This is a genomic window from Nocardia sp. NPDC019323, assembly GCF_044389845.1.
Lineage (GTDB): Bacteria > Actinomycetota > Actinomycetes > Mycobacteriales > Mycobacteriaceae > Nocardia > Nocardia implantans.
This window is the reverse complement of the sequence record NZ_JBIRYN010000005.1, coordinates 57,466-114,787: the sequence shown is the minus strand read 5'-3', so window position 1 is coordinate 114,787 and position 57,322 is coordinate 57,466. Positions and strand designations below refer to the sequence as shown.

Below are 57,322 nucleotides of genomic sequence, written 5' to 3'. Positions count from 1 at the left end.
CGGAAGGGAGTCCAGTCGGCGAGGCTGTCCTCTTTCAGATAACGCGATCCGACCACGATGTCGAAACCGTCGGAAGCGGCGCGCAACGCCGGAAGATACGACGGCGGATGTGCGAAATCGGAATCCATCGTGATGAGGTGGGCATATCCCTGCTCGTACGCCCAGCGGATACCGGCCTGGTGCGCGGAGCCGACGCCTTGGCGCCCGGCCCTGTGCAGCACATGGATGCGGGGCGAATGCTGTCGTGCCAGCTCATCGAGCAGATCTCCGGTTCCGTCCGGGGAATTGTCGTCGACGAACAGGACATCGAAATCGGAGCCCTGTTCCAGGATCTGAGCGAGCAACGGGCCCACGTTGCGACGCTCGTTGTACGTCGGAATCATTACCAGAGTTTTTTCGGAGGCCGCGCTCATGCAATCGAATTCTAATACCGGCGGCGACCGAAAGATAGGTATTGCCCGCCATTTGGTGACCCGTTAGTCTCGGGGTTGGAGGTTTGATGAGAAAGGCGCTGATAACCGGCATCACCGGCCAGGACGGGTCTTATCTGACAGAATTCCTGTTGCAGCAAGGATATGAGGTGCACGGGATTGTCAGGCGTGCGTCGAATTTCAATACCGACCGCATAGACCACCTGTATTCCGATACCCATTCCCAACGCCGGCTGTTCCTGCACTACGGGGATCTGATGGATTCCAGCAGTCTCAACCGGATCCTGGAGGACGTGCGCCCCGCGGAGATCTACAACCTGGGCGCGCAGTCGCACGTGCACATCTCGTTCCAGATCCCGGAGTTCACCGCGGAGACCAACGCCATCGGCACGCTGCGCATCCTGGACGCCATCCGCAAGACCGGCATCGCGACCCGGTTCTACCAGGCGTCGTCCTCGGAGCTCTACGGCGGCCTGCACGATGTGGCGCTCAGTGAGCGCACACCGTTCCATCCGCGCTCGCCGTATGCGGTGGCGAAGCTCTACGCGTACTGGATCACGGTGAACCACCGCGAGGCCTACGGGATGTACACCGTCAACGGCACCCTGTTCAACCACGAATCACCCAGGCGAGGGGAGGTTTTCGTCACCAGGAAGGTGACCCGCGCCGCGGTGCGCATCGCGCAGGGCAAACAGGACAAGCTGTTCATCGGCAATCTGGACGCCCGCCGCGACTGGGGATACGCCAAGGAGTACGTCGAGGCGATGTGGCTCATGCTGCAACAGCCCGAACCCGACGACTACGTGATCGCCACCGGCGAGACCCACAGCGTGCGCGAGTTGTGCGAGAAGGCCTTCTCGGCCACGGGCGTGGAGTTGGTCTGGGAAGGAAGCGGGTTGGACGAGAAGGGCATCGACCGGCGGACCTCGCGGGTCCTGGTCGAGGTCGATCCGACCTACTTCCGGCCCGCCGAGGTGCATCATCTCACCGGTGACCCGAGCAAGGCGCGCGAGAAGCTCGGGTGGCAGCCGCGCACGAGTTTCACAGAACTCGTCGAGTTGATGGTCGCCCACGATATGGAGAACGCGTGACACAAGCACTTGCGGTGCAAGGCTGCCGGGTGTGCGGGAACACCCGGCTGGAAACGGTCGTCGACCTCGGCACGATGGCGCTGACGGGAGTGTTCCCGGCCACCGACCCGACCGAGGTGCCCCGCTACCCCTTGGAGTTGGTGCGCTGCGTACCCGAAAGCAGCGAGGAGTGCGGGCTGGTGCAGTTGCGCCACACCGCGGACTTCGGCGAAATGTATTCGCCCGGCTACGGATACCGCTCCGGGCTCAACCGATCGATGATCGAGCACCTCGCCCACCGGGTGGCGAGGATCCGGCAACGGGTGGCGCTGTCGCCGGATGACGTGGTGATCGACATCGGCAGCAACGACGCGACGTTGCTGCGCGCCTATCCCGAAGGGTCGGCGACGATCGTGGGCATCGACCCGCTGGGCGAGAAGTTCCGCCGGTTCTACCCGCCGCACGTGCGGCTGGTCACCGGCTACTTCGACCCCGAACTGGCCGAAACGGTGCTCGAAGGGCGGCGAGCGAAGGTGATCACCTCGATCGCCATGTTCTACGACGTCCCACGGCCACTGGAGTTCATGCGCGCGGTGTACGACAGCCTCACCGACGACGGCATCTGGGTGCTCGAACAGAGCTATCTGCCCGCGATGCTGGCCACCACCTCCTACGACACGATCTGTCACGAGCACCTCGAGTACTACACCCTCGACCAGATCGAATGGATGGCGCGGCGGTGCGGGTTCGTGGTGCTCGAGGTGGAACGCAACGCCGTCAACGGCGGTAGCTTCGCGCTCACGCTGGGCAAGCAAGGGGCGGCCTCGCCTGCCGATGCCGCCGCCCTGGATCGGATGCGTCAGGAGGAGTCCGCACTCGGGCTGCACACCCCGCAGCCGTACGCGGATTTCGCCAAACGCGTCGATCAGCACCGCGAGCAGGTCAGGGAGTTCTTCGACCGCTCCCGCAAGGCCGGTTTGCGCACGCTCGGGTACGGGGCCTCCACCAAGGGCAACGTGGTGTTGCAGCACTGCGGGATCGGGCCGGAGGATCTGCCCTGCATCGCGGAGGTCAACGACGACAAGTTCGGCAAGTTCACCCCCGGCAGCGCGATCCCGATCGTCTCCGAGGAGCAGGCCCGCGCGCTGGCGCCCGACCAGTTCTTCGTGCTGCCCTGGCATTTCCGCACCATGATGCTGGAGCGGGAGAGCGCCTTCCGCGCGGCGGGCGGGCGGCTGGTGTTCCCGCTGCCGGAACTGGACGTGGTGTGAGATGACCGTCGTCGTCACGGGCGCGGCCGGGCAGGACGGCACGCTGCTGTCGGATCTGCTCGCCGCGCGCGGCGAGCGTGTGCTGCGCGTCGGCCGTGACGGCCCGGTCGACATCACCGACGCCGCCGCGGTCGAGGAACTCGTCGCCGCCGAACGCCCCGAGCAGGTCTACCTGCTGGCGGCGGTGCAGCACTCCTCGCAGGACGACCACGGCGACCCGCGCGAGCTGGCCCGCGCATCGCACCGGGTGAACACGCTGCCGGTGCAGCATTTCGCGGAGGCGATCGACCGCCACCGCACCGGCACCCGCCTGTTCTACGCGGCCTCGTCGCATGTCTTCGGCTCCGGCGCCGCGCTGTGCGACGAGCACAGCGGGCTGCGACCGGACTCGATCTACGCGGTCACCAAAGCGGCGGGCCTGCTGGCCTGCCGCGCCTACCGGGCTCGCGGCGTCTTCGCGGCGGCGGGAATCCTGTTCAACCACGAATCCCCGCTGCGCGCCGAGAAGTTCGTCACCCGCAAGATCGTGCGGGCGGTCGCCCGCATCCAGCGCGGTGAGACCGCCACGGTGGAGGTGGGCAGGCTGGACGCGGGCGCCGACTGGGGATACGCGCCGGACTACGTCGAGGCGATGACGCGCATCCTGGCTCTGGACGAGCCGGACGAATTCGTCATCGCCACCGGCGAACACCACACGGTCGCGCAGTTGTGCGCGGCGGCGTTCGGCATGGCCGGACTGGACTGGCAAGACCATGTCCGCGAACGGTCCTCGGTGCTCACCCGCGGCGGGCGACCGCCGAGCGGTGACGCGAGGAAGTTGCGGGAGCGGACCGGGTGGCGCCCTTCGGTGGATTTCCACGGCATGGTGCGGGCCATGCTCGTGGCCGAGGGCGTGCGCCTGGTGGAGCAATCGAAGCCGGTGCGCACCGGCGGAACGGATGGATGACGTGACCATGAACGACGAGAATGTCCTCGCCGCCCACTTGATCTCCGTCGCCGACGGCGTCCCCGAGGAGACCGCCGCCAGGATCGGCGAGATCGGCACCGAGACCGTCGCCGACGCGGTGCTGAAGGAGATCGCCTGGCGCGCGGGCTACGGTGCCAGGCCCGGACAGCCGGTGACCGCGGTGTTCGAGCTGACCCATGACGGCAAACAGCTCGACTACCGGGTCACCTTCGGCGCCGACGACCCCGTGATCGCGCCGGGCACCCTCGAGGACCCGTGGCTGGTGGTGCGCCAGGATCTGGTGGAACTGCTGCGCGCGGTCTACGGCCCGCCCGACGCCGCCCTCGGCACCCGCGCCATCACGATCAAGGACGAACCGGGGCCGGGCAGTTTCGCACCGGACGACCCGTGGCGACTGGCCCGCGACGCGGCCGCGGTGGCCGCCGACCGCATCGTCACCGCCTGCCGCCCGCACCACTACGACCTCAACGCGCTGTCGCTGCATTTCGGTTCGGACAAGTGGGGCGGGCACTGGTACACCCAGCACTACGAGCGGCACTTCGCGCCGCTGCGCGACAGCCGCGTCCGCGTCCTCGAACTGGGCATCGGCGGATACACCGCCCCGGACGTCGGCGGCGCGTCGCTGCGGATGTGGAAGCAGTACTTCCGCCGCGGGCTGGTGTTCGGGCTGGACTACTTCGACAAGTCCGGCATCGCCGAGCCGCGCCTGCAACCGTTGCGCGGCGATCAGGGCGATCCGGCGTTCCTCGACGAGCTCGGCGGCTCGCTGGGCCCGTTCGACATCATCATCGACGACGGCAGCCACATCAGCGGCGACGTGATCGCCTCGTTCCGCGCGCTGTTCGCCCACCTACGGCCCGGCGGGCTGTACGTGGTGGAGGACACCCAGACCTCCTACTGGTCGGGCTGGGGCGGAAGCAGCACAGCCACCGACGATCCGGCCACCACCATCGGCTACCTGAAAACCCTGGTGGACGCCCTGCATCACCAGGAATTCGAGAAGGATTCCGGCCGCGCGGCAGGCGATTTCGACGACTGGATCGGGGCGCTGCACTTCTACCACAACATCGTGGTGATCGAAAAACGCCGCAATGCCGAGCAATCGGCTCCATCATGGGTGCCTCGGCACACCAATCCGATGGAGTGGATGAAGCCGAAGGAGTGATCGGATGAAGTTTCTTGTCGTGCCGGTGCCCTCGTCGGGACACCTGCTGGCGATGGTGCCGTTCTGCTGGGCGCTGCGGCTGGCCGGCCACGAAGTGCTGGTCGCCTCGCGCGACGACGTGACGGCGACGGCGCTGCGCGCGGGGCTCAACGCCGTCGAGATGACCGCGCTGAACGTGCCGATGGACCAGCTGCGCACGCAGGTGAACCCGGGCATGTTCCCGCTGCCGCTGTTCGCCGACCGCGATCAGTCCAGCGGCCAGGGCCTGTGGCAGATCGCCGCGCAGAACTGGCACAACCACGCCCGCCAATATCTCGAGCCGTTCGCGCGGGTGGCGACCGACTGGGGCGCGGAAGTGATCCTCACCGATCCGCTGGCCACCATCGGCCGTGCGCTCGGCGCGGAACTGGGTCTGCCGGTGCTGGTGCACCGCTGGGGAATCGACCCCACCGGCGGCCCCTTCACCGAACGCACCGCGGCACTCGCCGACGAGGCCGGCACCCGGCTGGCCGATCCGGTCGCGGTGCTCGACATCTGCCCGCCGCGGTTGCAAGCGCCCGACGCCCCGCCCGGCACCCGGCTGGGCTACGTCCCGTTCAACGGCACCGGCATGCTGCCGCCGTGGCACCGCAACGAAGACGGCCGTAAGCGGATCGCGGTCTGCATGGGCGGCAGCACGCTCGGCCTGACCGGTCCGCGGCCGTTGGCGTCGGTGCTCACGGCGCTGGCCGCCATCGACGACGCCGAGGTCGTCGTCGCGCTGTCGGCGCACGACCGGGCCACCGTCGGCGAGCTGCCCGAGCATGTCCGGGTGGTGGAGGAGGTTCCGTTGAACCTGTTCCTGCCCGGCTGCGATCTGCTGGTGCACCACGGCGGCTCGACCACCGGGCTCACCGCGGGCTGGTTCGGGCTGCCGCAACTGGTGCTGCCGCAGATGTTCGACCAGTTCGACTACGCCAGGGGACTGGTGCGCAGCGGGGCCGGGCTGGCCGCGCAGACCCCTGCCGAGCAAGGCGACGTCGACGCGCTGACCACCTCGGTCCGCACGCTGCTGCGCGAACCGCGTTTCCGCGCCGCCGCCGAACAGATCGGCGCCGACCTGCGCGCCGCGCCCGCACCGGGCGACGTGGTGTCCCAGGTTGTTCCGCTGCTGACCGAGCACGCCGCAGCAGCGACCAGATAGACCGTCCGCGCGGCCCGAACCGGGCGACGCGGGAACCGAAAGCCGTAGGTTGCAGATGATATCCAGGACATGGACCAGGTTCCGTGGTTCGCTCGACTACTACGCCGCGATGTACGCGGTGTTCGTCGTCGGCATTCTCGTCCCCGTCGTCATGATCGCGCTCGCGCTCACCGGCCTGCCGGGTCCGGTGACCGCCGTGCTCGGCGTCGTGTGCGCGGCGGTGTTGTTCGTGCTGTTCGTGCCGAGGGTGCCCGACGAGTGGCGGGAGGTGGTGCGCGGCAAGCCGATCGTGGTGCGGGTGCTGTGGAGCCTGGTCATCGTGCTCGTGGTCGCGGTCCTGGCCCGGTTGACGCAGTTCATCCTCGACGCCGACAACGTCGACGCCTCGCTGTCGGCCGACGACGACTTCCTGGTGAAGAAAACGCACCTGTCGGGCTACATCAGCGGGGCGCTCATGGCCGAACACGACCCGGCCAGCCTCTACGACCGCCACCGCTACGAGTCGCCGCAAGCGGATTCGATCCTGCCCGCGGTGACTCCGCAGGATCGCGACGCCTACCTCTACCCGCCGCCGTTCCTGCTGCTGCCGCGTTTGCTGCTGCTGTTCAGCCATGATTTCGCCACGCTGCGCGCGTTGTACTACTCGCTGTACGTGGCGATCGTGCTGGTGGCGATGTTCGCCATCGCCCGCTGGATCGGCGGCAGGCAGGGCGGGGTGCTGGCGGCGCTGACCCCGGTGGTGTGGATCAGCCTGCCCACGCTGGCCACCTTGCAGATCGGCAACATCCACGTGCTGGTGCTGTATGTCGGTGGCGCGGGCGCCATGGTCTTGTTCCATCTTCGGCGCAACATCCTCGGCGGCGCGGCGCTGGCGTTCGCGATCATCGCCAAGGTGTCCCCGGCGATCCTGCTGGTCTATCTGCTGGTCCAGCGGCGCTGGCGGCCCGCGGTGTGGACCGCGGTGTTCGGTGGCCTGTATTCACTGGCGACGCTGGCGATCTTCGGCTGGGAGCCGTGGCGGCAGTTCCTGTCCGACGGCACCTGGCAGCGGCTGGCCAGCGGGGAGTTCCACCAGTTCGTGCTCGTCGAACGGGCCAATCAGCTGGTCAACTATTCGCCGTTCGGGCTGCCGTACAAGGCGAACATCATGGGCTGGGACATCGGCGATCCGGTCGGGCCCGCCCGCGTGATCACCAACATCTACACCCTGCTGCTGCTGATCCTGGTCGGGGTCACCGCGGTGCGTATCCACCGGCGGTTGTCCGCGGGCGCCGAAGGGCCGCGGGTGCGTGCCGAGCAGCTGGCCATCTGGCTGGCGGTGCTGACGCTGGCGTCCTTCCGCGCGCCGTTCGGGCCGTGGGTCTACATCGCCGTCGGCGCGGTGTGGATGCTGGCGGTGTACGCCGGGCTGATGCGCGGCGGCAAACGCACAGTCGCCCTGCTGACCGTGGCCTGGCTGGTCATCGCGGTTTACAACGAGAACGTCTACTTCACGCTGGTGGCGCAGACGGTCATTTATGTCGCCTGCTTCGTCGTGGCCTGGCGGGCGAGCGCGGGCACCGAGGCGGAACCGACGCCGCCGCAGGAGGACTTCCCGCAGACCGAACGGGTCGGCGCGGCATGAGCACCTATTGTGTGATCGGCGCGGGCGCGGCCGGTCTGGCGACCGCGCGGGAGTTCGCGGCGCACGGTATCGATTTCGAGGTGCTCGAAGCGGCCGACGGTATCGGCGGGATCTGGGATGCCCGCCGCCCGGACTCACCGGTCAGCCGCAACACCCACGTGATCGCTTCCAAAGGGGTGCAGGCGTTTTCGGGTTTCCCGATGCCCGAGGACTACCCCGACTATCCCGGCCACGAGCTCGTGCTGCGATATTTGCATTCCTACGCCGACGCCTTCGACCTGTGGCCGCGCATCCGGTTGAACACCGCCGTGCAGCGCGTCGACCCCCGCGATGACGGCTGGTCGGTGACGCTGGCCGACGGGTCGCAGCGACGCTACGCGGGGGTCGTCATCGCCACCGGCCACGACCGCACCCCCCGCCGCATCGATATCCCCGGCTCGGGCACGGTGCCCGTGCTGCATTCGAGCGAGTACCGCGACCCACAGCAGGTGCTCGGCAAGCGGGTGCTGGTGATCGGGGCCGGGCAGTCGGCGGCCGACATCCTGTCCGATTGCGCGGTCAACGCCGCGCTGACCCTGCACAGCAGCAGGCGCGGGTTCTATTGCATGCCCAAATACATGCTGGGCCGCCCGACCGACAGCATGTTGCAGGGCCGGATGTGGCGGCCGCTGCGCAAGCGCGCCTTCGAGCGGTTGTTCTCGTATCTGCGTGGCCGCTCCCGCTCGTTCGGGCTGCCGGTGCCGGATTTCACCGAGGGCATCGTCATCCCGATGCTCGGTGATCAGCTGCACCACTACTACACCCACGGCGACATCACGCCCAAGCCGGACGTCAGCTCGATCGACGACGACCGGGTGACCTTCGCCGACGGCACCGAGGAGAAGGTCGACCTGGTGGTGCTGGCCACCGGGTTCGTGCCGAACTACCCCGTCGTCGACCGATCTCTTCTGAACTGGTCGGAAGGGCATCTGCGACCGGGCTTGTATCTCAACATCTTTCCGCCGCACACCCGCGCTCTGTTCGTGGTCGGGATGGTGCGGCCGATCGGCTCGCACTGGGACGTCTACGAGAAGCAGGCCGAGCTGATCGCCGAATACCTGCGCGCCAAGGCGGCCGATCCTCGGCGGGTGGAGCGTTTCGAGCGCGCCACCCAGGGCCGCCAGCCCGACCTGTACGCCGGGCTGCGGCTCTACCACGCCGACCAGTACCCGCTGGTCGTGGAGAAGCAGGACTACGTGAACCAGCTGCGCAAGCACGCCAAGCTGTTGAAGTGAAAGGTCGGACCATGAAAGCACCCGGGCCCGGTCTGGTGGAAACCGGACGCATGCTGCCGAAACTGGCGAAGAACCCGCTGACGACGGTGGGCGCGCTGCTGGAGGGCTACGGCGACGTCGTGCGGGTCAAGGCGGGCCCGATGCTGGTCTACCTCGTCGCGGATCCGGCGATGACCGAGTACGTGCTCAAGGACAACTACACCAACTATCGCAAGAGCCCGATCTACGACGAGTTCAGCATCCTGCTCGGCGACGGCCAGCTGACAACCAACAACCTGGAGTACTGGCGTAAACAGCGCAAACTCATCTCCCCGGCGTTCTCCCACTCGCACGTCAAGGGTTTCGCCGACGACATCACCGACAGCGCGGCCGCGATGCTCGACCAATGGGACAGCGCGGCCGGGCAGTTCCGCGACATCTACGACGACTACGTGAAACTGCTGCTCGCGGTGACCGGCCGCATCCTGTTCAGCATCGACCTGTCCACCGACACCTCCCAGGTGACCGACGCGATGCGCGCGGCGTTCGCGCTCATCATGAAGCGGGTGAACGCGCCGGTGAAGCTGCCGCAGTCGTTCCCGACGCCGGAGGCCCGCCGGGTCGCGCGCAAGGTCGGCGAGCTCGACGACGTGGTGCGCCATCTCATCGACGAACGCCGCCGCGGCGGCGACACCAGCGACGTGCTCACCGCGCTGGTGCGCGCCCGCGACGAGGGCGGGCAGGGCATGCGGGAGGAGGACCTGCTCAACGAGATCAAGACGCTGCTGGTGGCCGGGCACGAGTCCCCGGCCAACGCCCTGTCGTGGGCGTGCTACCTGCTGGCCACCCATCCCGAGATCCAAGAGCGACTGGCCGAGGAGGTGCGCGCCGTCATCGGCGACCGCACGCCCAGCTTCGCCGACCTGGGACAGCTCGGCTACTGCCGCATGGTGATCGAGGAGACGATGCGGCTGTATCCGCCCGCCTGGATCGTCGAACGCACGCCGATCGCCGATGACGAGATCGGCGGCTACCACGTGCCCGCCGGCGCGCGGGTCACGTTGTGCATGTACTACATTCACCGCGACAAGCGGCTGTGGGAGGACCCGGAGCAGTTCCGTCCGGAGCGTTTCGCCGACGCCGCGGTGGCCGAACGGCACAAGTTCGCGTTCTTCCCGTTCTCCGGCGGCCCGCGCATCTGCCTGGGCAAGGACATGTCGATGACGGAGATGGTGCTGATCCTGGCCATGACGGTGCAGCGTTTCCGCCTCGAGCTCGACGACACCCATCCGGTGGTGCCGCTGGCGTCGGTGAACCTGCGCCCGGAGTTCGGCATCCGCATCCGCCCGGTCCGCCGCGTCACCGAACCCGTGACGACCTGACGGTGCCGCTGGACGGGGTTCCCGCGCTTGTCCCGCAGCTACCGATCCTCGAAGGAGGTCGGCGCCAGCCGGGGAGGGAAGCCGCAGCGCTCACAGCGCGCGACGGTCGGCGGCGGACAGGATGTCCTCGATGAGGTCAGCGGCGCGCGGCGTGCCGCCCTCGGCGCGGACCGCGGCCTGCAACTGCTTGGATCGGCCGATCCGTTCGGGATCCGTGACCAGGTCGTTCAGCGCCGCGCGGAGGGTATCGGCGGTGGCGTCGGCGGTGTCGACGCGGCGGGCGACGCCGAGTTCCACGAGCCGGTCGGCGTTCATGAACTGCTCGGCACCCTGCGGCACGGCGATCATGGGGACGCCGGCGTGCAGCCCTTCGCCGCAGCCGCCCATACCGGCATGGGTGACGAAGGCGTCGGCCTGTTCCAGGATCGCCCGCTGCGGGACCCAGGAGTGCACCTCGACGTTGGGCGGAATGGCGCCGAGTTCCTCAGGGTCGGTGTACTTGCCGATCTGGAGTACGACATGCCAGCCGGGCAGGTCCCCGAAGGCGGCGATGCACTGGCGGTACAACGCCGGCCGGCGTGTGTACGCCGAACCGAGCGAGATCAGCAGCACATGGTCCGCGGCCGCCGGACGGGTCCAGCCGCCGGTGTCGGCTCGGCTGTCGAAGCAGGGGCCGACGAAGGTCACCGTGCCGGTGTCGACTCGATCGGCGTGCGGCTGCATCGCGCGCGGGATGAGGGCGAGGGCGCGGGCGGGCAGGCCGGAGAACGTGTCCACGTCCGTGGTGGCCGCCCCGCAGTCGGCGAGCCACCGCGCGAACCTGTCCCGGTATGTGTCGGCGCCCGGCAGCTTCCACAGATGCGCCGCGACTTGCTCCTGGTAGCCGTCCCAGCCGACGAACGTCGGGGACAGCTGCACGAGGGGACGGCCCTGCGCTTCAGCGAGGGCGCGCGCGGCGTAGGCGCCGATGTCGTAGAGGTACAGGTCGGCCGGATCGTCGTCGTAGACGGCGCGCAGTTGCGGCAGCGCCTGGACGGCGTCGTCGAGGAAGAGGGCCGCCGCCGCGATGGGATCGGTGGGCCAGTCGTTGTCCGCGACGGGCAGCGTGCAGGTGCAGGCGACCAGTTCCGCGCCGGTGGACTCGATCCGGTCGGCCACGAACGGGTCGTTGGCGTAGGTGACCCGGTGCCCGCGCGCGACCAGCTCGCGGATGAGCGGGAGGCTGGGCAGGACATGGCTGACGATGGGGATGCCGACCATCGCGATATGGGCGCGGCGAGGGGACATGGGTGACACTCGTTTCTGGCGGGACGGGTGCGGGCTCGTTGTCAGGGCCGGTCGATCTCAGCGGCGGCGGCCTCCATGTCGGCGACGGTTCCCGACATGATCGTCCGTATGTGCTTGGTGATGTGCTGCACAGGCCAGTCCCACCACGCCACGGCGACGAGCCGGGCGATGTCCGCGGCGTCGTAGCGGGTGCGGATGAGCCGGGCGGGGTTGCCCGCGACGATGCCGTAGTCGGGGACGTCGCCGGTGACCACGGCGCCGGCGGCGACGATCGCGCCGTGCCCGATGCGCACACCGGGCATGACCGTGACGCCGTGGCCGAACCACACGTCGTTGCCGACGACCGTGTCCCCCCGGCCGGGCAGGTCGGTGATCAGATCGAAGTGCTCTGCCCAGGAGCCACCCATGGTGGGGAACGGAAAGGTGGAAGGGCCGTCCATGCGGTGGTTGGCGCCGTTCATGATGAACCGGGTGCCCGTCCCCAGCGCGCAGTATCTGCCGATGACGAGCCGCTCGGGACCGTAGTGGTACAGGACGTTGCGCGTCTCGAACGCGGTCGGGTCGTCGGGATCATCGTAGTAGGAGAAGTCGCCGACCTCGATCAGCGGCGACTTCACCAACGGCCGGAGCAGGACCACGCGCGGGTGCTCGGGCATCGGGTGCAGCACGGTGGGGTCGGCGGGAACGGGCGGCATCGCGAAGGCGGTTCCTCTCCACTGGATCCTAGAGCGACATCTGTCGCATTAAGATGCTGGCACAGCCATGCCGCCTTGATCAACCGGATACTGATTGCCGATGACAGACTCATGGGACACGACGACCGACCGCCGTCCGGGCGGTCGCACCGCCCGCGTCCGCGCCCAGGTTCTCGATGCGGTGCGCGCCGAACTCGCCGAAGGCGGTCACGAACGACTCACGATGGAGGGTGTCGCGACGCGGGCCGGAGTGCACCGCGCCACGGTCTACCGGCGTTGGCGCGATGTCGGCGGACTGCTCGTGGACGTCATCGACGCCGCCGGCGAAATCGACTGGCAGCCGCCGGACACCGGCTCGCTGCGTGGCGATCTGACGGCCCTCAACCAGGAGATCCTGGATTCCCTCGTCGTACAGCCGTCGCTGGCCCTCGCCTTGATGGCCGCCTCGTTCCATTCCGAACAGGCCGCGCGGGCCCAGACGCGGTTGTGGACCGACCGGTACGCCCAGTGCGAGATCCTCGTCGAGCGCGCCATCGAGCGCGGTGAACTCCCCGCACAGCACACGGACGCGCGGAGCCTGCTGATCGCCGCCACGGCGCCGCTGTACCACGAGATCGTGCTTCTGCGTACCGATCCGGACCCGCAACTCCCGGAACGGGCCGCGCAGGCGGCGGTCCTGGCGGCTGCCGCAGGTGCCTTCTGCGTCCGCCGGGAAGGGAGTGTGTGACGGCGCGCCATGTTCGTTCGCCGTCGCTCTACGAGAACAGGGCCCAGATGCGCCGGCCGCTCACGGGGCGGCGCGGCGGTGACCGGTGCGGTAGCGGCCCGGGGTGGTGCCGATGAGCTGGGTGAACGCTGCGATGAAGCTGCTGGGGTTGGCCCAGCCGCAGGCGTGCGCGACATGGGTCGTGTCGTGGCCGTCGGCGAACAATACCAGTGCGTGGTAGATGCGTAGCTGGGTGCGCCACTCGTAGAAGGTCATGCCGAGCTCGTGGTGGAACAGGCGGCTGAGGGTGCGGGCGCTGGCTCCGATCGCGCGCCCGATGTCGGCCAGCGGCGTGTTGTCGGCGGGGTTGTCGTAGAGCATCCGCGCGACGGCTCGCAGTCGGTCGTCGCGGGGTTGCGGCAGCACGAGTGGCGGCGAGCGTGCACACGGTCTGGCCCGAGGGGCCGGACTACGTGCTGGATCTCCTCGGAGCTCGCACGGCGACGGACTCGTTGCGCCTGGTCCGCCGCGGCGGGACGGTGTGCGTGGCCGGTTCGCTGAGTGGGTGGCTGATCTCGGACTTCGAACCGATAGCGATGATCCCGTCCGGGACGAAGCTGACGGCCTTCCACAGCGACACCATCAAGGGCAGCGCGGGCGCCACCGTGCTGCAGCGGGTGATCCACGCGGTCGAGGCCGGTGTCTATCGACCCAACCTCGACCGCGTTTTCGCTTTGGACGACATCGTCGCCGCCCACCGGTACATGGAAGACAACCGAGCCACCGGAAAGGTCGTCGTGGCGCCCTGAGCACTCGCCGGGCTCATGGCCGGTTTCCGGCAGGTCTGTCGGCGAGCCAGCGCCTGGTCGCGGGGGACATGGTGCACAGCAACCCCGTGCAGGAGAACAGCAGGACTGTGCCGACGAAGATCAAGTCGCTGGCGCGGTTGTCACCGGTCAGGCTCGCGCCCAAGCCGACAAGGCAGACGAGCGTGATGATCCCGGTGCCGAGCGCCACGGCGACGCGGCCCGCTCGCCTACGCCGGAACAGTCCGATCGAGCCGCCCATCAGCAACAGCGCCATCGTGGTGGCGAGGGCGATGGGGGGCAGAAGTTCGAGCGCGGTCTCCCGTAGCGTCTGGCGGTGACCGTATTCGATGCGCGGGGTCATCAGCTCATGCACTCCGTTGGCGAGGATCAGGCAGAAGACCAACCCGAACGCGAACGCGATGACGGCGCCGATCCGGGGCACCACGCCGGAGGGCCGGACGGGCTCTCGGATGGGCGTGAGCGGTTGCAGCGGCGGGAGCTGCTCGGCGCGCCACCGGGGCTCCGAAGGCTGGTTCAGCACGGTCGGGGCCGAACGCGGCCACGGGTCGATCGCCGTGGCCGGGTGGGCCGAGCGCTGGTTGACGAAAGTCGGCGCGGGTGCCGGGGCGGCAACCTCACCGCGCAGGGCCGCCGCCGCGGCCGCCGCGAAATCGCCGCAGCCGGCGAAGCGTTCGTCGCGGTGTTTGGCCATCGAGCGGGCGATCACCTCGTCGAGCCGTCGTGGCAGCTCCGGCCGGATGTCGCTGAGTCGCGGCACCGGCTTGGCGATGTGTCCGGCGACGATTTGACCGGGATTGGTCGAGGGGAACGGCGGTTGCCCCGCCAGCATCGTGTAGAGGGTGCAGCCGAGGGAGTATTGATCGGCGCGGTGATCGACCGGCTCACCGGACAGTTGCTCCGGTGAGGCGTAGGCGAGGGTGGCGGTGAACGTTCCGGTGGCCGTCAGTTTGGTGTCGGCGTCCAGCAGTCGCGCGATACCGAAATCGGTGAGTACAGCGCGTGTTTCGCGACCGGCTTCCGGCTCGGCGATCAGGATGTTGGCCGGTTTGATGTCGCGGTGCAGCACGCCTCGGCTGTGGGCGTAGTCCAGCGCCTTCGCCGTGTCGGCGACGATCTGCACGACCTGTTCCGGGCGGGTGGCGCGGGGATCCAGGCGGGCGGCGTCGGTGCCGCGGACGTACTGCATGGAGATCCACAGGTGCCCGTCCTGGGTGCCGCGATCATAGACACCGACGATGCCCGGATGCTCCAGTCGGGCAACGACATTGGCTTCCTGCTCGAATCGTCTGCGCAGCTCCTCGTCCTCGGACACCTCGCGGTTGAGCAGTTTGAGCGCTACCAGCCGCGGCAGACGCGGGTGCCGGGCCAGATAGACGGTGCCCATGCCGCCCTGCCCGAGCACGCCTTCGATCACGTAGCCGGCGAACGACTCGTGCTGCCTCAACACCTCTGGCCCCCTTCTGAACCCGGCCACCCGGACCGCAGGCAGCATAACCCCCGTTCCCGGCCCGAAGAACCACGGCGCTGACCCTGTCTCTCGTGCGACCGGTTCGTCCTGCGTCGAACTTCTCGGCACGCCGACCCGGTCGGCGTTCCTGGCGCGACGAGCCTGGACGACAGAGCCGATCAACCGCTTCCAGCGCCCGCGCGGTTGCGGCTCAGCCGAGCAATTCCCGGCTCAACGCCAGCAATTCAGCGGTCGACAGAACTTCCTCCTCCGCCGGCGGTCGCGGGGCCTCCACCGGCGCCGGGGACTCCGTCGCCGGGCTCGCGGGAGTGAGGCGGACGTCGAGTTCGGCCGCCAGCAGCTCGACGGTGGGGCAGCCCCAGATGATGGCGGCCGGGACGTCGATGCCGAGCCGTGCGCCGAGGCGGGCCGACAGTTCCACGGCGTGCACCGAGCCGATCCCGAGCTGTTCGAAGTTCTGCCGCACGGCCACCCGATCCGGCGCGATGCCGACGACTTCGGCGAGTTCGGCGGTGACCAGCGCGGCGAGCTCGGCGACACCGGGCGCAGAGCTGCTTCGGTGCTCACCGGACCCGGAAGGCGACGCGACCACTGCCGGCCGCTGTCGCGAGGCCGCGACCGTCGCGCCGTGGTCGCCGTCTTCCGCCACGGTCACCGACGCCGCAACCGGCTCCGCCCGGGACCCTGGACCCGATACGTCCTGCGAAACGATCTCGACGAGCGAGGTATCCCATGCGAGCGTCGCGGGTCGGTCGACGCCGATACCGTCCCGGGGCTGCGCGTCCGCCCAGTGCCGTTCGCGTTGGAACGGGTAGGTGGGTAGGGAGATCGGGCGGGCGGGCGGGTTCAGCGCCGCCCAGTCGGGTTCGACGCCGCGCTCGAACAGCGCTCCCGCCGCGCGCAGTAGGTCGCGCTTGGCCACGGCGCCCGGACGCAGCGCCGCGGACAGCACCGCACCCAATACCTCGTTCTCGTCAGCGCCGGTGTCCTTCGCAGTCCCCTCGAGATAGGTGTCGAGGAATTCCACGACTTGGTTCACGTCGTCGGCGACGATCGAAATCCTCTGCTGGAAAACCGTCCTCATGGCGAGGGTGTGCGCGAGGTCGGCCAGGCGAATATGCGGATCGCGTACGAGACGCGCGCGCAGCCGACGCGCGTGTCCCCGCAGCGCGGCCTCGGTTCGGGCCGACAGCACCACCAGTCGCGCCGAGTCGTCGCTGTCGCCGACCGGATCGGACTCGGGTGTCGCTTCGGCGATGACGTGGGCGTTGGACCCACCGAAACCGAACGCGCTCACCGCGGCGCGCGCGGGGCCGTCGTGTCGCGGCCACGCCATATCCGTGTCGGCCACCCGCACACCCGTCGCGGCGGGATCGAATTCCGGGGGCGCATGATCGAAGTGGAGGCTGCGCGGGATGCGGCGCTGCGACAGAGCGAGCGCGACTTTCACCAATCCGGCCATGCCCGCGGCCGCTTCGGTGTGCCCGATGTTGGTCTTGACCGAGCCGACGATCAGCGGTGCGCCGGGAGCTCTTCCGGCGCCGTAAACGTCGGCCAGGGCGGACAATTCGGCGCGGTCGCCGACGGCGGTGCCGGTACCGTGCGCCTCGACATAGTCGATCGTCGACGGATCCACCCCCGCTCGCGCGCAAGCCCTCCGCAGCAGCTGCCGCTGACCGTCGGCGCTGCTGGCGGGCATGGAGCGGTGCCTGCCGTTGTTGTTGGTGGCGCTGCCCAGCAGGGTGCAGTAGACGCGGTCGCCGTCGCGCAGCGCTTGCCGCAGCGGCTTGAGCACCACGACCGCCCCGCCTTCGCCGCGCACGTAGCCGTCGGCGGAAGCGTCGAAGGTGTGCGAGCGGCCGCGGGCGGACAGCACACCCAGCGCGGACAATCCGATCGTGGTCTCCGGGATCAGGTTCAGTTGCACGCCACCGGCGACGGCCAGTGCGGCGTCACCGGTGCGCAGCGCCTGACAGGCCAGGTGCACCGCGACCAGCGATCCGGCGCAGGAGGCGTTGACGGTCATACTGGGCCCGTCGAAACCCAGGAAGTACGACACCCGGTTGGCGATCACACCCTCGACGTCCCCGGTGCTGGTGAACGGTGTGATGGCGGCGGCGCCCCTGGCGAGTTTGACGGCCCGGTAGTCGTTGAATTTGTTGGCGAAATACACGCCGGTGTGCGGAACCCGCTCGGGCCGGATCGCCGCGTCTTCGAATGCCTCCCAGGCCAATTCCAGCGCCAGGCGTTGCTGCGGATCCATGTCGGCGGCCTCACGCGGCGTGATCCCGAAGAATTCGGCGTCGAAACCGGCGACGTCGGCCACATACCCGCCCGCGACCGAAACCGTCTTGCCCGCCGCGGAGCGATCGCGGGCGCGGTGGTCGCCGGACCAGCGGCCGGGCGGCGGCTCGTCGGCGACGGCGTCGATCTCCTCGATCAGCAACCGCCACAACGCGTCCGGGGAATCGGCACCGCCGGCGAAACGACAGCTCATGCCGATCACGGCGATCGGTTCCGCGCCGTCGCGGTCCGGCTGAGCGCGGGCGTGCCGCTTGGTCTTCTTCACGCTACTCACCTGCCCGCGATCCACCGACCGTGCACTCGCGCAACAGGCGGTGCGGTGAATCTGCCGATCTTGTTGTGGGGTCGGGACATGTGCCGGAGACTTTACCTGTGCTGTTTTCCGAACGCCCCGTTTTCGCTCGGGTGACGTCCGCGCTGGGGGGCGAGGCACGGCGTCGAGAACTCTTCCGTTTCGCTTCTGTCGGTATCGCGGCGTTCACGCTGGACACCGCCATATTCCTGACCTTGAAAAGCACGGTGCTCGAGCCGCACCCGGTCACCGCGAAAGTGGTCGCGGTGCTGGCGGCGATCACGCTGTCGTATGTGCTCAACAAGCAGTGGTCCTTCGACGGGCGCGGCGGTCGGCGCGGCCATCACGAGGCCGCGCTGTTCTACCTGGTCAGTTTCCTGGCCGTCGCGATCAACACCGCGCCGCTGTGGGTGTCGCGGTATGTGCTGCATCTCGAGGTGCCCGAGGTCTCCCGCTTCACCCAGAACGTGGCCGACTTCGTGGCCGCCCAGCTGATCGGCACCGCGCTGGGCATGGTGTTCCGGTTCTGGGCCTTCGTGCGGGTGGTGTTCCCCGACCAGGTCCGGCCGCCCGGCCCGGCGTGAGAGTTCCGCTCACCTTGATGACAACCCTGTCGCGGGTGATCGCGCACCGTGCGGGCCGCATCGCCTCGCCGCGGCACCCTGTCGGGACGTTTGCCTCGCCGCGCGGGTGGTAGGAAAGGGAGCGTGTCCGCAACAGGCGAAGGATTCGACCCGAACAGAAACTCCCGCGCGGTGTCGGAAGTGGTGGAGCTGGTCAGCACGCTGATCCGCTTCGACACCTCCAACACCGGCGACCTGGCCACCACCAAAGGCGAGCGCGAGTGTGCGCAGTGGGTGGCCGACCAACTGCATCAAGCGGGATATGTCACCGAGTACGTCGAGTCCGGCGCGGACGGGCGCGGCAACGTCTTCGCGCGGCTGGAGGGCGCCGACCCCAGCCGCGGCGCGCTGATGATCCACGGCCATCTGGACGTGGTGCCCGCCGAGGCCGCCGACTGGAGCGTGCACCCGTTCTCCGGCGCAGTGCGCGACGGCTACGTGTGGGGTCGCGGCGCGATCGACATGAAGGACATGGTCGGGATGACGCTGGCGGTGGCCCGCCAGTTCAAGCTCGAGGGCACGGTGCCGCCGCGCGACCTGGTGTTCGCCTTCCTCGCCGACGAGGAGAACGGCGGCAAGTGGGGCTCGCAGTGGCTGGTGGACAACCGCCCCGACCTGTTCGACGGCGTCACCGAGGCGGTGGGGGAGGTCGGCGGGTTCTCGCTGACCGTGCCGCGGCCCGACGGCACCGAACGCAGGCTGTATCTGGTGGAGACCGCCGAGAAGGGCCTGGGATGGATGCGTCTGCGCGCCAAGGCGCGCGCGGGCCACGGCTCGTTCCTGCACGAGGACAACGCGGTCACCATCCTCGCCGACGCGGTGGCCCGTCTGGGCAAACACACCTTCCCGCTGGTGCTGTCGGATTCGGTGGCGGCGTTCCTCGCCGCCGTCGCCGAGGAGACGGGTCTGCAGTTCGATCCGGCCGGCCCCGACATCGAGGGCCAGCTGGCGAAGCTGGGCACCATCTCCCGCATCATCGGGGCCACCCTGCGCGACACCGCCAATCCCACCATGCTGCAGGCCGGTTACAAGGCCAACGTGATCCCGCAGACCGCCGAAGCGGTGGTGGACTGCCGTGTGGTGCCCGGACGGCAGGCAGCCTTCGAGCGGGAGGTGGACGAGCTGATCGGCCCCGAGGTCGAACGCGAGTGGATCACCAAGCTCGACTCCTACGAGACGACCTTCGACGGCGATCTGGTCGAGGCGATGAACAACGCCGTGCTGGCCCATGATCCGCGCGGCCGTACCGTGCCCTACATGCTCTCCGGTGGCACCGACGCGAAAGCGTTCGCCCGCTTGGGTATCCGCTGCTTCGGTTTCGCGCCGTTGCAGTTGCCGCCGGAGCTGGACTTCACCGCCCTGTTCCACGGCGTCGACGAGCGGGTTCCGGTGGAGGCCCTCGAATTCGGCACCCGCGTGCTGGAACACTTCCTGTTGCACAGCTGATCCGATCCGGAAGAGAGGTTTCATGACCTACAACCCCTACGACGCGCTTCCGCAGGTGCCGTCGTTCACACTCACCTCCGATGACGTCACCGACGGGCAGCCGTTCAAGAACGAGCAGGTCAGCGGCATTTTCGGGGCGGGAGGCCAGGACATCTCCCCGCAGCTGTCGTGGTCGGGTTTCCCTGCGGAGACCAAGAGCTTCGCGGTGACGGTGTACGACCCCGACGCGCCCACCGCCTCCGGCTTCTGGCACTGGGTCGTCGCCGACATCCCCGTCAGCGCGACCTCCCTGCCCGCGGGCGCGGGAAGCGGCGAAGAGGGCGGCGCGATGCCGACCGGTTCGATCACCCTGCGCAACGACGGCGGCTTCCACGGCTTCGTCGGCGCCGCCCCGCCGCCCGGTCACGGCCCGCACCGCTACTTCATCGTGGTGCACGCCGTCGACGTCGAAAGCCTGGGCATCGACGAGAACGCCAGCCCCGCCTACCTGGGCTTCAACCTGTTCTCCCACACGCTGGCTCGCGCGACCCTGGTCGCCACCTACGAACAGAAGTAGGAATCGCCGCACATCGTGGCCCCGGGCGAAATGCTCGGGGCCACGGTGCTTTCCGCGCAACGCCGCACCTTCGTGGGGCGAGAATTAACAGGCGCTGATCGCCGCGCGGCGTCCACAATCACCTCATGGATTTCTCCGAAGCGGTGCGAGGCGCGCGTCTGCTCGCCGCCGACATAGAAAGGTCCCTCGGCTTCCCGGCGGATGTCGGCACCGAATACCCCGAAGGGTGGCGCCGCTTCCACGAGCTGTCCGGGCGTCCGGCCCCGAAGGCGTGGGTGAGCATTTCGGTGCCGGAGGTCGGCACGACCATCGCCCTCGATCCGAGTGAGCCGGGCAGCGAGACCGCGGAAGGGTTCGCGATGGAGCTGGTGCAGGTCTTGCAGGACGACATCCAGATTCACCTGCGCGAGCCGTGGCCGAAGGATCCCGCCGCGCGCGGCCGCGCCCTGGCGGCGACCGAGCGGGGCTGGCAGAGCACGGTTGATCGCGCCCGTCTGGTTCCGTACGGCGAACTCGGACCCGCGACTTGATCCGACCAGTCGGTATTCCCAGCGCTGACTTGTTCTCGGCGCGCCCCGGCCGGTCACGGGCGCTACGCTCGCGCTGAACAACCGCCCAAGTAGGGCGCGCGACCGATGAGGGTAAGAACGTGATCATTCGCACGGAAACGGCCTGGGTACTGTTCTTCGCCGGGCTCATCTTCCTGTGGGCGCTGGTGCTCGGCGTATGGAAGTGGCAGGCGATGACCACCTCCCCGAACGGTCTGGCCCACCCCTATGTCGACATCGCCCACCGAGCCGCACTGCTGTATTCCTTCGCGACCGGGTTGATCGCCTGGTTCGTCGAACTGTCCGGCTGGCCGACCGCGGTCGACGCCATCGCGGCGGGGGCGATCATCCTGCTGTTCGTGGTGACGATCGCCAACTACATCCGGCTCGGACTGCAACGCGAGACCGACAACCAGATGCGCAACCCGCCGCCGTCGATGCGTTTCGTCCTCGCGGCTTTGATCATCGGCGAGATCGGCGGATTCGCCGTGCTGTTGGCCGGATTCGCCGTCGAGCAGCTGGGGTAGGCGGTCCCACCACGCGTTCCGGTGGCGCTGGGCGATCGTTCGCAGCACCTGGGACCAGCGGTGCGGTCATGCCGCGAGCAACGTCCGGGTCCGTTCACCGAAGTCCGCGACCAGAGGATGCGGGCCGAAGGCGACCATCCGCCGGTGTACGTCGCGCACGGCCTCCACGGAACGGGACGACTTGACCTTGCGAGCGAGCTCGAGCGTCCGTACGCCCGCGGCGTGGGCGGCTTCGAGGTCGCGTTGTTGTTGCCGTCGCTCGGTGGATTCCTGCCGTCGGCGGGGGCGCGCGTCGACAGGCTCGGCCGTCCTACCGATCCGGGGCACATCCGCAAGGCCCCCCACGCGCGCCCCGCGACAGGCGCGGACACCCGGCGCAGTGGCTAGGGATCAGCGGATGCGCTGGGGTGCGGTGAACGCGGCGACCAGGCTCTCGGCCGTGCCGTCGTACCGGTCGCCGAACAACTCGGCGGTCTCGGTGGCTACCTTGGTGCTGCGGGCGAACATGTCCTGCTCGTATTCGCTGAGGGCGGTTTCGATATCGCCGGGGTGCGCGGCGAGGGCGTTGCCGAGTTCGGCGCCGTCGAGCAGGGCGAGGTTGGCGCCTTCGCCGTTCGTGGGCATGAGGTGGGCGGCGTCGCCGAGCAGGGTCACCCCCGGTACCCGATCCCACCGGTGCCCGACCGGCAGGGTGTAATGCGGGCGCCAGACCGGCGGGGTGTCGGTCTCGGTGATCAGCGCGGTGAGTTCCGGTGCCCAGCCGCGGAATTCTTGCGCGACCCGTGCGGTGGCCGCGGCGGCGTCGGTGAAGTCGATGGCGGCGAACCAGTCGTGTGGCCTGGCGAGCACGACGTAGGCGTGCAGGGTGTCGCCCTTTTCGCGGTGTGCGTGGATCTCGCGGCCCGGCGAGGGCGCCGACATCGACCCGCCGCCGACCGCTGCCGCGGCGGCGGGGTGGTGGGTGTCGGCGTCGTAGAGGTAGGTCTCGACGAACGACTCGCCGGTGTAGTCGGGTGTCGCGGTGGACAGCAGCGGCCGGACCCGCGACCACGCTCCGTCTGCCCCGACCAGCAGGCTCGTGACGACCGTGCCGCCATCGGCGAAGGTCAGCTCGTGGCGGCCGGAACCGAGTGCGCGAACCGAATCGAGCTTGCGGCCCCACTGGACGGTGCCGGCCGGGAGCGAGTCGAGCAGCAGTTGTCGCAGCTCGCCGCGCTGCACCTCGGGGCGTCCACCGGTGCCGTCGTCGGGTTCGTCGAGCAGAACGGTTCCGTTCGGGTCGAGGATCCGCATCGCCTGGCGGCCTTCCAGGACGAGGCCGCGGAATTCCTCCATCAGTCCGGCCGCCGCGAGGGCGAGTTGGCCGTTGTAGTCGTGGATGTCGAGCATGCCGCCCTGCGAGCGCGCCGTCGGGGTCGGTTCGGCCTCGTACACCGTGGCCGGGATGCCGTGGACGTGCAGGACGCGGGCCAGAGCGAGTCCGCCGAGTCCGGCGCCGATGATCGTTACTGGAGTCATGGTGACGAGGGTGCCGGGCAGGGGTTGCACCGCCCTTGCGCCCGGCTTGCGCCCCTCTTGTGATTGCGGCGAGGCGCCAGGCCTGCATGCCGCCGCCCACGGCGGAGTCGAGCAGTCGACGGAACCGGGCCGGTCGACCTGCCCTCTCGCCACGACCCGGCCACCCTGGCCGCACTCGTGCACACGATCTCCGACGGCATCGCCGTCCAGGCCGCGGCCGGGCGCAGCCGCGAGGAGCTTCGGCGGATCGGCGCCTCGGCGCTGCGCACCCTCATGGACGAAGACCCGTAGACCACGCCGTGCGAGCGCAAAAGCGCCGTGAACCCAGGCCGATCACCTGGGCCACAGCGCTTTTCGCGAGGGCTTACTTGACGCTGATCACCCGGTCGGAAGGTTCCTTGGCATACAGCGCCTCGATCTCGGCCTGGTACTTGGCCGCGATGGGGGCGCGTTTGAGCGACATCTTCGGAGTCAGTTCGTCGCCGCCGGGCTCCCAGACCGCGCCGAGGATGGTGAAGCGTTTGATCTGCTCCACGCGGGAGAGTTTGGCGTTGCCCGCCTGGACCGCGGCGAGTACCTCCTCCACGATCTGCGCGCGGGTGGCCAGGGTGGCGATGTCCTCGCCGGTGGCGTCGAGTTCCTTGGCGCGCAGCGCCGCGACGTCGGGGTCGAGCACGATCAGGGCGGCGATGTAGGGCTTGGCGTCACCGAGGGCGACGACTTGGCCGATCAGCGAGGAAGCCGCCTTCACCGAGTTCTCGATGTTGCTGGGGGCGATGTTCTTGCCCGCTTCGTTGATGATCAGTTCCTTCTTGCGGTCCACGATCCGCAGGTAGCCGTCGGCGTCGAGGGTGCCGATGTCACCGGTGTGCAGCCAGCCGTCGGAGTCGATGGCCTCGGCGGTCTTGTCGGGCATGTTGCGGTAGCCGCGGGTGACGATCGCGCCGCGGATCAGCACCTCGCCGTCGGCGTCCAGTCGCAGCTCGACCCCGTCGACCGGACGCCCGACCGAACCGGGCCGCGGCTTGTCCAGTTCGGTGTAGGTGCCCACGCCGGTGGTCTCCGACATGCCCCACACCTCGCTGACGGTGAAGCCGAGGCCGAGGAAGTATTCCAGGGTCTCCGGCGGGATGGGGGCGGCGCCGGAGGAGGCGACTTTCAGTTGATCCAGGCCCAAAGCGTGGCGCAACTTCGACAGCACCAGCGTCTCGGCGATCTTGTGCTGCGCGCCGAGCAGGGGGCCGCGGCCTTTGCCGGACAGATCGGCGCGCGCGGCGGCGATCCCGGTGCTGATGGCCCAGTTGGCCAGCGCCTTCTTCACCGGGCTCGGTTCTTCGGCGAGTTTGCCCTCGACACCGGCCTTGATCTTCTGCCACACGCGCGGGACGCCGAAGAAGATGGTCGGGCGCGCGTCGGGCAGGGCGGCGGCGACTTCGCGCGGGTCGGGGACGGTGGTGATCTGGATGCCGGTGAGCAGGTTGATCGCGTGCCCGGAGATACGGTCGGCGACGTGCGCGGCGGGCAGGTAGGACACCGCGCGGTCGTCCAGCCCGACCCGCAGCGGGCCGTTGACCAGGGCGATGATCTGGGCGAGCACGTTGCGGTGGGTGATCTCCACGCCCTTGGACGGCCCGGTGGTGCCGGAGGTGTAGATCAGGGTGGCCAGGTCGTCGGGGCCGACGGCCTGCCAGGCGGCGTCGAAATCGAAATCGGCGGCGGGCGCGGCCTCGACCTGTTCGACGGTGACGGTGCCCTCGGCGGGGCCGTCGACCAGGATGATGTGCTCGACCGGCACCCCGGCCGAGGTGATCCGGTCGAGGAAGACCTGCTCGGTGACGACGACTTTGTTGCCCGCGTTGGTGAACAGATGGGCGATCTGCTCGGGGGAGCTGGTGTTGTAGATGGAGAACGGGGTGGCGCCCAGGTGCAGGGCGGCGGTGTCGACGAGATTGAACTCGGGACGGTTGGTCAGCATGATGCCGACGGTGTCGCCGTGGCCGACGCCGAGCCCGGCCAGGCCCGCGGCGATCGAGCGCACCCGTTCGGCGTACTCGCGCCAGGTGTACTGCTGGGTGCCGCCCACCTTGCGCAAGGCGATCTGGTCGGGGCGCAGCCGCGCGGTCTCCTGGAATGCGGCGGGAACGGTGTACACCGTTTTGCCCGACTGATGCGCGTATCCGATTTCTGTTGTCGTCATATCCCTGTTCCCGATAGCGCTGGCGTGAACCGGGCGCGACCTGCGCCGACGCCCGATCCGGGACTCGCATCCCCTGACATGACGCGACGAGCGCGCTGTCAGTCTCTCACGAGCCGGCGCGCCACATGTGGCGCGGCTCACTCATGGTAGCCACATGTGGGAAGCCGGGTGGGGCAAACTTCAACAATCCTTCAGGCACCGATCAGATCCGGCGCGGGGCCGGGACGGGGACGGACGTTGTCACCGGGGGCGAGCCCGACCGCGTCCACCGCGTACGGCCGGCCCCCGTGATCTTCGTTGTGCTCGTCGGACGCCCACGGTGGGGAGTCGGTCGGGATCCAGTGCTTGCGCCGGGTGCGCTTGGCCTCGAGGTAGTCGCGGGCGCGTTCGCTCAGCGCCCGCGTGCGCAACGGCACGGGGGTGACCAGCAGACCTGCCTGCCGCAGGGCCTCGACCTTGGCGGGATTGTTGGTCAACAGCTGCACCGAACGCAGTCCGAGGCCGGCCAGCGCACGGGCGGTGGCCACGTAGGTGCGTCCGTCGGCGGGATAGCCGAGGGCTTCGTAGCTGGTGAAGGTGTCCGCGCCGGAGCGCTCGCTTTCCCGGTAGCCCAGCGCTTTGGCGATCAGGCCCGCGCCGCGGCCCTCCTGTTCCAGATAGACCAGCACCCCGGAACCGGCGGCCTGGATCAGATCCAGCGCCTTGTCCAGTTCCGGTCCGCAGTCGCAGTCCTGCGACCGCAGCGCCTCCCCGTACAGGCAGCGCGAGTGCACCCGCACCAGGCAGCCGTCGGCCACCGCACCGAACAGCAGCAGATGGCCCCGCTCGCCGTCGGCGTCCAACTCCGCTACCCGAACTCGCAGATCTTGCCCGTTGCGACGGAACCGATGCTCGGTGTCGGCAGGATCCACAACGTTGGTCAATGCTCCTCCGTAGCGAGTTTGTAGATTCGCTCGACCTCACTCACCAGTGGCATCGCCGCGGGGACATCCCCGATCGATTGCGTCGCCACCATCGCGGCGGTCGCCCAGACGTAGTCGGTGCGTTCGGCGGGGCGGCGCGTCGAAACGAGACGATATACCAGGGCGGCGGAGAAGGCAGCGTGAGCGCCCACCGAGTCCTGCAACGCCGTCGGGAACGGCTGGAATCTCGCGCTGACCTGGTCGGACCACACTTCGCACCGGAAATCCTGGATCGCGCACACCGCCCCCGCCCCCAGGGCGCGCAGCCGCGTCGCGGTCTGGTGCCCATCCGCGCCCTCGCCCGCCATCGCCAGCGCTCGCAGGTCGCTGTCGCCGCCGACGAGGTAGTCCACCGCCCCCAGATGCTGATACAGGTACTGCGGACGGTCCAGCCGCGGCGCGGGATGCAGCACCACCAGCGGTCGCCGCGGCAGCGCGCGCAACTGTCCCATGATCTGCTCGATGACGCCGGTGGGTTGCTCGAAGGTCAGCAGCACCGCATCCGAGGCCGCGATCGCCGCACGGATGGCCTCGCTGCGCAATTCCTGCGCGCTCAGCCGGATTCGCTCGTCCTTGCAGCCGATCGTGGCGGCCGCGCCGGTGCGGGCCACGATCACCGCGGTCACCGGCGTCGGGGCGTAGGGCACCACTTTGACCAGTTCGGTGTCGACGCGTTCGCTGCGCAGGTAGTCCAGGATGTGATCGCCCGCGTCGTCGTCGCCGACCGCCGAAATCAGCCGCGCCCGCAGCCCCAGCCTGGCCGCCGCGACGGCGCGGGTGAGGCCCTTGCCGCCGGGATGCTCCCGATAGCTGCCGCGCGCGGTGGCCCCGGAGCCGGGGATGCCGTCGACCACATACATGTGGTCGACGACCGCGTCTCCGATCACCGTGACCACACCGCGGTCGTCCACCGGAACCGGTTCCGCCGCAGCATGTTCGGAGGTGTTGCCGAAGTCGACGACATGCGCGCCGTCGAACACCGACGCCGTGGTCAGCTGCGCGGCCAGCTCGGTGAACGCCCGCCGCTCGGGAGCCCCGCGCAGCGAGCGCACCGTCAGCGCGCCGGGAACCGGTTGCGCGCCAAGGGCTTCGTGCAGCCGCGCCCACCGCTCGGCGAGGTATTCGCGCCGCTCACCCAGATCCTGGGCGTAGAGCCGAGCGGGATCCACTCCGGCGGGCGGGTTTTCGCGCAGCAGCCCCAACGAAAGTTCCGCGTCGACGACCAGCCGGTGGGTGGGCTCCAAGCGCAGCGCCAGATCGCGCACCAGCGGCAGCACCGCCTCCTCCTGGTCGATGCCCGCTCGCCGCGCGTACTGACGCACCGCCAGCAGATCCAACAGCGGCAGTACGTCGATTTCGGTGCTGCGCAAGCGATCCGGGCTCAGGCCGGAACGTTTGCACAAGCGGGTGAGGATATTGCGAACGGCAACCATTCCCGAATCCTGCGGGACCATGGCGATGCCACCCTCCTCTATCGGCGCGACACCGGTGGTCGTGCGCATGTTGGCCACGCGAATCGGGTTTAGCCAGCGGGCGAATTGTCAATTACCAAATTACAACGGCAATTGCGCGGGGGGAACGGCAAATGCCACACTGGATGTGGCGATCCCCATCGCACCACCAGGCACATCGGGAGGGCTGGTGATGAAAGTGATTCTGCAGATACGGCAGCCGCGACGGCGGCGGCGACACCGCCCCGCCGGATCCGACACCGACATGGTGCCCGAGCCGGTGAGGGACTGAACGAGCCGCCGAACACTTCCCGCGGCACCACACCGGCCGGCATCCGCCTCGCGGCGGCACACCGGTAGACCCACCACAGGCCGTAGCGGACCCGGCCTCTCGGCGCCCCGGCCGCTACCGACTCCGTCGCCCGGACCCCACAGCCGTGGCACCCACCACCGCGCCGATGCCCCGCACGCCGCGATCGGCGCGCGACGCCGACCGGCTCGCCCGAAGCCGCGGTCACCCCGGCCGTACACCAGCGAGCCGCCCCCTGGACCACCCGGCCCGGCAGCGGACGCCTCCGGCCCAGGGCACCCACCACGCCCGCCGCAGCGGCGGATCACCCACCATGCGGCGCGGCCACCGCGGCGCACCAGCGGATGCACGACAGGAGGCATTCGTGCTCATCGACCTCAGCACCCTGGAGCCGGCCTCACTCCACCCGTCGCACCGGAGACCGCGATGACCATCCACACCACCGAATGGACGATGACCAGTGACATAACCCCCGAATCGGCCTACCGCGACACCGACGCGACCGACAGCTGGCGGCTGAGCTGGCTACCGGACCGGCGGCTGACCCGCGGCCAGGCCATGGCCGGGATGTCCCTGGACGAACTGCTCAGCGACCCACACGCCGTGCACGACCGCGCGACCCAAGCCCGGGCCGAGGCCTACGCCGACGAACTGGGCATCTTGCGCGACCACGCGGTGATCCTGCTCGCCAAGCGCATGGCCGCCCGCCTCGAGCAGGAACTGCGGCCGAAAGGAGATCCGGCGCCGCCGGGGCACACTCCACGGCCCCGGCGCCCCCGCATCCCTGAACCGCCGTTCGTGCACGGCTGACCCGTCTGCTTCAGGCGTGCGCTTTGTGCTCGGCCCCGACGGCCTCACCGAGACTGCGGTAGCCCCCGGCGCGCAACCGCTGCGCCAACCCGCGATGGATTCTGCGCATCCAGAACGGGCCGCCGTAGATGAAACCGGTGTAGCCCTGCAACAGCGTCGCCCCCGCCAGGACACGTTCCCACGCCTGGTCGACGGTTTCGATGCCACCGACCGAGATCAGCACCAGCCGATCACCCACCCGCCGGTACAGCCGCCGCAACACCTCGAGCGAACGGTCGGCGACCGGCGGACCGGACAACCCACCCGCCCCCATGGCCTCCACCTGTGCGGCATCGGTGCGCAGACCGTCACGGCGGATGGTGGTGTTGGTGGCCACGATGCCGGCCAAGCCGAGCTCCACGGCCAGATCGGCGACCGCGTCGATGTCCTCGTCGGACAGATCCGGCGCGATCTTCACCAGCACCGGCACCCGCACACTGTCCAGCACCGCCCGCAGCAGCGGCCGCAGCGACTCCACCGCCTGCAGATCCCGCAGCCCCGGGGTGTTGGGGGAGCTGACGTTGACCACGACGAAATCGGCCAGCGGCCCCAGCAGCGCGGCGCTGGCGGCGTAGTCCGCCGCCGCGGCCTCGGGCGCCACGATCTTGGTCTTGCCGATGTTCGCCCCGATCGGCACCCCGCCGCGGCGCGCCCGCAGCCGTTCGGCGGCCGCGGCGGCGCCGTGGTTGTTGAAACCCATCCGGTTGATCAGAGCGCGGTCGGCGGGCAACCGGAACAGCCGCGGCGCGGGATTGCCCGGCTGCGGCTGCGCGGTCACGGTGCCGATCTCGGCGAAACCGAACCCCAGCGGCGCCCAGGCATCGACACCGTCGGCGTTCTTGTCGAAACCGGCGGCCAGCCCCAGCGGCGCGGTGAACTCGACCCCGAACGCCTCGGTGCGCAGGATCGGGTCGCGGGTGACGAGGATCTTGCCCATCGCCCAGCGCAGCGGCGCGCACCAGGCCGCGAACCGCATCGCGGCGAAGACGAGGTGATGGATGCGTTCCGGCGCGACCAGGAACATCAGTCGGAGTAGCAGGGCGTACATCGGCTCACATTCCGGGTTCGGGCTGGGGTAGTAGTGCGGATTTTCGCCGCCGCAGCAGCACCCGCCTGCTGCCGTCGGTGTAGGCGCGCACCCGCGACAGCTCCCAGCCGCCGAACTCCGCCTGGATCGCCAGCCGCATGGACGCGGTCACCCGCGTCACATCCGGCGGCAGCCGCAACGGCACGTACTCGTAGTCGTCGCTGGTGGTCTCCCAGCCCGCGGGCAGCGCGCGCCCGCGCCCGCGATGTACTGCCGGTTCGGTAGCTGCCGCGGAATCCTCGTCCGCGCGTGGTGTCCGAGCCATCAGTGCCCTCTCTTCCGATCGTCCGCACCGATCCGTTGCAGACCGTCGCCGGTCGCGGACCCCACGAACAGATCACCGGTGCGTTGCTCGACAGCCACCGAGTTCGGTTGCCGGACGGTGGCGTAGCGGCCCACTTCCTTCGGTATACCAGTCGACAGGTCGAATCCGACGACCTCGTTGCGCTGCGTGCACGTCACCCACACGGTGTCCGACCGCTGGTCGTAGGCAAGTGCGTAAGGCGAAGATCCTACCGGGAAACGCTGCCGCAGCACGAGCGGTCCCGCGGTGTAGACCAGCAGTTCACCGCCCGCGGTGTCGGTCACCACGAACCGGCCGCGGGTGTCACCGATCAGCTGCGTGGCCCCGTCCCCGGCGCGCAACGCCAATCCCGGCCGCTGCCTGCCCGCCTCCAGCTCGAAGATCGCCGTCTGCCGCCGGTCCAGGACGGTCAGCTTCCCGTCGGCTTCGGCCAGCACGTCGGCCGACACCAGGCCGGACACCGTGCCGGTCACCGCACCGTCGCCCGCCAGCTCCAGCACCCTGCCGTCGGCGGTACCGACCAGCAACCCGCCGTCGGAGCGTGCGCGCACCGCCCGCACGTCACCGTCCACGGCCACCACGGCCACCGCCCCGGAGGCGAGGTCCACCCGCAGCACCCGGCCCGGCGCGGCCGCCAGCATCTCACCCGGCCTGCCCGGCGCCAGACCGCCGGCACGCTGCGGCAACGTCACGGTGCGCACCACCGGCTCGGCGGCGTCCGGATCGAACACCGTCAGCACCGAACCGTCCAGACCGGCCAGCAACCTGCCGCCGGCATCGGCTTGCAGCTCCGCCAGCGGACCGGCCGCCAGCACCCGCCCCGCCGGCGGCACCGCAGGCGCGGGCGCGACCGCGGGGGTGGCAGGCTCCCTGGTGGGCAGCTCGGAACCGCCGGAGCCGGAGGAGCATCCGGCCAGCAGCACCAGCACCGCCACACCCGCGAACACCGAGACGAGCGAGCCGCGAGGGCGCATCCACCGAACTCCTTACTACCGACGAATCTTCCGCAACCTCACCATCTGACCATGATGCGACACCCGGCCGGCCGACCGGGGTGGCGGCTCGAGCAGAATGTCGGCGGCGGGCGCTACGGTGGAGACCACACAGTCCGATACAGGGAGATCCGGGTTGAAAGCCGACCATACGTCGGGATTCGTCATCGATGACCTCACCGTCGGCCCGTACGCGCACGGCTTCGGGACCACCGCCGACGGCCACCCCTTCGCGTTCCGCACCGTCCGCGCCACCCTGACACTCGAGATCTACCGCCGCGATCTCGGCGACGCCGTCCCCGGCCCGGAGGACGTGCTCGCCAGCGCCCAAGCCACGGTCACCGACATCGACCTCGACGACGAACGCAGTGTCGCCGCCTTCGTGCGGGATATGATCCCCGACACCGCGACGATCGAGGCCGCCGCGGAACGGGACGTCACGACCGTGCGTGCCCTGCTGGGACGGATCAGCTCCGTCATCGAAGGTATGTAGGAAGTGATGACCCACACACGATTCACCCGCGCCGCGCTCACCGCGGCCGGCCTGCTGCTGGCCGCGGCCGCCGCCGCGTGCGACACCGCGACCGACGAGGCCGCCGTCGACGCCGCCCGCTCCTCGGCGAACGCCTCGCTGTCGTCCTCGATCGCCGCGTCCTCCAGCGCCGCCCACCCGCCGCTGCCCACAGCCGCCGACCTCGACGCCCAGATCAAGCGGGCCCTCGACCCAGCGCTGCCCGACAGCGAACGCACCGCCCTCATCGAGGACGGAGACTCCTTCCGCCAGGCCATCCCCGACATGTACAAGGCGCTGCAGGACAACCCGCGCGCCGTCTACGGCGTCACCGACCCGGTGTTCGACAACCACGACGGCACCCTCACCGCCACCATGCGGCTGGACAAGGACGGCACCGGCGCCGCGGTCCGCACCACCGTCGTGCACTTCGTGCTCATCGACGGCAAGTGGAAGATCTCGCGCACCGACCTGTGCGGCATCCTGCGCTCGGCCGACTACCGCACCCCGGCCTGCGGCTGACCCGCGACGCGATGCGCAGTTGCGGATCACTGCGGTGGGGGCGGTGGGTGCACCGCAACCGCTACCTCGTCCTCGCCTTCTTCGTGCTGTTCGTGCTGCTGTCCGGCTGGTACGGCCGCGACCTGGCCGGGCGGCTGACCCAGGAAGGCTGGTTCGACGAGAGCAGCGAATCGGTCGCCGCCGCCGAACTGGCCGACCGCACCTTCGGCCGCGACACCGACAGCGATCTGATCCTGCTCTACACCGCACCCGAGGGCGCCACCGTCGACGACCCGGCCGTCCGCGGCCCGGTCACCCAGCAGCTGGCCGGACTGCTGGCCGCCTACCCCGACCGCATCCAGAAGATCGACAGCTACTGGGACAGCCCGTTCTCCGCCCAGGCCACCGACGCCACCCACACCCACGCCTTCGCCAGCGTCGGCCTGCGCGGTTCGGGCACCGCGACGGTCGAGAACTACGCCGCGATCAAAGACCATCTCGGCGCCGGACGCCCAGGCGGCGGCCCCGGCGGCACCACCGTGCAGCTGGCCGGGTTGCAGCCGATCGTCGAAGGCATCAACACCGGCATGCAACGCGACATCAGGCGCGCGGAGATGATCGCCCTGCCGCTGGTGGCGATCCTGCTGTATTTCGTGTTCGGCGGCGTGATCGGCGCGCTGCTGCCGGTGCTCATCGGCGGCATGACCATCCTCGGCACCCAGGGCGCGCTGCGGGCGCTGACCGACCACCTCGACGTCAACGTCTTCGCCAGCGCCGTGATGACCCTGGTCAGCCTCGGCTTGGCGATCGACTACGGCCTGTTCACCGTCACCCGCTTCCGCGAAGAACTCGCCGCGAGCCACACCGTCGAAGAAGCCACCGCCCGCACCGTCGCCACCGCCGGGCGCACCGTGCTGTTCTCCGCGGCGATCATCGCCCTCAGCCTCGGCGCACTGTTCATCTTCCCCAACGGGGTGCTGCGCTCGGTGCCGCTGGGCGGCATCAGCTCGGTGCTGCTGGCGGCGCTGCTGTCGGTGACCGCCCTGCCCGCGGCGTTGAGCATCGCCGGACGCCGCATCGACTTCCTGGGATGGAAACGCTTCTCCCGCAGCAAAACCGAAGCCCAGATCGACGCGGGTTTCTTTTCGCGGCTGGCGCTGTGGGCGATGCGCCGCCCCGTTGCGGTGGCCGTGCCGATCGTGCTGGCCCTGCTCGCGTTGAGCATCCCCATGCGCCATATCGAATTCGGCGGCCTGAGCGAACGCTATCTGTCCGACGACAACCCGGCCCGGGTCGCGCAGGAACGTTTCGACGCCCTGTTTCCCAGCTTCCGCACCGAACCGCTGAAACTGGTGGTGGTCGGCGCCGACCCGAGGCAACTGAGCGACATCCGCTACGCCGCGAATCAGATCCCCGGCCTCACCGGCCGCTTCGAACCCGCCGCACCCACCAAGGACGGCGTCAACGTGCTCGCGGCCGGGCTGACCGACAAACGCGACGCCGACGCGGTGATCGCCGCGCTGCGCGCCATCCCAGAACCACCCGGCGTTCGGGTGATGGTCGCCGGCGTGCCCGCCCTGGAGCGCGACAGCATCAACGGCCTGCTCGACGGCCTGCCGATGCTGCTGGCCATCCTGGTCGCCGCCGCGCTGGCGCTGATGTACGCGGCGTTCCGCTCGGTGGTGCTCGCGCTGAAAGCCGTGGTGATGAGCGCACTGAGCCTCGTATCCACCCTGGGCATGCTGACCTGGATGTTCGTCGAGGGGCACGGCGCGGGAGTCTTCCACTTCACACCGGGACCGCTGATGTTCGCGGTGCTGGCGCTGATCGTGACGGTGGTGTTCGGACTGTCCACCGACTACGAGGTGTTCCTGCTGTCGCGGGTCTCCGAAGCGCGCGCCGCGGGCGCGGACGCGCCCGAGGCCATCCGCTACGGCATCGCCCACACCGGCGGGGTGATCACCTCCGCCGCCGCGATCCTCATCGTGGTCACCGGCGCGTTCGGCTTCTCGGATCTGGTGCTGATGAAATACATCGCCTACGGCATGATCGCGGCCTTGATCCTGGACGCGACGGTCATCCGCATGCTGCTGACACCCGCGGTGCTCAAACTCATCTGGCGGTGAGCCGGTCCGGCGCGCCGCAACAACAACGGACGCCCCGACGCCTCGGTTGCGGCGGGGCCGGGGCACCGGGCCGCAGGCCACCACCTCGCCATGAGTGTTCCAGCAGGTACGGGCGGGACTCGCCCTGAAGCGTCCGCGGATGTGACACCGGATCCTCCACCGCCGGATAATGGGGTTTGCCGACCAGAACTGAACCGGTGAACGGGCCGACAGATTGTCAGTGCCTTACCACGACGAGCCAGTGTGCGGCGGCTCGACAGGTGCGGATATGAGCGACAGCTCCGACTTCGGGAACGGATTCCGGCGACCGACAGGAACCGCCCCCAACGCCGTGGCCGCTTTCGCCGCGGCGTGGGAAGCCGACGCTCAACCACCTGCCATTGCCGATTACCTGCCCGCCGCACAGCTGGGCGCGCTGCTGGAACTGATCCGGATCGATCTGCGGCACCGGTGGCTACGCCGACCGGCCGGTACCGGCGAACCCACCATCGCGCCCCGCCCCAAGCGACTGCGCGAATACTTCGTCGAGTTCCCCGAACTCACACCGGAGAAGATTCCCGCCGCTCTGGTGTACGAGGAGTTCCTGATCCGCCGCCACAGCGGCGAACCGGTCGATCCGCGCGCATGCCTGCGGGAATATCCCGAACAGGCGGCACAACTGCGCGTGCTGCTCGCCGCGGACGACAACGGTGACCACACCACAGGACCCGGTCCGGAACCTAAGGTCACGCCCTCCTCGATGACCTCCTCGTGGACTACGACCCGACCTGCCACCGGCCTGCTGACATCGCCGGGCACCCCCACCACGGGGGCCACCGGTCTGGACCGCATCGCGGTCGGCGATCGAATCAACGATTTCGACTTGCTCACCGAGCTGGGCAGCGGAGCGTTCGCGCGGGTGTTCCTGGCCCGGCAACGATCGCTGCAACGGCTGGTGGCGGTGAAGATCTCCGCCGACCGCGGCGACGAACCGCAGACACTGGCCCAGCTCGACCACGACTACATCGTGCGCATCTTCGATCAGTGCGTGCTGGACGGGCCGGGTCCCGGCAGCGAGCCGGGCGAACACCGGCTACGGCTGCTGTACATGCAGTTCCTGCCTGGCGGCACCCTGATGAACGTGTTGCGCTGGGTGCGGGCCACCCCACCGGGGCAGCGCGGCGGAGCTCTGCTGCTGGAGGCGGTCGACACCGCGATGGCGGATAAGGGTGAGATCCGGCCGACCGATTCCAGCGTGCGCGCGCAGATCGCGGCACTGTCGTGGCCGGAGACCGTCGCGTGGCTCGGGCGCAGGCTCGCCGAGGCGCTGGCCTACGCGGACGCGCACGGCGTGCTGCACCGCGACGTCAAACCGGCCAATGTGCTGCTCACCGCCGAGGCCGTGCCGAAGCTCGCCGATTTCAACATCAGTTTCAACCGTGATCTCGCCGACGCCGACCCGCTCGCCTATTTCGGCGGTTCGCTGTCGTACATGTCGCCCGAACAGCTCGAGGCCTGCCTGCCTCGCGGTGAGGGCCGCGCCGAGGAGCTCGACACCCGCGCAGACATCTATTCGCTCGGCGTTCTGCTGTGGGAGCTGCTCACCGGCGCCAAGCCCTTCGACGACACCGCCGCGGACGAATCTCTCGCTGGCACGCTCACGGCGATGGTGCGGCGCCGCCGCGCCGGGGTGGACCCGCGCGCGCTCGAGCGGATTCCCGCCGACTGCCCGGCCGCACTGCGCCGGGTCTTGCTGACCTGTCTGCGAGCAGAGCGCGAGCAGCGGTGGGCCGGTGGCGCGGAACTGGCCCAGCAGCTGGAGGTGTGCCTGGACGAGCGGGCCCGCGACCTGGTCGATCCGCCGCCGTCCAGTTGGCGGCTGCGGCTGCGGCCGTGGCTGGTGCCGCTGTTGGCCTTGGCCGTGGTCATCCCGAACGCGGTCGCATCGGCGTACAACATCCAGCACGGGCGAACCCTGATCATCGAACGTCTGAGCGTGTCCTCGCAGCACGTGTGGTGGATCGCCGTAACCGTGGTGAACGGAGTGTCCTTCCCGCTGGGGCTCGGATTGGTGTTGTATCTGTCGCGGTGTGTGCTCATCGTCTCGCGCGGCCTGCGCCGGGGCCGGATCTACGACCCACGGATGCTGGCGCTGGCTCGATCGGATGCTCTTCGGTTCGGTGAACGTACTGTGCTGGTGGCGTTTTCGCTCTGGAGCCTGGCGGCGATCACCTTTCCGATCGCGATCCACTTCACCACCGCGGAATTCACCGGGGAGTTGTTCCTGCATTTCCTGGGCGGAGTGCTGGTCTTCGGCGCGATGGCGGTGGCCTACCCGTTCTTCTTGGTGACGTTCTACCTGGTGCGCTGCATCTATCCGATGTTCCTGCGCCACGGCGACATCGGCTCGGACGAAGCGCTGCGCCTGCGCGGCCTGGCTCGCCGATGCACCGTGTACCTCACGGTGGCAGCGTCGGTACCCCTACTGGCGATCGTCGGGGTGACGTTGCTGCCGCCAGCCGACATTCCGTTGCTGCTCGCGGCCATGCGTGTGTTGTGCGTGGGCGCGATCATCGCCTTCATCGTCGTCTATGTGCTCTTCCGGGCGCTCGAGGCCGATCTACGGGCGCTGGAACGTGTGGTGGCCCCTGTGGGCAGACCGGGACAGCCGAATGCCGCCGGTCGGTCGGGGTGGCTCGGGCTCAGCGGCGCACCGGCAGGACCAGCTGGGCGCCGGTGACCGGGTGGTCGAGCACTTCGACCGGGTGCTGGTAGACACGCGTGAGCAGTTCGGTGGTGAGCACCTCGCGGGGTGGGCCGTCCGCGGCGATGCGACCGGCGTCCAGTACCGCGACGCGGTCGGCGTAGGCGGCCGCGACACCGAGGTCGTGCAGCACGACGACCACCGCCGCGCCGTCGGCGGCACGCTCGGCGGCCAGGCGCAGCACCGCCTCCTGGTGGCCGAGGTCCAAGGCGGCGGTCGGCTCGTCCAGCAGCAGGGTGGCGGTGTCCTGTGCCAGCACCCGCGCCAACGCGACGCGGGCGCGTTCACCGCCGGACAGGGTCGGGAACGAGCGGGTGGCCAGATGCGCGACGTCGGTGGCGGCCATCGCGGCGGCGATCTGTTCCTCGTCGTGTTCGCGGCGTTCGGTGCGCACCCACGGCGCGCGGCCCATCGCCACCACCTCCCGCGCGGTGAACGGGAAGCCGACGGTGTGGGTCTGCGGCAGCACGGCCCGCCGCCGGGCCATGTCCAACGTCGTCCACTGCGCCAACGGTCGCCCGTCCAGTTCCACCGTCCCCGCGCTCGGCGCCAACTCCCCGGCCAGTGCCGCCAGCAGCGTCGACTTACCGGCCCCGTTGGGCCCGACCAGAGCGACGACCTGCCCGGCCACCGCCTGGAAATCCACCTCGTCGAGCACAAGCCGCGCCTGCCCACCCCCGCGCCGCGCCACACTCAACCCCGACGCGCGCACCGTCACATCCCCCTGCCGCGGCCACCCCGGCACCTCGTGCGCCATCCGCACCTTCACCTCACACCTCGCGTCGAGTGGCACACCATCGAGAACTGTTCTCGGCGTTTCCCGCAGCCATGCACCACTGGTGCACACCCGCTCATGCCCAGCCTCCGGCGCGGGCGCGGGTGCGGCGCAGCAGGTAGAAGAAGACGGGCCCGCCGAGCAAAGAGGTGAGCATGCCGAGGGGCAGGTCGGCGTTGTCGACCAGGGAGCGGGCGGTGACGTCGGCGGCCAGCAGCACCACCGCACCGACGACGGCGCTGAGCGGGATCAGGATCCGGTGGGCGGGGCCGACCAGCATCCGCACCAGATGCGGGACGATCAGCCCGACGAACAGGATGATGCCGGTGAAAGCGACACCGGCGGTGGCCAGGATCGCCACCACGACGATCACGTTGCGCCGCAGCCGCTCCACGTCGACGCCCAGATGACGGGCCGCCGACTCCCCGAGCGCCAGCAGATCCAGCCGCGGCGCCAGCAGCACCGCCGCCGCGACACCCACCGCGGTCAGCGGCGCCACCACCCCCACCGACTCCCAGGTGGCGCCGTTGAGCGACCCCAACTGCCAGAACACGATCTGATCCCGCGCCGCGGGGGAGGCCACGAACAGCAGCAGCGCGATCAACCCGCCCGCGAACGCGTTGATCGCGACACCGGTCAGCACCAGCGTGACGACCTCCGTGCGGCCACCCGAGCGCGCCAGCAGATACACCAGCAACGTCGTCGCCAATCCCGCCACGAACGCCGCCGCGGCCACCGACCACGCCGCCACGAACGCCCCACCCACCACGATCACCGTGCCCGCACCGACCGCCGCGCCCGCCGACACCCCGATCACGCCGGGCTCGGCCAGCGGGTTGGCGAACACACCCTGCAACAACGCACCCGCTGTCGCCAGCGCCGCACCGACCAGCATCGCCAGCACCACCCGAGGGAACCGCACCTGCCACAGCGTCACCTCACCGGAGGGATGCGCCGGCATCGGCCCGACCGTCAGCCCGATGCGGTGCAGCACACTGCCGGCGACCTCGGCGGCCGTCGTGGGCACCTGACCGATCGCCGCCGACGCCACCGCCAGCGCCACCAGCCCCGCCACCGCGACCACGAACACCACCAGCACCCGCGACCGTGCGCGCGACTTCGGCAACGGCGGCACCGCCGTTTCCGTCTCCGAAACGCTCATGCGTGCCCGGCGCCGTACACCGCCGCGCTCAACGCCGCGATCACCCGCCCGGTGTTGGGCCCGAAACTCAACAGCACCGCATCCGACATGTCCACCACCCGCCGGTCACGCCCCGCGGGGGTCTGCGCGATCCCCGGCACCTTCTGCAGCCCCTCCACACCGCCGACGGACTTCAACCCGTCCGACATCACCAGCAGCACATCCGGCGCCGCACCGATCATGGCCTCACTGGTGATCGCGGTGAACGGCTCCTTCACCCCGGCCACCGCGCCCGCGTCGCGCGCGTGCAGCGCCGCGATCAACGCGTCCGCACCCGACCCGGGCCCGGCGAGCATCGTGATCGCGGTGGAACGCAGATACAGGAACGCGATGGTCAGCGGCGGATCGGCGGCGGGCACCGCGGCGCTCGCGGCGGCGATCTCGTCGCGGGTGCGCTGCGCCAGCGCCTGCCCCTGCTGCGGCACACCCAGCGCGGCCGCGACCGCCTCGATCTGCGGCACCACCCCGTCCATCGTGCGTTCCGGATCGAAGTAGACGACCGTGACCCCGCCCGCGCGCAACTGCTCACGCACCGCGGGCGCGGCGCTGGTGGTGTCGGTCAGGAACACCGACGGCCGCATCGCCAGCACCGACTCCACGTTCAGCGACCCGTTGCCTCCCGCCACGTTCGGCACGTCCCGCACCGCCGGAAACGACGCCGAGGTGCTGCGGCCCACCAGCTTGGGCCCCAGCCCCAGCGCGTACACGATCTGGGCGAGGGTCCCGTAGCGGTCGACGGCGATGATGCGGGAAGCGTCGGTGACGGTGACCTGCGCGCCGTCGAACGACCGCACCGTCACCGGCAGCGCGGGCGCCGGCTCCGGCCCGATGGGCACCGGATCCAGATCGCTCAGCGTCGCCGTCGCGGGCCCGTGCCCGCCGTGTGAGGACCCGGCATCGCCACCACATCCGGCGACCCCCGCCAGCAAGCTCACCGCGAACAACACCGGCAGGACACGCCGCCATCGGGCTCGGACTCGGTTCCCACGCCCACCCCCGGTCGCTGCAGTGCTCATGCGGGCAAGGCTAATCTGTGTCACTCCGCGCGTGCACTGACGTCGTCCAGGGCCGCGGCGATCGCCCGCGGCAACTCCAGGGTCTCGGCGGCCAGCACGCCGGTGAGCTGCCCGATGTCGCGGGCGCCGACGATCATGCTCGCCACGCCGGGCCGGTCCCGGATCCAGGCCAGCGCCACCGCCAGCGGCGAGGTGCCCAGCCCGTCCGCCGCGGTCACCAGCGCATCCACCACCCGCGTCGCGCGGTCGTCGAGACCATTGCGGATCTCCGCCGCGGTCGCCTCGTCGGCGCCGCGCGAATCGGCCGGAACGCCGTCGCGATACTTGCCGGTCAGGATGCCGCCGGCCAACGGCGCCGAGGCGATCACCCCGACCCCGTGGAACCGCGCCGCGGGCACGACATCGCTCTCCGCACCCCGCGCCAGCAGCGAATACGGTGTCTGCGCCGCGGTCACCGGCGCCACCGCGGCCAAGCTGGCCAGCTGCCAGGCTCCGAACCCGCGCACCCCCGCGTACCGGACCCGCCCCGACCGCACCACCTGCTCCACCGTCGAGGCCACCTCCTCCAGCGGCGTCCGCGGATCCCACACCGCGACATTCCAGATGTCGAGATGATCGGTGCCCAACTCCAGCAGCGTGCGATCCAGCTGCCGCAGCAGCGCCCGCCGCGAGGTGTCCACCGTGACCTGCGCCGCCTCCGGCACACCCGCCGCGGCGAACCCCCACGGCGCGACCCCCGCGCACCCACTGAGCACCAGTTCGTCGCGGGAGACCAGATCACCGAGCAACTCGGCCAGGATCCGCTGCGCCGCCCCGCCCGCGTAGGCGGGGGAGGTGTCCACCAGCGTGCCGCCCGCCTCGACGAACGCCACCAGCTGCCCCGCCGCGTCCTCGGCGTCGGTGTGCGCACCCCAGGTATGGGTCGCCAGGCCCATCCGCGACACCCGCAGGCCGCTGCGGCCCACCGTCCGCTGTTCCATCACCGTGTCCGCGCATTCGTCACGGCGCCAAGCCTAGAGTGTGGATACGCGACTGGGCGGCCACCAGCGCAGTGGGTCGCGCTCGGGTGCGCGGGCAGACCCGCGACCCGCGCGGCGGCAGCGGCCCGGCAGCCGGGCACGCCGCCGCGGCCTCGACACTGTACTGTCGCTGCGTAATTGGGGCCGGTTTCGGGCCGGATGCCACCGGCCACCGCGCCAATGCCCAGGTGAGGACGCGTATTTCACGCGGAAGTGGAGGATGGTTCGTGGTAGGCGAGTCGATGACCTGGGTGCAGGCCTTGGTGCTGGGACTGGTGCAGGGACTGACGGAATTCCTGCCGATCTCATCCTCGGCGCACCTGCGCATCGTGTCGTCGGTCTTCTTCGGCGACGACGCGGGCGCCTCGTTCACCGCCGTCACCCAGCTGGGCACCGAGGCCGCGGTACTGGTGTACTTCGCCAAGGACATCTGGCGCATCGTGCTGGCCTGGTTCGCCGGGCTGCGCGAGCAGATCGGCGCGCGCGGTCGCCAGCAGCTGCCGCTGCACGATCAGCCCACCACCAGACTCCCGGTCCTCACCGCCGACCACACCCGCGTTTTCGACCAGCAGGCCCAGCGCGAACTCGACTACCGCATCGGCTGGTATGTGATCATCGCCACCATCCCGATCGGCGTGCTGGGGTTCGTGTTCAAAGACGAGATCCGCACCGGCGCGCGCAACCTGTGGCTGGTGTCGTTCATGCTGATCTTCTTCGCCCTGGTCATCGCCGCCGGTGAGCACTTCGGCCGCAAGGAACGCCCGATCGAGCAACTGACCACCCGCGACGGTCTGGCGATGGGTTTCGCACAGTGCCTGGCGCTGATCCCCGGCGTCTCCCGCTCCGGAGCCACCTCCACCGCGGGCCTGTTCCTGGGCTTGGAGCGCGAAGCGGCCGTGCGGTTTTCGTTCCTGCTGGCCATCCCCGCCGTGACCGCATCGGGCCTGTTCAGCCTGCCGGACGCGTTCGAACCCGCCGGTGAGGGCCTCAACGCCAGTGGGCCGCAACTGCTGGTGGCCACCGTGCTGGCGTTCGCGGTCGGCTACGCGTCGGTGGCGTGGCTGCTGCGTTTCGTGGCACGGCATTCGCTGTACTGGTTCGTCGGCTACCGCATCGCGCTCGGGGTGATCCTGCTGGGTCTGCTGGCGGGCGGGGTGATCTCGGCGACATGATCGCTAGGCTGACCGCATGACGGTGATCCTGTTGCGGCACGGTGTGTCGACGTCGAACACCGCCCGCACTCTGGCCGGTCGCAGCACCGGCGTCGAGCTCACCGAGCGCGGCGAGGAGCAGGCGAGGGCCGTGGCCGAACGACTGGCCGGGCTGCCGATCGAACGCATCGTGCACTCCCCGCTGCTGCGCTGTCAGCGCACGGTCGCGCCGCTGGCGGAAAAGTTCGGGCTGGAACCGGTATTCGACGACCGGCTGCTCGAGGTCGACTACGGCGAGTGGACCGGCCGCCCCATCGCCGAACTGCTGGAGGAACCGCTGTGGAAGGTCGTGCAGCGGCACGCCTCCGGCGCGGTGTTCCCCGGCGGGGAAGGGCTGGCGCAGGTGCAGGCGCGCGCGGTCGCCGCCATCCGCGAACACGACCGCGCCCTGGCCGAGCACCACGGCCGCGACGCGCTATGGGTGGCGTGCACCCACGGTGACGTGATCAAGTCCGTGCTCGCCGACGCCCTCGGTATCCACCTCGACGGCTTCCAGCGCATCGTCGTCGAACCGGCCTCGCTCAGCGTCGTGCGCTACACCGCGACCGCCCCCTACGTGTGGCGGCTCAACGACACCGGCGCCGACCTGTCGGCCCTCGCGGGCGCCGGTGGGCAACGGCAGGCAGCGGCCGGGCCCACGCCGGGAGGCGAGGTCTCCGGACCAGTCCCCGGTGGCGAACTCGGCAACAACGCGAGTGCGGATAATGGGAATGCGGAGCGTCGAGATTCCTTGTAGACAACCCAGCGGTCGTCGTATGGATCCCCGCGCCGCGGGTAGTCGATCAGGGTCATATCAGGAGGTGCATGTGTCACGCGCAATCCATGTATTCCGCACCCCCGATCGTTTCGTCGCCGGGACCGTCGGTGAGCCGGGCGATCGCGCGTTCTACCTGCAGGCCGTGCAGGAACCCCGCGTGGTCAGCGTGCTGCTGGAAAAGCAGCAGGTCAAAGTACTCGCCGACCGGATGGGTCTGCTGCTGGACGAGGTCGCGCGCCGCTTCGGCGCCGAAGTGCCCCCGCAGGCCGAGGACGTCAGCGACAACGCGCCGCTGGTCACCCCGATCGACGCCGAATTCCGGGTCGGCACCATGGGCCTGGGCTGGGACGCCGACGCGGGCGCGGTCGTGGTCGAGCTGCTGGCGATCACCGAGACCGAGGTCGACGAATCGGTGGTGCTCGACGACACCGAGGAGGGCCCCGACGCGGTGCGGGTGTTCCTCACCCCGATCCAGGCCCGCGAATTCGCGCTGCGCTCCACCCGGGTGATCGCCGCGGGCCGCCCGCCGTGCCCGCTGTGCGGTGAGCCGCTGTCGGCGCGCGGGCACATGTGCGTGCGCACCAACGGCTACAAACGCGGTGACATCTTCGGCGCGGCCGAACTAGAGGAGTGATTCGGTGGCCGAGGCCGGGGACGGATTCCACAGCGGCGAACTGACCGTGATCGGGCGGGTGAACACCGCCAGCAACGTCACCCTGGTCTGCGAGGTGAACGACACCGCCACCGGCGCCACACCGTTGCGGGTGGTCTACAAACCCATCCGCGGCGAACGACCGCTGTGGGACTTCCCCGACGGCACCCTCGCCGGACGCGAGGTGGCCTCCTACCTGATCTCCGAGGCGATCGGCTGGGGCGTGATCCCCGAAACCATTCTGCGCGACGGCCCTTTCGGCCCCGGCATGGTGCAGCGCTGGGTGGAAGGCGCCGACAACCACACCGACCGCGGCGACCGCCTCGACCTGATCGATCTGTGCCCGGCCGGCGCGGTGCCCGACGGCTTCCGCGAGGTGCTGCGCGCGCAGGACGACCTGGGCAACGAAGTGTCGCTGATCCACGCCGACGACCCACGGCTGCACCGGGTGGCGGTGCTGGACGTCCTGCTCAACAACGCCGACCGCAAAGGCGGGCACGCGCTGGAAGGGGTGGACGGGCAGGTCTACGGCGTCGATCACGGCATCTGCCTGCACACCGACCACAAACTGCGCACCGTGCTGTGGGGCTGGGCCGGGCAGCCCATCGACGACGGGTTGGTCGCCGACATCACCGCGTTCGCCAAGCAACTGCCGGGCGCGTTCGCCGACACCATCGGCGAGCACATCACCGACGCCGAGATCGACGCGTTGATCGAACGCACCCACCGGCTGCTCGACGACCCGGTGATGCCGCTGCCGCGCACCTCCCGCCCCATTCCGTGGCCCGCCTTCTGACCGTGCGCGACACCGTCCCGGCCCCGCCCGCGGCTGATTCAGCGAAACCGAAATTATTGACATCCGACGATTCGCTGAAAGACGCAGGTCGCGGCGGGCGAGCGCGGCGGGCGGGCGGCATGGGCCACCGGCCCGGGGAACGATGAGCTCCACCACACCTTTACCCTCGTAAGCATGCAGTCCTGGTCCGATACCGCCCTCCCCACCGTCCCCGGAGCAGGACCGCCGTTGCGGTTGTACGACACCGCCGACCGTCTGGTGCGCCCGGTCGCGGCCGGCCCCACCGCCACCATGTACGTCTGCGGCATCACCCCCTACGACGCCACCCACCTCGGGCACGCCGCGACCTACCTGACCTTCGACCTGGTCAACCGGCTGTGGCGCGACGCAGGCCACGACGTGCACTACGTGCAGAACGTCACCGACGTCGACGACCCGCTGTTCGAACGCGCCGCCCGCGACGGCGTGGACTGGCGCGACCTCGGCGCCGCGGAGACCGACCTGTTCCGCGAGGACATGGCCGCGCTGCGGATCGTGCCGCCCCGCGACTACATCGGCGCCGTCGAATCCGTCGACGAGGTCGTCGAATTCGTGCAGAAACTGCTGGCCTCCGGCGCCGCCTACATCGTCGACGACGCCGAATTTCCCGACATCTACTTCCGCGCCGACGCCACCGAGCAGTTCGGCTACGAATCCGGCTACGACCGCGCCACCATGGAGCGGCTGTTCGCCGAACGCGGCGGCGACCCCGGCCGTCCCGGCAAACGCGACACCATCGACGCTCTGCTGTGGCGCTCGGCGCGTCCGGGCGAGCCGTCCTGGCCCGCCCCGTTCGGCCCTGGACGGCCCGGCTGGCACATCGAGTGTTCGGCGATCGCGTTGAACCGCATCGGCCCGGAATTCGACATCCAGGGCGGCGGCAGTGACCTGATCTACCCCCATCACGAGTACTCCGCCGCGCACGCCGAGTCGCTCATCGCCGGGCGCCGCTTCGCCCGCCACTACGTGCACGCCGGCCTGATCGGGCTGGACGGGGAGAAGATGTCGAAGTCGCGCGGCAACCTCGTGCTGGTGTCCACGCTGCGCCGCGGCGGCGTCGATCCGGCCGCCATCCGTCTCGGCCTGCTGGCCGGCCACTACCGCCAGGACCGGATGTGGACCGACGCGCTGCTCGAGCAGGCGCAGCGGCGCCTGCGACTGTGGCGCGAGGCCGCGGCGTTGCCCGCGGGCCCCGCGGCCACCGATACCGTCGCCCGGCTGCGCCAGCATCTGGCCGACGACCTGGACACCCCCAAGGCACTCGACGCGATCGACAACTGGGCACGTCAGGCGTTGGACTACGGCGGCAAGGACGCCGAAGCGCCCGCGCTGATCGCCACCGCCGTCGACGCACTGCTCGGCATCCGCCTCTAGCCGATCCCTTGCCCGCATTCCCCGCCCGTGATGGGGTACGGGGGTGTGCAACCTTCCCGGCCTCGGCCTGCTGACCTCCCTGCGCGCCGGCCGGTTGCGGCCGGCGACCGGACCCGCCGATCCGCGGACGATCGCCGCGCGCGCCCGCTTCTTCGGCGCCGACACCGTCGACCCGCGCACGGGCGCCTTGCGCACGGACCGGGTGGTGCTGTCCTGGGTCGGCTGCAGCACCTACGCCCTGGCCATGGGCGGTTCGGTGTTGCTGCTCGACGCGTGGGTGCCGCGGCTGACCAGCACCGGCTACGTTCCGGCCACTCCGCAGGATCTGGTGGACCTGGCCCCGGCGGCGATCTTCATCGGCCACGGTCACTTCGACCACGCCGCCGACGCGGGCCGCATCGCCCGAGCCGGCGGCGCGGTCGTGCACGGCACCGCCGAGCACTGCGCGACCGTCGCCGCACAAGTCGGCGACCCGGCATTTCCCACCGCCACGCACGGTGACGCGGACACCGCGATCGGCACCCGCGAGGACTGCACCGTGGGCACGGTGCAGGTGAGCGTGGTGCGCCACCTGCACTCCGCACGCACCCCGCCCGACCCCGTCGAGGGATCACCCCGATTCTTTCCCCGCCCCGAACCGGGCATCGTGCTCAGCCACCCGCCGACACCCCGCGGCCTGCTGGACGGCCTGCCGCGGCTGCGCGACCCCGAAGGCGGGGTGCTGCTGTACCAGTTCCGGGTGCCCGGCTTCTCCCTGGTGTGGCACGACTCGTCCGGACCGCTCACCGAACGCGCCCCGCAGGTGTTCGACACCCTCGCCGCGCTACCGGCCACCGATGTGCAGATCGGCGCGGTGCAGGGCTACAACCAGATCAGCAACGGCCTGCGCGATCCGCGCACCTACATCCAGGCTCTGCGCCCCGGGCTGTTCGTGCCGAGCCATCACGACAACTGGCTGCCCGGCCTCACCGCCAGCGCGGCGACCTACGACGCACCGCTGCGCGCGGAACTCGAACGCATCCCCGCGCCACGGCGACCGCAACTGCGTGTCATGCACGACCCGGCCGACTACGTGCACCCGCAGCGGCTCACCTTCCGGTTGTGAGACAGCGTCTGTCGGGCGCTGGGTTCGTGCACGCTCGCGGCGCAGCACGTGATCTACTCGGCCGCGAGCGGATCATCGTCCGCCAGTGCCCCGGAAGCCCGGCAGCGCGGTGAACAGCTCGACAGCAACCCGCACGATTGCCGGCGACCCGTCCGGGCCGAGCCTCCGCGTCCGCGTCGGGGTCGGGGTCGATACTTCCGCGCTCACCCTGCCTCGTCTCGCCGGTCGACCGTATCGTGCAGTCGCGACGAGGTCCGCCACCGCAAGCCTCCCCGGATTCCGTCACGACCGGTCGCGGAAACCCTTGCGATACCGCAATTTCCGAGCATCCACCGGACGTGACGATGCCGATCACCCGGCGGTCAGTGCCGCGACGGCGGTGGCGTACATCGTGTTCTTGATGGCGCCGAGGGTGGCGGGGTCCTTGCCGGCGAGCGGGGTCAGCAGCGCCACGGCGGAGTCGGTGACGGCGCCTTCGGCGGCGGTGGCGTCGACGATGTCGTAGGCCTCGGCGTCCGGACCGCCGAAGCGGCGGCCGGTGGTCATCGAGGCGACGGCGCTTTTCGGCGTGAGCTTGGCCTGGATCAACGCGGCCATGCCGGGGGTGAAGGGGATGCGGATGTCGACTTCGGGGAAGCAGAAGTAGCCGCGGTCGGCGCGCATCACCCGGTAGTCGTGCGCGATGGCCAGCATCGCGCCCGCGCCGAAGGCGTGGCCGGGCAGCGCGGCGGCGGTGGGCACGGGAAAGGTGAGCATCCGCGCCAGCAGCGCCTGCACCCGCGCGACATACCACTCGGCGCGATCGGCGTTGGCGGCCAGCCAGTCCAGGTCGAGTCCGTTGGAGTAGAACTTGCCGCCGGCGATGGTGACCAGGCCCTGGGCGCCGTCGGCGAGAGCGGTGTCGAGGTGGGCGCCGATCCGGTCGAGAAAGTCGGGGGAGAAACGATTCTCACCGTCACCGAGATCCAGGACGGCGATCTTGTCGTGGTAGTCGAGGGTGGGCATGGCGGGTCCTTCCGGTAGGGGAGCAGTGCACGGATCAGCGCGGTGGCGGGCCGACGGCCAGCACGGCGCGCACGGCGCTGCGCAGGTAGTCGCGCGCACGGGGGTCGGCCAGCCGGTCGCGGCGCAGCAGCACGGCGGTGGGCAGATCGACCAGGCACAGCGTCATGACGTCGACGGCGTGGCGGTCGCCGCGTCGCCACAGCTGCCGCGACAGCCGCACCAGCAACTCGACCAGCACCGCGTCGGTGGCCGCCAGTTCGGCGGCGAGGGCTTCGGGCATCTCGCCCAGCAGTTCCTCGCGCCGCACGGCCAGCAGCAGCCGTGAGGAGTCGGGATGGCGCTCGGCGAAGATCGCGGGCGCCTCCGCGGCCGCGACCACCGCCTCGACCGCGCTGCGGCCGTCGAGCGCCGTCTCGACCAGCGCGGTCTGCAGGTCCAGGAACCGGCGCGCGGCGCGCAACCAGGTGCGGCCCAGCAGCTCCGCGCGCGATCCGAAGGTGTGGTAGATCGCGCCGTTGGACACGCCGGTGGCGGCGGCGACCGCGCGCGTCGTGACCGCGGCGGGGCCGTGGCGAACGGCCAGCGATTCCGCGGCGTCGAGCACGGTGCCGGGGTCGTGCGTGCGGGGGCGTGGCATGCCGCCACTATAACAGAGCAGTTGCTCTGTTACGTCGCCCCGGCCGGGGCTAGGTATTTCCGCAGGTAACAGGTACCGGAGCGTCTTCTCGGCGTACGCAGCGGTACTTCCCGTGCTCCCTCCAGGCGACCCTACGATGGGGTACTGTTCGGTCCCTCCCCCTGACCGAACGAACAGAACGGCGCCCGCATGTCACGAGTGGTCACCAAGGAGCAGTACTTCGACACCGGCCTGGAAGTGCTCGCCGAACTCGGCTTCAAAGGCCTCAACATCGGCGTCCTGTGCCGCCGCCTCGGCGTCACCAGCGGCTCGTTCTACCACCACTTCGGCAGCTGGCAAGGATTCGTCGACGCCCTGCTCGAGCACTGGGAGAACCGCCAGGTGCGCATCCTGGGCACCATGCCGTTCAACCAGGGCAACCCCGACGACGACATCCGCGCGATGTCCGACCTCGCCGCCGGACTGCACCACGCCGCCGAAGCCGCCATCCGCGCCTGGGCGGCCAACGACGAATCGGTCAACCTCGCACTCAAGCGCGTCGACGAATCCCGCAGGCGCACCGTGCACAAAGCGGTCAAAGGAGTCGTCGGCGACGACGCCACCGCCGCCGTGGTCACCTCACTGGGCATGGCGATGCTCGTCGGCTACCAGCAGATCGCCGCGGGCGGGGAAAACCTCTCCCTGGACCAGCTGCTGGCCGAATACGCGCGCCTGATCTACTCCCACGCCCAACGCTGAGCTACCCCAGCAGCTCGTCCACATAGCACCAGCGCCACGCCTCACCCGGCTCCACACTGCGCATCACCGGATGCCCGCTGCCGGCGTAGTGCTTGCTCGCGTGATTGCCCGGAGAAGAATCGCAGCAGGCCACGTGCCCACAGGCCAGACACATCCGCAGATGCACCCACGCCAGCCCCTCGGCGAGGCATTCGGCGCATTCGTCCGGCCCGCCGTGCGCGCGCACCAGCGGCGCGTCGCGCAGATGCGCGCACGCGTCGTCGGTTCCCGCCGCGGCCAGCGGCTCGACCCGCTCCTCCTCGGTCTCGTCGAAGCGATCGATGATCGACTCCTCCAGATCCAACTGCGCCAGCACATGCTGCAGGATCTCGTAGTCGACCGTGCCGGAATCCCGCACCTCCAACACGGTCGCGCGTTCGGCCTGCAGCATCGCCAACCGCAGCCGCCGGTACTCCGCGGTGGGAGTCACCAACTCCGACTCCGCCCGCCCCAACCGCTCCCAAGCGGCGTTGCTCTTCCACAGCACCCGATCACGCAACGTCTGCACCACTCCCTGCGGCGTGTCCGGCGTGACCTCCCGATCCAGCGCGGCCAGACCGGCCGCGGTGGCCTGCTGCAACACATTGGCCTTCTGCAACGCGTCCTCCGCGCGGCTGGGCGCACGCAACCGCAGCCACCGCACCAGCCACGGTAACGACGTGCCCTGCACCAGCAACGTCCCCGCCACCACCACCAGCGCCAGCAGGCGCAGCACCGCGAGCAACGGCGTGTCCTGCGGCAGCAGCAACACCGCCGCCAACGTCACCACCCCGCGCATCCCCGCCCACGACACCACCACCAGATGACGCACCGGCACCGCCTCGCCGCCACCGAGACTGCGCGACAGCAACGCCGACCCGAACACCCACACCGGACGCGCCAGCATCGTCGCCGCCAGTACCGCCACCGCCGACCACAGCAGCGTCGCGTGGTCGAGCTCGCTGTGCCAGGCACCTTCCACGATGCCGCGCACCTGCAGCCCGATCAGCACGAACACCGCGCTCTCCAGAATGAACTGGATCGTGCGCCAATTGATGCGCTCGGCGATCCGCGACGCGGCGCTCTGCCACACCGGCGCGTTGTGCCCGAGGATCATCCCGCACACGACCACCGCGATCACCCCCGAGGCATGAATGCTCTCGGCGGGCAGATACGCCGCGAACGGCGCCAGGAACGACAACGTCGTATCCATCACCGGATCGGTGATCCGCCGCCGCAGCATCGCCAGCAGATACGCCACCACCACCCCGACCGCGGCGCCGCCACCGGCCGCCAACGCGAAATCGGCCCCGGCCGCCCACACCGACACCGTGCCCGCCATCGCCGCCAGCGCCGTGCGCAACGCCACCAGCGCGGTCGCGTCGTTGAACAGCGACTCGTCCTCCAGGATCGTCACGATCCGCCGCGGCATCCCGATCCGCCGCGCCACCGCCGTCGCGGCCACCGCATCCGGCGGAGCCACCACCGCGCCCAACGCCACCGCGACCGCGAACGGCACCGGCAGCAGCCACCACACCACCACCGCCACGGCGAACGTCGTGAACAACACCAACCCCACCGACAGCAACCCGATCGTGCGCACATCGGCCCGGAAATCCACCAACGACGTGCGGATCGCGGCGGTATACAGCAAAGGAGGCAGAAAACCGAGCAGAATGATCTCCGGCTCCAAATGGATCTCCGGCAGGAACGGCAGATACGACGCCGCCACCCCGCCCACCGTCAGTACCAGCGGTTCGGAGATCCCGAACCGACGCGCCAGCGCCGCCAACGCGGCCGCCGACGCGACGAGAACAACCAGGCCGATCGCGACATGCACGGTGGAATTCTTCCAGAGCGCACGATCGGCTAACGGCCCGCACAGTAGATGACACGTGCACGGCCGACCGAACTACTGTGCCCGGCGCGCACACGCGCCATGCTTGTCGACGACAAGGAGGTAGACATGGAGGAGTTCGCGTCCTGGCGGGCGAACGGACGACGCCACACACATCGCGGCCACCAGATCTTCTGGCGCGACGCAGGCGCAGGCCCCGACGGGACGCTGGTGTGCATCCACGGATTCCCCACCGCGTCCTGGGACTGGCACCGCATCTGGCCCGGCCTGTGCGAACGCTTCGCCCGCGTCATCGCTCCCGACATGATCGGTTTCGGCTGGTCGGCCAAACCCCGCCACTACGACTACCGCATCACCGACCAAGCCGACATCCACGAAAACCTGCTGCGCGAACAAGGCATCAGCCGATTCCACATCCTCGCCCACGACTACGGCGACAGCGTCGCCCAGGAACTGCTGGCCCGTGACGTCGAACGCCGCGCCGCCGGCGACGAATCCCTCACGATCGAATCGGTGTTCCTGCTCAACGGCGGCCTGTTCCCCGAAGCCCACCGCCCCCGCCCGGTGCAGCGGCTGCTGGCCGGTCCGCTCGGCCCGCTCGTGGGCGTGCTCGGCAGCGAACGCACCTTCCACCGCAGCCTGGCCGCGGTGTTCGGACCCGACACCAAACCCACCGACGTCGAACTGCACCAGTTCTGGCTGCTGTGGTGCAGCAAACACGGAAAACGCAACGGCCGCAAGCTGATCCGCTACATGGCCGAACGACGCAGGCAACGGCAGCGCTGGGTGGGCGCGCTGCGGCAGGCCCGCGTCCCGATCCGGCTGCTCGACGGCCTCACCGACCCGGTCTCCGGCGGCCACATGGTGCGCCGCTACCGCGAACTGATCACCGACCCCGACGTCGTCGAACTGCCGCGCATCGGCCACTACCCGCAACTGGAAGCACCCGAGCAGACCCTCGCGGCACTGCTGGAATTCCACGACACCCGCGTCCACAAGCCCACCGCCTGACCCGCGTTCCGGACCGGCGGGGCAGCCGGTCCGGAACATCGGGACGCTCCCGCGGCACTAGGGTGGAGACCACGCCACGCCAGCGGGCCGCACCGCCGAAACACCGTCGCGCGGAGCCACTCTCACAGCCCGACAACGCGCACCCCAGGAGCCGCCGATGCCCGCCGCAGACCTCTCCCTCGAGACCATCGACCTGAACCAGACCGGGCGCGTACTCACCGCGCGGGTCGTCGCACCCCCGTGGAACTTCGTCACCACCGCGGTCGTCCGCGACCTCGACACCCTCACCGCCGCGGCCGACGCCGACGACAGCGTCGGCGCGGTCGTGCTCACCGGGGGACTACCCGGCCGCTTCCTCACCCACGCCGACCCCGCCGCCCTCGGCGGCATGATCGACAAACCGCGCCCCTTCGTCCCCGCCCGCGCCGCGGCACCCTTCCTGCGCGCCGCCGCGGCCGCCCTGCACGTGCCCGGCGCGACCGACCTGGTCGAACGCCACGGCGGAGGACTCGGCGCTGGCCTGGTCTGGGGCTACCGCTGGAAACGCACCACTCTGCGGATGAACCGCTCCGGCGTCGCCTACCTCGCCGCCATCAACGGACCCGCACTCGGCGGCGGCCACGAAATCGCCCTCGCCTGCGACCTGCGCTACGCCGCCGACGCCGAGCACGTGCGCCTGGGCCAGATCGAGACACTGGCCAACCTCATCCCCGGCGGCGGCGCCACCCAACGCCTCACCCGCCTGCTCGGCGCCGCCAAAGCGATCGAGATCACCCTCGAAGGCACACCCTTCACCGCCCAGGAAGCCCTGCGCCTGGGCTTGCTGCACCGGGTGATCCCCACCCAAGACCTGCTCGCCGAAACCCAGGCCACCGCCGCACGACTGGCCGCACGCAACCCGCTCGTCGTCGCCGAACTCAAACGCGCCGTCTACTTCGGCTCCGACAAATCCCTCTCCCGAGCCCTGGACGCCGAACAGGCCGCATTCGTCTCCGTCGGCACCACGGCCGCCGCCGCACGCACCACGAAAGCGTTCTTCGAAGACCTCGCCCGTCTCGACGACACCCCGTTCCTCGCCGATCCCCAGCCCTGGCTCGACGGCACCCGCGTCGACCAAGTCAGCGGATAGCACGGCCCGAGCCCGCAGCACAGCGTTCAGAAGTCAGCCGCTGGCGACCTCCTCCGAACCGGGTTGGAAGAACGCCAAAATCCTGCGGCTGGCGTCCGGCGCCATCAGCATCTCCTGGATGGACGCGCACTCCCGGGCGACAGCGCTGGTGCGTTCGAACATCTCCCGCTCGTATTCCGCGACGGCAGAAGGGAAGTCCTCCGGGCGCGCGGCCAGCGCCAGGCCGAGCAGCGCGCCGTCCAGCAGCGCCATGTTGGCGCCCTCGCCCACCGGCGGCATCAGGTGCGCGGCATCGCCGAGCAGCGTGACCCCCGGCGTCGACGGCCAGGTCAGCCCGACCGGCAAAGTGGTGATCGACCGCGGCACGACCGCGTCGTCGCAGGCCGCGATCAGCGCGAGGAAACGTTCGTCCCAACCGGAGAGCAGATCCATCAGCCGCGCCCGCGCGGCGGCGGGGTCGTCGAACGGGATCCCGCTGGTGGACCACCAGTCCTCGCCGGTGTTGTAGAAACTGAGGCCGATGCGGACGCGGCCGTCACCGTTGCGCTGCGCCGCCAGCGACAGTCCGTCGCCCAGCACCCAGTAGTTGCCGCGCCCGACCATCGCCGCGAGATCGGGGTGGCTGCGGTCGATGTCGGGAATGCCGAGTTCGACGACGTTCTGGCCGATATGCGCCGGGCGGGCGTCGGTGAGCAGCGCGCGAACCCGCGACTGCGCGCCGTCCGCGCCGACCAGCAGCTCACAGGTCGCAGTGCTGCCATCGGCGAAGCGCAGCACACCGTTGTCGGCGGATTCGAACGCCCGCCCCCAGCGCACCGCGCCCTCGGGAAGGGAATCCAGCAGCAGGCCGCGCAGATCGGCGCGATCGACCTCGGGTCGCTCGAGCGGGGCGTCGTCGGGGGTGTCCTCCTGCAGCAGCAAGGTGCCGTCCGGCTCCAGAAGGCGCATGTCCTGACCTTCGCCGCGGGCGATCGCGTGGAACCGCTCGATCAGGCCCGCCTCGCGCAGCGCTCGCTGCCCGGTCCCGGAATGGATGTCGAGCATGCCGCCCTGGCCGCGGGCCTCGCGCGAGGGCTCGCGTTCGTACACCACGGCGTCGATGCCGTTGACGTGCAGCACGCGGGCCAGCGCCAGGCCGCCGAGGCCGGCTCCGATGATGGCGATGGACATGATTGCCTCTCTGATACACCGTACTGTTCCGATACAGTGTATCGGGACGGGCGTTGTATTGTCAGCGCATGTTGGTGTGGGAAAGACCCGAACCACCGAATCGACCCGTACCGGCTCCCCTGAGCCGGGAACGGATCGTGCGAGCGGCGATCCGGCTGGCCGACGCCGACGGCCTGGAAGCAGTGTCGCTGCGCAAGGTCGCCGCCGCCCTGGATGTCGGGCCGATGCGCCTCTACGGCTACATCGCCACCAAAGACGAGCTGCTCGACCTGATGGTCGACGCCGTCTACGCCGAGATCCGCCCCACCGGAAACAGTCGCCGCGAGGTGCTGCGCTCCGTCGCCGAAACCACCCGGCACGCCGTCCACCAGCACGAATGGCTCGCCGACCTGCTCGGTGGACGGCCCCAGCTAGGACCGCACGCGCTCGCCAGGGGAGAAGCGGTCATCGCCGCACTCGACGGCGTCGACGTGGACCTCGTCATGCCGGTGGTCACCGCGGTGGACGCCTACGTCATCGGCGCGGTGCGCCGCGAGATCGCCGAACGACGCGCCGAGCGGGCCACCGGAATGGACGAAAAGCAGTGGCAAGCCGCCTACGGACCCTATCTGCAGCGCGCCTTCGCCACCGGCCGATACCCCGCCTTGGCCACGGTCATCCGCGACGCCGCCCACCTCGACGCCGACCAAACCTTCCACACCGGCCTCGAGTTCCTCCTCGACGGCATCGAAGCCCGCATCCCGAGCTGACGCACCACCGACACCGGCCGCCCGCGGCCCGGTCGACACGATCCGGCCCCGCAGCCCGATGACATCCGCACCGACGCGCACTACCTCAGCGCCCGTGCGGTCACTCGGCAACACTGCGGCACCCGGACCGCCTTCGCCTCGCGACAGGACTGTTCGCCCTCGTCAAGCCGTCGGCGCGGGCTCACGCTCGCCGGCACCGGCACGTTCCCCGGCCTCGACCGACGCCCGCGTCACCGTCACCCAGGTGTTGTTCACCGCCGCCGTCCCCGAGAACGTGTCCGTCAACGCCGGATCGTGCAGCAGATTCACGTTCGCGCCCGGCAGCGACGCCGCCACCGTCCACCCCACACCCGGCTCCTGATGCCCCCACCCGTGCGGAATCGCCACCGTCCCGGCCCGGATGTCATCGCTCACCTCCAACGGCACCACGATCGACCCGACCCGCGAACGCACCGTCACCGGCTCACCGTCACACAACCCCCGCGCGGCCGCATCCTCCGGATGCATCAACGCGGTGCAACGATCCCGCCCCTTCACCATCGACGGCACATTGTGCAACCACGAGTTGTTGCTGCGCAGATGACGACGACCGATCAACTTCAAGTCGTAGCCGTCCGACGGCGCGGTCACCGCCCTACCCGCTCGCGCGTCCGCCAGCACCTGCCGCGCAGCCGCCACGAAATCCTCCGGCGCCAAATGCACCTTCCGATCCTTCGTCCCCAGCAACGACCGCAACCGCGGCCGCAACGGCCCCAGATCGACACCACCCGCAGCCGCACGCACCTTACCCACCGTCAAACCCTTACGGCCACGCCGCAACACCCCGTACGGACCAGCCGCCACACCCAGCGACGCGATCCGCAGCGGGCTCACCCGATCGAACAACGCGTTCAACGCCCGCGCGGTGAACCGGCGCGCGGGCAACGGCAGCACCTCGGTCACCAACCGCGCCATGATCTGCCAATCCTCCAACCCATCGGCGGGCGGCTCGAACACCCGCGCGTCGAAACGCAGATTGTTGCGCACACTGAACACCGGGAACAGGATGTTGACATCCTCCCGCTCCAACGGCGAAATCGGCGGCAAGATGATGTCGGCATGCCGCGTGGTCTCCGTGACGTACATGTCCACCGCCACATAGAAATCCAGCGAATCCAGCGCCGCCCCCAACCGGCCCCGCTGCGGCGTCGACAACACCGGATTGCCCGCATACGTGATCATCGCGCGAATCCGGCCCGGCCCCTCGGTCAGCATCTCCTCCGCCAGCGCCGCCACCGGCAACTCCGAACGGAACGACTTGTAGGTCCCGGAGCTGTCGGTCCACGCCCCGTACCCCACCGGCAGATACTTCCCGTACCGCACCGCATCGATCGGCGGCGTCGCGAACATCTGACCGCCCGCCCGATCCACATTGCCGGTCACCGCGTTGATCGTGTTCACCAGCCAATGCGTCAACGTGCCCGTCACCTGCTGACACACCCCGATCCGCGCGTACAGCACCGCAGAGGACGCCGCCGCGTGCTCGCGAGCCAGCCCGCGAATCGTCTCCGCGTCCACACCCGCGTACTGCGCCATCGCCTCCGGAGACGCCTCGGCCACCAGCGACCGCAACAGCTCCCAGCCCGTGCTGGACGCCCGAATCGCCTTCTCGTCACACAAATCCTCGGCCACCAGCACGTGCAGCATCGCCAGCAGCAGATACACATCCCCACCCGGAGCCACCGCCACATGCTGATCGGCCAGCCGCGCCGTCTCCGTCCGCCGCGGGTCGATCACCACGACCTTCCCCCCGCGCCGCCGCACGTCCCGGATCCGCTGCTTCGCATTCGGCATGGTCGTCACCGACCCGTTCGACACCGCCGGATTCGCCCCCAGGATCACCA

The 57,322-nt window shown here is 69.8% G+C and carries 52 protein-coding genes (2 of these 52 running past the window's edge); 30 read left to right on the top strand and 22 right to left on the bottom strand.

Annotation, left to right across the window (positions count from 1 at the left end; translation table 11 throughout):
* Positions 1-383 carry the 5' portion of a polyprenol monophosphomannose synthase gene (locus ACH49X_RS19915; RefSeq protein ID WP_195082944.1) on the bottom strand. The gene continues 346 nt to the left of window position 1, outside the view, so 383 of the gene's 729 nt are visible here — the first part of the coding sequence; the start codon lies at positions 381-383; its stop codon lies beyond the left edge, outside the window.
* Between the two features lie 116 nt (positions 384-499).
* Between ACH49X_RS19915 and gmd the strand changes: the two genes are divergently transcribed.
* From gmd to ACH49X_RS19875, 8 genes are read left to right on the top strand one after another with little or no spacing between them, the layout of a single operon-like run.
* The gene (gene gmd, locus ACH49X_RS19910; protein ID WP_195082943.1) at positions 500-1,522 is read left to right on the top strand and encodes a GDP-mannose 4,6-dehydratase; all 1,023 of its coding nucleotides are present in this window, start codon (positions 500-502) and stop codon (positions 1,520-1,522) included.
* Positions 1,519-2,772 (top strand): class I SAM-dependent methyltransferase, encoded by a 1,254-nt coding sequence (locus tag ACH49X_RS19905; protein ID WP_357207908.1) that lies wholly within the window; start codon positions 1,519-1,521, stop codon positions 2,770-2,772. The genes gmd and ACH49X_RS19905 overlap by 4 nt, the downstream gene beginning before the upstream one ends.
* A gap of 1 nt (position 2,773) precedes the next feature.
* A complete protein-coding gene (locus ACH49X_RS19900) occupies positions 2,774-3,718 on the top strand; it encodes a GDP-mannose 4,6-dehydratase (protein WP_357207911.1) in 945 nt (314 codons plus the stop codon).
* A gap of 7 nt (positions 3,719-3,725) precedes the next feature.
* On the top strand, positions 3,726-4,904 hold the full coding sequence (locus ACH49X_RS19895) for a class I SAM-dependent methyltransferase (protein WP_357208003.1): 1,179 nt from the start codon (positions 3,726-3,728) through the stop codon (positions 4,902-4,904).
* Positions 4,905-4,908: 4 nt separating this feature from the next.
* On the top strand, positions 4,909-6,087 hold the full coding sequence (locus ACH49X_RS19890; protein WP_357207914.1) for a nucleotide disphospho-sugar-binding domain-containing protein: 1,179 nt from the start codon (positions 4,909-4,911) through the stop codon (positions 6,085-6,087).
* 55 nt (positions 6,088-6,142) lie between these two features.
* Entirely contained in the window at positions 6,143-7,711 is a 1,569-nt protein-coding gene (locus tag ACH49X_RS19885) for a glycosyltransferase family 87 protein (RefSeq protein ID WP_357207918.1), read from the top strand.
* Positions 7,708-8,985, top strand: coding sequence for an NAD(P)-binding domain-containing protein (locus tag ACH49X_RS19880; RefSeq protein ID WP_357107351.1), 1,278 nt, complete (start codon positions 7,708-7,710; stop codon positions 8,983-8,985). Before ACH49X_RS19885 ends, ACH49X_RS19880 begins: the two co-directional genes overlap by 4 nt.
* A gap of 11 nt (positions 8,986-8,996) precedes the next feature.
* The gene (locus ACH49X_RS19875; protein WP_195082937.1) at positions 8,997-10,346 is read left to right on the top strand and encodes a cytochrome P450; all 1,350 of its coding nucleotides are present in this window, start codon (positions 8,997-8,999) and stop codon (positions 10,344-10,346) included.
* A gap of 90 nt (positions 10,347-10,436) precedes the next feature.
* On the opposite strand, the gene ACH49X_RS19870 is transcribed toward ACH49X_RS19875, so the two are convergent.
* Together ACH49X_RS19870 and ACH49X_RS19865 are read right to left on the bottom strand one after the other, a co-directional pair.
* Positions 10,437-11,633 (bottom strand): macrolide family glycosyltransferase, encoded by a 1,197-nt coding sequence (locus ACH49X_RS19870; RefSeq protein WP_357207920.1) that lies wholly within the window; start codon positions 11,631-11,633, stop codon positions 10,437-10,439.
* Positions 11,634-11,674: 41 nt separating this feature from the next.
* Positions 11,675-12,328 carry a CatB-related O-acetyltransferase gene (locus tag ACH49X_RS19865; protein WP_195082936.1) on the bottom strand — a complete coding sequence of 218 codons (654 nt, stop codon included), beginning with the start codon at positions 12,326-12,328 and terminating at the stop codon, positions 11,675-11,677.
* A gap of 100 nt (positions 12,329-12,428) precedes the next feature.
* On the opposite strand from ACH49X_RS19865, the gene ACH49X_RS19860 reads away from it, so the two are divergent.
* A complete protein-coding gene (locus ACH49X_RS19860; protein WP_195082935.1) occupies positions 12,429-13,055 on the top strand; it encodes a TetR/AcrR family transcriptional regulator in 627 nt (208 codons plus the stop codon).
* A 60-nt stretch (positions 13,056-13,115) separates the two neighbouring features.
* Here ACH49X_RS19860 and ACH49X_RS19855 read toward each other — a convergent pair whose 3' ends face one another.
* Positions 13,116-13,460, bottom strand: coding sequence for a helix-turn-helix transcriptional regulator (locus tag ACH49X_RS19855; protein ID WP_397070462.1), 345 nt, complete (start codon positions 13,458-13,460; stop codon positions 13,116-13,118).
* A 14-nt stretch (positions 13,461-13,474) separates the two neighbouring features.
* Here ACH49X_RS19855 and ACH49X_RS19850 point away from each other — a divergent pair, with 14 nt between their 5' ends.
* Positions 13,475-13,843, top strand: a complete 369-nt coding sequence (locus ACH49X_RS19850) for a zinc-binding dehydrogenase (RefSeq protein WP_357207923.1) — start codon at positions 13,475-13,477, stop codon at positions 13,841-13,843.
* A 13-nt stretch (positions 13,844-13,856) separates the two neighbouring features.
* Here ACH49X_RS19850 and ACH49X_RS19845 read toward each other — a convergent pair whose 3' ends face one another.
* The gene (locus tag ACH49X_RS19845) at positions 13,857-15,311 is read right to left on the bottom strand and encodes a serine/threonine-protein kinase (protein ID WP_357107364.1); all 1,455 of its coding nucleotides are present in this window, start codon (positions 15,309-15,311) and stop codon (positions 13,857-13,859) included.
* Positions 15,312-15,522: 211 nt separating this feature from the next.
* Positions 15,523-17,901 carry a beta-ketoacyl synthase N-terminal-like domain-containing protein gene (locus ACH49X_RS19840; protein WP_357207926.1) on the bottom strand — a complete coding sequence of 793 codons (2,379 nt, stop codon included), beginning with the start codon at positions 17,899-17,901 and terminating at the stop codon, positions 15,523-15,525.
* A gap of 107 nt (positions 17,902-18,008) precedes the next feature.
* Here ACH49X_RS19840 and ACH49X_RS19835 point away from each other — a divergent pair, with 107 nt between their 5' ends.
* The 5 genes from ACH49X_RS19835 to ACH49X_RS19815 all read left to right on the top strand — a co-directional run bounded on the left by ACH49X_RS19835 (position 18,009) and on the right by ACH49X_RS19815 (position 21,628).
* Positions 18,009-18,512 (top strand): GtrA family protein, encoded by a 504-nt coding sequence (locus ACH49X_RS19835; RefSeq protein ID WP_323124558.1) that lies wholly within the window; start codon positions 18,009-18,011, stop codon positions 18,510-18,512.
* Positions 18,513-18,635: 123 nt separating this feature from the next.
* Positions 18,636-19,997: a M20/M25/M40 family metallo-hydrolase gene (locus tag ACH49X_RS19830; protein ID WP_357207927.1), complete on the top strand. Its 1,362-nt coding sequence runs from the start codon at positions 18,636-18,638 to the stop codon at positions 19,995-19,997.
* 22 nt (positions 19,998-20,019) lie between these two features.
* Positions 20,020-20,553: a YbhB/YbcL family Raf kinase inhibitor-like protein gene (locus tag ACH49X_RS19825; protein WP_067805376.1), complete on the top strand. Its 534-nt coding sequence runs from the start codon at positions 20,020-20,022 to the stop codon at positions 20,551-20,553.
* A 125-nt stretch (positions 20,554-20,678) separates the two neighbouring features.
* The gene (locus tag ACH49X_RS19820) at positions 20,679-21,083 is read left to right on the top strand and encodes a hypothetical protein (RefSeq protein WP_357207929.1); all 405 of its coding nucleotides are present in this window, start codon (positions 20,679-20,681) and stop codon (positions 21,081-21,083) included.
* Positions 21,084-21,208: 125 nt separating this feature from the next.
* Positions 21,209-21,628 carry a hypothetical protein gene (locus ACH49X_RS19815; RefSeq protein ID WP_357208004.1) on the top strand — a complete coding sequence of 140 codons (420 nt, stop codon included), beginning with the start codon at positions 21,209-21,211 and terminating at the stop codon, positions 21,626-21,628.
* Positions 21,629-22,018: 390 nt separating this feature from the next.
* Here the strand turns inward: ACH49X_RS19815 and ACH49X_RS19810 are convergent, their stop codons facing one another.
* From ACH49X_RS19810 to ACH49X_RS19795, 4 genes are all read right to left on the bottom strand, one after another.
* The gene (locus ACH49X_RS19810) at positions 22,019-23,146 is read right to left on the bottom strand and encodes an FAD-dependent monooxygenase (RefSeq protein WP_357207931.1); all 1,128 of its coding nucleotides are present in this window, start codon (positions 23,144-23,146) and stop codon (positions 22,019-22,021) included.
* A 364-nt stretch (positions 23,147-23,510) separates the two neighbouring features.
* Positions 23,511-25,343 carry a long-chain fatty acid--CoA ligase gene (locus tag ACH49X_RS19805; RefSeq protein ID WP_357107379.1) on the bottom strand — a complete coding sequence of 611 codons (1,833 nt, stop codon included), beginning with the start codon at positions 25,341-25,343 and terminating at the stop codon, positions 23,511-23,513.
* Positions 25,344-25,534: 191 nt separating this feature from the next.
* Entirely contained in the window at positions 25,535-26,266 is a 732-nt protein-coding gene (locus ACH49X_RS19800; protein WP_357207933.1) for a GTP cyclohydrolase II, read from the bottom strand.
* The gene (locus tag ACH49X_RS19795; protein ID WP_357107382.1) at positions 26,263-27,807 is read right to left on the bottom strand and encodes a carbohydrate kinase family protein; all 1,545 of its coding nucleotides are present in this window, start codon (positions 27,805-27,807) and stop codon (positions 26,263-26,265) included. The genes ACH49X_RS19800 and ACH49X_RS19795 overlap by 4 nt, the downstream gene beginning before the upstream one ends.
* A gap of 685 nt (positions 27,808-28,492) precedes the next feature.
* Between ACH49X_RS19795 and ACH49X_RS19790 the strand changes: the two genes are divergently transcribed.
* A complete protein-coding gene (locus tag ACH49X_RS19790) occupies positions 28,493-28,876 on the top strand; it encodes a hypothetical protein (RefSeq protein WP_357107385.1) in 384 nt (127 codons plus the stop codon).
* 10 nt (positions 28,877-28,886) lie between these two features.
* Here the strand turns inward: ACH49X_RS19790 and ACH49X_RS19785 are convergent, their stop codons facing one another.
* Genes ACH49X_RS19785 through ACH49X_RS19775 form a run of 3 tightly spaced genes read right to left on the bottom strand, consistent with a single transcriptional unit; the run spans position 28,887 to position 31,280 of the window.
* Positions 28,887-29,963: a quinone-dependent dihydroorotate dehydrogenase gene (locus ACH49X_RS19785; RefSeq protein WP_195082923.1), complete on the bottom strand. Its 1,077-nt coding sequence runs from the start codon at positions 29,961-29,963 to the stop codon at positions 28,887-28,889.
* Positions 29,964-29,967: 4 nt separating this feature from the next.
* Positions 29,968-30,267, bottom strand: a complete 300-nt coding sequence (locus ACH49X_RS19780) for a DUF5703 family protein (RefSeq protein ID WP_357207937.1) — start codon at positions 30,265-30,267, stop codon at positions 29,968-29,970.
* Entirely contained in the window at positions 30,267-31,280 is a 1,014-nt protein-coding gene (locus tag ACH49X_RS19775; protein WP_357107395.1) for a hypothetical protein, read from the bottom strand. The genes ACH49X_RS19780 and ACH49X_RS19775 overlap by 1 nt, the downstream gene beginning before the upstream one ends.
* A gap of 154 nt (positions 31,281-31,434) precedes the next feature.
* On the opposite strand from ACH49X_RS19775, the gene ACH49X_RS19770 reads away from it, so the two are divergent.
* The 4 genes from ACH49X_RS19770 to ACH49X_RS19755 all read left to right on the top strand — a co-directional run bounded on the left by ACH49X_RS19770 (position 31,435) and on the right by ACH49X_RS19755 (position 37,155).
* Positions 31,435-31,791 (top strand): hypothetical protein, encoded by a 357-nt coding sequence (locus ACH49X_RS19770; protein WP_195082921.1) that lies wholly within the window; start codon positions 31,435-31,437, stop codon positions 31,789-31,791.
* A gap of 6 nt (positions 31,792-31,797) precedes the next feature.
* Positions 31,798-32,331, top strand: coding sequence for a hypothetical protein (locus ACH49X_RS19765; RefSeq protein WP_195082920.1), 534 nt, complete (start codon positions 31,798-31,800; stop codon positions 32,329-32,331).
* 11 nt (positions 32,332-32,342) lie between these two features.
* Positions 32,343-34,436, top strand: coding sequence for an MMPL family transporter (locus tag ACH49X_RS19760; RefSeq protein WP_397070680.1), 2,094 nt, complete (start codon positions 32,343-32,345; stop codon positions 34,434-34,436).
* Positions 34,437-34,704: 268 nt separating this feature from the next.
* Positions 34,705-37,155 carry a serine/threonine-protein kinase gene (locus ACH49X_RS19755; protein WP_357207943.1) on the top strand — a complete coding sequence of 817 codons (2,451 nt, stop codon included), beginning with the start codon at positions 34,705-34,707 and terminating at the stop codon, positions 37,153-37,155.
* Here the strand turns inward: ACH49X_RS19755 and ACH49X_RS19750 are convergent.
* The 4 genes from ACH49X_RS19750 to ACH49X_RS19735 all read right to left on the bottom strand — a co-directional run bounded on the left by ACH49X_RS19750 (position 37,118) and on the right by ACH49X_RS19735 (position 41,151).
* Positions 37,118-37,936, bottom strand: coding sequence for a heme ABC transporter ATP-binding protein (locus ACH49X_RS19750; RefSeq protein WP_195082970.1), 819 nt, complete (start codon positions 37,934-37,936; stop codon positions 37,118-37,120). The two genes, ACH49X_RS19755 and ACH49X_RS19750, sit on opposite strands and share 38 nt — an antisense overlap.
* A gap of 94 nt (positions 37,937-38,030) precedes the next feature.
* Positions 38,031-39,116, bottom strand: coding sequence for an iron ABC transporter permease (locus ACH49X_RS19745; protein ID WP_195082918.1), 1,086 nt, complete (start codon positions 39,114-39,116; stop codon positions 38,031-38,033).
* Positions 39,113-40,171 carry an ABC transporter substrate-binding protein gene (locus ACH49X_RS19740; RefSeq protein ID WP_357207946.1) on the bottom strand — a complete coding sequence of 353 codons (1,059 nt, stop codon included), beginning with the start codon at positions 40,169-40,171 and terminating at the stop codon, positions 39,113-39,115. Before ACH49X_RS19740 ends, ACH49X_RS19745 begins: the two co-directional genes overlap by 4 nt.
* A 20-nt stretch (positions 40,172-40,191) precedes the next feature.
* Entirely contained in the window at positions 40,192-41,151 is a 960-nt protein-coding gene (locus ACH49X_RS19735; protein WP_195082916.1) for an aldo/keto reductase, read from the bottom strand.
* Between the two features lie 281 nt (positions 41,152-41,432).
* On the opposite strand from ACH49X_RS19735, the gene ACH49X_RS19730 reads away from it, so the two are divergent.
* The 6 genes from ACH49X_RS19730 (at position 41,433) to ACH49X_RS19705 (ending at position 47,124) form a co-directional block, all read left to right on the top strand.
* On the top strand, positions 41,433-42,362 hold the full coding sequence (locus ACH49X_RS19730) for an undecaprenyl-diphosphate phosphatase (protein ID WP_195082915.1): 930 nt from the start codon (positions 41,433-41,435) through the stop codon (positions 42,360-42,362).
* 16 nt (positions 42,363-42,378) lie between these two features.
* Positions 42,379-43,137, top strand: coding sequence for a histidine phosphatase family protein (locus tag ACH49X_RS19725; RefSeq protein WP_195082914.1), 759 nt, complete (start codon positions 42,379-42,381; stop codon positions 43,135-43,137).
* A gap of 70 nt (positions 43,138-43,207) precedes the next feature.
* The gene (locus ACH49X_RS19720; RefSeq protein WP_039798216.1) at positions 43,208-43,792 is read left to right on the top strand and encodes a DUF3090 domain-containing protein; all 585 of its coding nucleotides are present in this window, start codon (positions 43,208-43,210) and stop codon (positions 43,790-43,792) included.
* Between the two features lie 4 nt (positions 43,793-43,796).
* The gene (locus ACH49X_RS19715) at positions 43,797-44,606 is read left to right on the top strand and encodes an SCO1664 family protein (RefSeq protein ID WP_195082913.1); all 810 of its coding nucleotides are present in this window, start codon (positions 43,797-43,799) and stop codon (positions 44,604-44,606) included.
* Positions 44,607-44,780: 174 nt separating this feature from the next.
* Positions 44,781-46,019, top strand: coding sequence for a cysteine--1-D-myo-inosityl 2-amino-2-deoxy-alpha-D-glucopyranoside ligase (mshC, locus tag ACH49X_RS19710; protein WP_357207948.1), 1,239 nt, complete (start codon positions 44,781-44,783; stop codon positions 46,017-46,019).
* 43 nt (positions 46,020-46,062) lie between these two features.
* The gene (locus tag ACH49X_RS19705; protein WP_195082911.1) at positions 46,063-47,124 is read left to right on the top strand and encodes an MBL fold metallo-hydrolase; all 1,062 of its coding nucleotides are present in this window, start codon (positions 46,063-46,065) and stop codon (positions 47,122-47,124) included.
* A gap of 351 nt (positions 47,125-47,475) precedes the next feature.
* Here ACH49X_RS19705 and ACH49X_RS19700 read toward each other — a convergent pair whose 3' ends face one another.
* Both ACH49X_RS19700 and ACH49X_RS19695 read right to left on the bottom strand, forming a co-directional pair.
* Complete coding sequence (locus tag ACH49X_RS19700) at positions 47,476-48,129, bottom strand: enoyl-CoA hydratase-related protein (RefSeq protein WP_195082910.1); 654 nt, start codon at positions 48,127-48,129, stop codon at positions 47,476-47,478.
* Between the two features lie 34 nt (positions 48,130-48,163).
* Positions 48,164-48,766: a TetR family transcriptional regulator gene (locus tag ACH49X_RS19695; RefSeq protein ID WP_195082909.1), complete on the bottom strand. Its 603-nt coding sequence runs from the start codon at positions 48,764-48,766 to the stop codon at positions 48,164-48,166.
* A gap of 189 nt (positions 48,767-48,955) precedes the next feature.
* Between ACH49X_RS19695 and ACH49X_RS19690 the strand changes: the two genes are divergently transcribed.
* A complete protein-coding gene (locus ACH49X_RS19690) occupies positions 48,956-49,504 on the top strand; it encodes a TetR/AcrR family transcriptional regulator (RefSeq protein ID WP_195082908.1) in 549 nt (182 codons plus the stop codon).
* 1 nt (position 49,505) lies between these two features.
* On the opposite strand, the gene ACH49X_RS19685 is transcribed toward ACH49X_RS19690, so the two are convergent.
* Positions 49,506-51,362 (bottom strand): Na+/H+ antiporter, encoded by a 1,857-nt coding sequence (locus ACH49X_RS19685; protein WP_357207951.1) that lies wholly within the window; start codon positions 51,360-51,362, stop codon positions 49,506-49,508.
* A gap of 126 nt (positions 51,363-51,488) precedes the next feature.
* Here ACH49X_RS19685 and ACH49X_RS19680 point away from each other — a divergent pair, with 126 nt between their 5' ends.
* Both ACH49X_RS19680 and ACH49X_RS19675 read left to right on the top strand, forming a co-directional pair.
* A complete protein-coding gene (locus tag ACH49X_RS19680) occupies positions 51,489-52,391 on the top strand; it encodes an alpha/beta hydrolase (protein ID WP_357207952.1) in 903 nt (300 codons plus the stop codon).
* 157 nt (positions 52,392-52,548) lie between these two features.
* A complete protein-coding gene (locus ACH49X_RS19675) occupies positions 52,549-53,520 on the top strand; it encodes an enoyl-CoA hydratase/isomerase family protein (RefSeq protein WP_195082905.1) in 972 nt (323 codons plus the stop codon).
* Between the two features lie 33 nt (positions 53,521-53,553).
* On the opposite strand, the gene ACH49X_RS19670 is transcribed toward ACH49X_RS19675, so the two are convergent.
* The gene (locus ACH49X_RS19670) at positions 53,554-54,690 is read right to left on the bottom strand and encodes an FAD-dependent monooxygenase (RefSeq protein WP_357207954.1); all 1,137 of its coding nucleotides are present in this window, start codon (positions 54,688-54,690) and stop codon (positions 53,554-53,556) included.
* A gap of 137 nt (positions 54,691-54,827) precedes the next feature.
* Here ACH49X_RS19670 and ACH49X_RS19665 point away from each other — a divergent pair, with 137 nt between their 5' ends.
* Positions 54,828-55,439 (top strand): TetR/AcrR family transcriptional regulator C-terminal domain-containing protein, encoded by a 612-nt coding sequence (locus ACH49X_RS19665; RefSeq protein ID WP_323124554.1) that lies wholly within the window; start codon positions 54,828-54,830, stop codon positions 55,437-55,439.
* Between the two features lie 162 nt (positions 55,440-55,601).
* Here ACH49X_RS19665 and ACH49X_RS19660 read toward each other — a convergent pair whose 3' ends face one another.
* Positions 55,602-57,322: the 3' portion of a molybdopterin oxidoreductase family protein gene (locus ACH49X_RS19660; protein ID WP_357107423.1), read on the bottom strand. 493 nt of this gene lie beyond the right edge of the window; only the last 1,721 of its 2,214 coding nucleotides appear in the window; its start codon lies beyond the right edge, outside the window; the stop codon is at positions 55,602-55,604.

Coding starts and splice junctions, on each gene's coding strand:
- gmd (WP_195082943.1), top strand. CDS start 500: ATGAGAAAGGCGCTGATAACCGGCATCACCGGCCAGGACGGGTCTTAT.
- ACH49X_RS19900 (WP_357207911.1), top strand. CDS start 2,774: ATGACCGTCGTCGTCACGGGCGCGGCCGGGCAGGACGGCACGCTGCTG.
- ACH49X_RS19895 (WP_357208003.1), top strand. CDS start 3,726: ATGAACGACGAGAATGTCCTCGCCGCCCACTTGATCTCCGTCGCCGAC.
- ACH49X_RS19890 (WP_357207914.1), top strand. CDS start 4,909: ATGAAGTTTCTTGTCGTGCCGGTGCCCTCGTCGGGACACCTGCTGGCG.
- ACH49X_RS19885 (WP_357207918.1), top strand. CDS start 6,143: ATGATATCCAGGACATGGACCAGGTTCCGTGGTTCGCTCGACTACTAC.
- ACH49X_RS19880 (WP_357107351.1), top strand. CDS start 7,708: ATGAGCACCTATTGTGTGATCGGCGCGGGCGCGGCCGGTCTGGCGACC.
- ACH49X_RS19875 (WP_195082937.1), top strand. CDS start 8,997: ATGAAAGCACCCGGGCCCGGTCTGGTGGAAACCGGACGCATGCTGCCG.
- ACH49X_RS19870 (WP_357207920.1), bottom strand. CDS start 11,633: ATGTCCCCTCGCCGCGCCCATATCGCGATGGTCGGCATCCCCATCGTC.
- ACH49X_RS19865 (WP_195082936.1), bottom strand. CDS start 12,328: ATGCCGCCCGTTCCCGCCGACCCCACCGTGCTGCACCCGATGCCCGAG.
- ACH49X_RS19860 (WP_195082935.1), top strand. CDS start 12,429: ATGACAGACTCATGGGACACGACGACCGACCGCCGTCCGGGCGGTCGC.
- ACH49X_RS19825 (WP_067805376.1), top strand. CDS start 20,020: ATGACCTACAACCCCTACGACGCGCTTCCGCAGGTGCCGTCGTTCACA.
- ACH49X_RS19820 (WP_357207929.1), top strand. CDS start 20,679: ATGGATTTCTCCGAAGCGGTGCGAGGCGCGCGTCTGCTCGCCGCCGAC.
- ACH49X_RS19810 (WP_357207931.1), bottom strand. CDS start 23,146: ATGACTCCAGTAACGATCATCGGCGCCGGACTCGGCGGACTCGCTCTG.
- ACH49X_RS19805 (WP_357107379.1), bottom strand. CDS start 25,343: ATGACGACAACAGAAATCGGATACGCGCATCAGTCGGGCAAAACGGTG.
- ACH49X_RS19795 (WP_357107382.1), bottom strand. CDS start 27,807: ATGCGCACGACCACCGGTGTCGCGCCGATAGAGGAGGGTGGCATCGCC.
- ACH49X_RS19790 (WP_357107385.1), top strand. CDS start 28,493: ATGACCATCCACACCACCGAATGGACGATGACCAGTGACATAACCCCC.
- ACH49X_RS19785 (WP_195082923.1), bottom strand. CDS start 29,963: ATGTACGCCCTGCTACTCCGACTGATGTTCCTGGTCGCGCCGGAACGC.
- ACH49X_RS19780 (WP_357207937.1), bottom strand. CDS start 30,267: ATGGCTCGGACACCACGCGCGGACGAGGATTCCGCGGCAGCTACCGAA.
- ACH49X_RS19775 (WP_357107395.1), bottom strand. CDS start 31,280: ATGCGCCCTCGCGGCTCGCTCGTCTCGGTGTTCGCGGGTGTGGCGGTG.
- ACH49X_RS19765 (WP_195082920.1), top strand. CDS start 31,798: ATGACCCACACACGATTCACCCGCGCCGCGCTCACCGCGGCCGGCCTG.
- ACH49X_RS19760 (WP_397070680.1), top strand. CDS start 32,343: ATGCGCAGTTGCGGATCACTGCGGTGGGGGCGGTGGGTGCACCGCAAC.
- ACH49X_RS19755 (WP_357207943.1), top strand. CDS start 34,705: ATGAGCGACAGCTCCGACTTCGGGAACGGATTCCGGCGACCGACAGGA.
- ACH49X_RS19750 (WP_195082970.1), bottom strand. CDS start 37,936: ATGGCGCACGAGGTGCCGGGGTGGCCGCGGCAGGGGGATGTGACGGTG.
- ACH49X_RS19745 (WP_195082918.1), bottom strand. CDS start 39,116: ATGAGCGTTTCGGAGACGGAAACGGCGGTGCCGCCGTTGCCGAAGTCG.
- ACH49X_RS19740 (WP_357207946.1), bottom strand. CDS start 40,171: ATGAGCACTGCAGCGACCGGGGGTGGGCGTGGGAACCGAGTCCGAGCC.
- ACH49X_RS19735 (WP_195082916.1), bottom strand. CDS start 41,151: ATGGAACAGCGGACGGTGGGCCGCAGCGGCCTGCGGGTGTCGCGGATG.
- ACH49X_RS19730 (WP_195082915.1), top strand. CDS start 41,433: ATGACCTGGGTGCAGGCCTTGGTGCTGGGACTGGTGCAGGGACTGACG.
- ACH49X_RS19725 (WP_195082914.1), top strand. CDS start 42,379: ATGACGGTGATCCTGTTGCGGCACGGTGTGTCGACGTCGAACACCGCC.
- mshC (WP_357207948.1), top strand. CDS start 44,781: ATGCAGTCCTGGTCCGATACCGCCCTCCCCACCGTCCCCGGAGCAGGA.
- ACH49X_RS19700 (WP_195082910.1), bottom strand. CDS start 48,129: ATGCCCACCCTCGACTACCACGACAAGATCGCCGTCCTGGATCTCGGT.
- ACH49X_RS19695 (WP_195082909.1), bottom strand. CDS start 48,766: ATGCCACGCCCCCGCACGCACGACCCCGGCACCGTGCTCGACGCCGCG.
- ACH49X_RS19690 (WP_195082908.1), top strand. CDS start 48,956: ATGTCACGAGTGGTCACCAAGGAGCAGTACTTCGACACCGGCCTGGAA.
- ACH49X_RS19680 (WP_357207952.1), top strand. CDS start 51,489: ATGGAGGAGTTCGCGTCCTGGCGGGCGAACGGACGACGCCACACACAT.
- ACH49X_RS19675 (WP_195082905.1), top strand. CDS start 52,549: ATGCCCGCCGCAGACCTCTCCCTCGAGACCATCGACCTGAACCAGACC.
- ACH49X_RS19670 (WP_357207954.1), bottom strand. CDS start 54,690: ATGTCCATCGCCATCATCGGAGCCGGCCTCGGCGGCCTGGCGCTGGCC.